The organism is Pseudomonas sp. GM18, assembly GCF_000282195.1.
In the GTDB taxonomy this organism is placed as follows: domain Bacteria; phylum Pseudomonadota; class Gammaproteobacteria; order Pseudomonadales; family Pseudomonadaceae; genus Aquipseudomonas.
Map to the genome: position 1 here is coordinate 57,334 of NZ_AKJT01000046.1, position 57,671 is coordinate 115,004.

Here is a 57,671-nt window from a genome sequence, read left to right on the forward strand (position 1 = left end):
TACGAGTCCTCTGCTGCCAACTATCAGAAGAACTTTTCCAACGTGGTCAAGAGCAGTGAAGAGGCCAGCAGCCTGGTTCGCGTGAATACCGCGGCCGATGATCCGGTCGGCGCTTCGCGTCTGCTGCAATTGGGTCAGCAGGCTTCGATGCTTGATCAGTATTCGGCCAACATGACCACCATCAAAGGCACCCTCGGCCAGACCGAAGCGGTGATGACCAGTATCGGCAACGTGCTGCAGCGTGCCAAAGAGCTGGCGCTGGGCGCTGGCAACGCTGGCTATACCGATGCCGACCGACAGGCCAACGCTTCCGAACTGGGGCAGATCGAAGAACAACTGCTCAGCCTGATGAACACCAAGGATGAAAACGGCAAGTACATTTTCTCCGGATCCAAGGGCGATGTGGTGCCGTTCTCCCGCAACACCGATGGCAGCTACACCTACAACGGTGATCAGGTCACGCTGGATCTGCCAATCGGCGATACCCAGTCGATGGCCACCAACAGCACCGGTTGGGACGTGTTCCAGCAGGCGATCAACACTACCCGGACCCAGACCACGCTCACCGCGCCTGCGGTCGATGACGGTCGTGTGGTGCTGTCCAACGGTCAGGTCGAATCCGATGTCACCTACAACGCCAAGTTCCGCAGCGGCGAGCCTTACACCGTGAGTTTCGTCAGCGGTACGCAGCTGCAAATTACGGACTCGTTGGGTAATGATGTCACCGCCGAGGCCAGTCAGAACGGCGTGTTCAGTTCCACCAGTGGTGCGGCCACACAGACTGTCAGTTTCCGTGGCCTTGATCTGAACTTGAACATCAACCTGCAAGCGGGGGATGTCCCGGGAACCGTGATCACCGGGCACAGCTTCACGCTGGCAGCCAAGCCGGACAGCTTCAACACTTCGCGCAGCCCGGGCAACCCGTCGACCGCGCTGGTCACCGGCGCCTCTGTGACCAACAGCACCAACTACCACGCCAGCTTCCCGGGCGGCGGGGCGATTCTCAAGTTCACCAGTGCCACGAACTTCGAACTCTATGCCGCGCCATTGACCGCCAACAGTAAACCGGTGTCCACCGGTACCATGGCCGGTACGACCGCGACAGCATCGGGTGTCTCGTTCACCGTGGCCGGTACGCCGGGTGCAGGCGATCAGTTCTCGGTGGCGGTCAACACGCACCAGACCCAAAACATTCTGGACACCGTCAGCCAGCTGAAAACAGCGCTGTCGACGCCAACCAATAATAATCCGATTGCCGTTCAGCAAATGAACGCTGCAGTCACTGCCGGTATCGGCAACCTGTCCAGCGGCATGGACCAACTGGCCTCCGGTATCAGTTCTGTAGGCGGTCGCGGTGCGTCATTGGATACCCAGACTGATATCAACCAGAGTCTGGCACTCGCCAACACCCAGACCCAATCGGCCATTCGCGATTCCGATCCGGCTGAGGTAATGACCCGCCTGACTCTGCAGCAGACCATGCTGCAAGCTTCGCAACTGGCGTTCAGCAAGATCGCTCAGTTGGGGCTGTTCAACAAAGTCTGAGTCAGGGCCTTCGCGATGATCTCGCGAAGGCTTGCGACTGCCGAGTGCAAACCGTCTTTATTCAGCGGTTCGGGGAGTTTCACTTCGTTGAAGTAAGCTCCCGCCGCTCGCGAGTTCTCCCGCCGTGAAACCAGCACCTCTTGTCACCATCGCCATCCCCGCCTTCAACCCGCAGTTCTTCCAGACGGCACTGCAAAGCGCGCTGAATCAGACCTACGCCAATCTTGAAGTGATCATCTGCGATGACAGTAGCGGTGATGAGATCCGCGAGATCGTCGATGCCTGTGAGGTGCCTGTCTCGATTCGCCTGCGCTATGTGCGCAATCCGCAGCGCCTGGGTTTTCAGGCCAACCTCATGGCCTGCGCGCAAGAGGCCAGCGGTGACTATCTGAAGTTGCTGTGTGACGACGACCAGCTACTTCCTGAATGCATCACTCAGCAGATCGGCGGCTTCATCGACCACAACGACGTCAACCTGGTGATCGGCCAGCGGCAGTTTTACGACAGTGATTACATCCTGCTTTCCGACCGTGTGGAAAATTGCTGTTTTTCCACCGGTGTCACCTTGTTCAAGGGTGAGGATCTGCTGGGCATTCTGGAAAGCAGTCCGGTCAATTTTCTCAGTGGCCTCAGCGGGGCGTTGTTGCGAACCCGTCATGCGCTGGAATATTTGCCGGCCCTGACTCAGATCGGCGAAGGTTTTATCGCGTGTCTGGACTTCGCCTTGTTTGCCTGCCTGCTACGGCGTGGCAATCTGGTGGTGGTAGGTCAGGTGTTGAGCCTTGAACGTTTGCATCCGGCGCGGCTGAGCGATCAGGCGCCAGTCAAGGCTGCGGTAATGACCGAGCTCGACTGGCTCAAGCAAATGCTTGCCTTGCGCAGTGGTGAGCCGGCGCCTGCGCCGGGCTGGGTACGTTATCTGGCATTGGCCGATGCGATTGAAGGGCACGCCTATGCCTGGGAAGAAACCGCGCTGGGCCGGCAACTGGGCTTCATTCAAACGATGGTGCACACCCGGGTAGGCGTCGAGTGCGAGAGCTTTGCCGACATGTACCGGGAATGGCTGTCGTGCCGTCGTTTGAAACCGGCCCAGCAACGTTTGCTCGACGCCCGATTGCAGGGTTGGAGCTGGCGTCCGCGCATCGTGCCGATTGTTCTCGACAGCGAAGGCGATGTTCCGGCGCTGGAAGAGACGCTCAAGAGTATTCGTCAGCAAACCTATGCTTCTGAGCAAGTGGTAGTGCTGTCCCAATTGCAGCACGCGCCATGCGACGGTGTGCGTCATGTGCGCCTGGATGATGAACCGGTTACCCAGTTCAATCGCCTGCTGGCCCAGTTGGACAATGCAGATTGGATCTATCTGGTTCGCGCGGGGGATCGCTTGAATGAACTGGCTTTGCTGTTGCTGGCAGAGCGCATGGTGGAAATGCCTGAAGTGCGCTGCCTCTACAGTGACGAGGGCGGATTGCGTGATGACGTCTCGGTCGAGCCGGTGTTCAAGCCGGACTTCAACCTGGATCTGATGCGCAGCTATCCCTATGTCGGCCGCGTGCTGGCCCTGCAACGGCAGCGGATGATCGAGCTGGGTGGCATGCAACACGGTTTTGGCGAGCTGGGTGTGCATGATCTGGTCTGGCGACTGGTGGAGAGTAATGGGCCACACGCGATCGGGCACATCACTGAAGTTCTTGTGGAGTCCGCTTTGTGTCTCTCCCAGTGGCTCACGCAGCCGCAGATTATCGAGCAGAGCCCTCGCGTGCTGGCCGCGCATCTGCAGCGACTCGGCGCACCGCACCGGATTCGCTCCGGCAGCCAGCCGATGATCAATCGTGTGGACTACCTGCATGATGAGCCGGCCATGGTCTCGATCATCATTGCGACCCGTGATGAACTGGGCTCCCTGGAACGTTGCGTCGAAAGTCTGTTGGAGAAAACCGCCTGCCAACGCTATGAAGTTCTCATTGTCGACAATGGCAGTACTGCCGTTGATGCCTGCAACTGGCTGTCGGCCATGGAGCAAATGGGCAGTGACAAACTTCGGGTGTTGCGCTGTGATCATGGTGACAATCTGGCGGCAGTGCAGAACTACGCTGCCGGCCACGCCCGTGGCGACTATCTGTTGTTTCTCAGCCCCTACAGTGTCGTTGTGAGCCCCGATTGGCTCGACGAGTTGCTCAATCACGCTCAGCGTCCGGAAGTCGGCGTGGTCGGCGGTCGGCTGGTGAGTCCGCAAGGGCGTATCGAGGGCACGGCCCAGGTACTGGGGTTGCGGGGAGTTGTCGGTGTTCCCAATCGTGGTGAGCCGCTCAACACGTCCGGTTACATGCAGCGCCAGCAGACGGTACAGAATTTCAGTGCCGTGGGCATCGATTGCCTGCTCGTGCGCAAGAAGGTTTTTGATGAGCTGCATGGCCTGGACGAGCAAAATCTGGCGCAAGCACTCAATGGCGCTGACTTTTGCCTGCGCGTGAAGCAAAACGGATACCTGGTGGTGTGGACTCCCTACGCCGAATTGATGCGAGTGGTTCCATCCTCTGCCTTCAATCCCGCTCCCAGGGTGCTGCAGGCCGAGCAGAAAAGTTTTTACCAGCGATGGTTGCCGGTGATAGCCAGGGATCCGGCCTACAACCCCAATCTGAGTCTGGGCGCCAGCAACTTCAGTCTGGAGCCGGGATTCAAGGATGGCTGGGACCCGTTCTCGCGTCAGCTTTTGCCCAAGGTGCTGGGGATTCCAATCAATACCACCGCCGTGGGCCATTACCGGGTTGCCCAGCCGTTCCGTGAGTTGGAGGCGGCCGGGCGCGTGGTGGGGCACCTGAGTTATCACACGCCGACAGACATTGACCTTGAGCGGTGCTCCCCCGACGTGATCGTGTTGCAGGGGCGCTATAGCCAGAATGCGGTCGATGAGGTTGAACGAGTCAAAAACTGTTCGCACGCTTTCCGCATCTTCGAACTTGACGATTATGTGATTGATGTCCCGAAGAAGAACGCGCACCTGCGCAAGGCTGAGGTCGGGGTCGATAAAATAGTGCGCCGTGGCGTAGGGCTGTGTGACCGGGTTGTGGTCTCGACCCAGCCCTTGGCCGATGCATTGCGGGATATGCATCACGATATCCGGGTCGTCCCGAATATGCTTGCGCCGCATCTCTGGACCGGGCTCACCAGTCAGCGCCGCACTTCTCGCAAACCTCGTGTGGGTTGGGGCGGCGGGACGAGTCATGATGGGGACCTGGCGATCATTGCGGACGTGGTACGCCTGCTTGCCAACGAAGTCGAATGGGTGTTCTTCGGCATGTGCCCGCCGGCGTTGCGTCCGTTTGTCCATGAGTTCCATCCCAGCATCGGCCTGGAGGCCTATCCGGCCAAACTGGCCAGCCTGAACCTCGATCTGGCCTTGGCACCTCTGGAGTTCCATATCTTCAACGACTGCAAGAGCAACCTGCGTCTGTTGGAGTACGGCGCCTGCGGTTACCCGGTGATCTGTACCGACACCGAGGCCTATCGCGGTTATCTGCCCTGCACCAAGGTCGTGAGCAACAGCACCGAGGAATGGCTCGAGGCAATCCGCATGCACCTGTCCGACCCTGATGCGAGCTATCGCATGGGCGATGCGCTGCGCGAAGAAGTGCTGCGCGATTACATGCTCAAGGGCAACAACCTCAACTACTGGGTCGAGGGCTGGCTGCCAAACTGATCGAGCATGGATGTACCCATGCAGGCGGCCATGGGCCCGCTTTACGATTGGGGACGAACCCGGTCTGCATGATCCGGATTCGTCCCTTTTTTCTGCCTTTTATCTGGATTCATGAGCTGGCGCGTTTCCTGCAAGTCCCCCTCATATCGCCATAAAACGAGCGCTTGCGGCCGGTACGCCAGCGCCTGACACGGCAGAGCGTTTTAGCCAGACAGCCCGCAAAAGCTTGAAATAGCTTGGCCGAGCTCTGTGAAGAACAAGAGGGGAGACGATGAAGGCAGTAATTCTGGCGGGTGGCCTGGGCACGCGCATCAGCGAAGAGTCGCACCTCAAGCCCAAGCCGATGATCGAGGTCAGTGGCAAGCCAATTCTTTGGCACATCTTGAAACAGCACTCCGCCCACGGGATTCATGACAAGAACCGCCTCGAAGCGCTGTGGCAGCGCGGGGAGGCCCCATGGAAGCAATGGGCCTGAGTCCAGAGTTCTGGCGCGGCAAACGGGTGCTGCTGACCGGCCATACCGGTTTCAAGGGCAGCTGGTTGACGTTGTGGCTGCAAAGCCTCGGGGCCGAGGTCAGCGGGTTTGCCCTTGATCCGTCCACCGAGCCGAGCCTGTTCGAACTGGCGCGGGTGCATGAGGGCATCAACGATCAGCGCGGTGACCTGCGTGACCTCGGTGCCTTGCTGGAACTGATCGCCGACGTGCAGCCGGAAATCGTCCTGCACCTGGCGGCCCAACCGCTGGTGCGCGAAGGCTATCGCGATCCGCTCGGCACCTATTCCAGCAACGTCATGGGCACGCTCAATCTGCTTGAAGCGATCCGCCAGGTTGGCGGCGTGCGTGCTTGTGTGCTGGTGACTACCGACAAGGTTTACGCCAACAAGGAATGGCTGTGGCCGTACCGCGAGGACGAAGCCCTGGGGGGACACGACCCTTACAGCAGCAGCAAGGCTTGTTGCGAATTGTTGGCGCAGTCTTACGCCGCATCGTTTTTCCCGGCCGACAAATATGCCGAGCATGGCTTGGCGTTGGCCACCGCGCGTGCCGGCAACGTGCTGGGCGGCGGTGACTTTGCGCCTGAACGCCTGATCCCCGATGTGCTCAAGGCCTGGTCGGCCGACCAGCCCGTGACCCTGCGCTACCCGCAGGCCGTGCGCCCCTGGCAGCACGCTCTTGAACCTTTGGCGGGTTACCTGCGACTCGCTGCCGGCCTTTATGAGCGAGGCCCGCAGTTTGCCGGCGCGTGGAACTTCGGCCCGAGCGAAGCGGACATGTGCAGCGTCGGTGAAGTGGTCGAGTTGCTCGCCAACCGCTGGCCGCAAGCGCGCGGATTGCGCATCGAACCGAGTGATTTGCACGAAGCCGGCCTGTTGCGTCTGGACAGCAGTCGCGCCTGTCAACTGTTGGCCTGGCAACCGCGCTGGTCGTTGCAGCAGTGCCTGACCCAGACCCTCGATTGGCACCTGGCGTGGCAGAACGGCGATGACATGCGTGAAATCACCCTGCGTCAGTTGAACCTGTATCGAGGCGCGCTGTGAGCGAGTTTTTATTGAAGACCTTGCCGCTGGCCGGACTGTTCAGCGTGCAGCACAAACGCTTCGAAGATGATCGCGGGCACTTCGCCCGGCTGTTCTGCGAAGGCAGCCTGAGCGCGTTCGGCCAGCCGTTTCATATCCGCCAGATCAATCGTTCCTGCACACGTTTACGAGGCAGTGTGCGGGGGCTGCATTATCAAAATTCCAACGCACCGGAAGCCAAGCTGGTTACCTGTCTGCGCGGCGAAGTCTGGGATGTGGCGGTGGACTTGCGTCCCGACTCCGAAACCTTTCTGCAATGGCACGCCGAGCACCTGAAGGCGGGTGACGGACGCAGCCTGTTGATCCCGGCCGGGTTTGCCCACGGTTTCCAGACCCTGACCGATGATGCCGAATTGCTCTATCTGCACAGCGCCGATTACACGCCGGAGCACGAGGGCGGTTTGTCGGTGAACGATCCACGGCTGGCCATCGCTTGGCCGTTGCCTGTCAATAATCTGACAACCCGGGACGCCAGCCATCCCTTGCTCGATGAACGCTTCTCTGGAGTGCGTCTATGAATAACTGCCGTGGTTGCGGTACTTCTTTGGCCTTGCCGCTGATCGATCTCGGCACATCGCCGCCGTCCAATGCCTACATTCGCGCCGATCAGCTGGAGCAGGCCGAGCAATGGATGCCGCTGAAGGCAGCGGTGTGTCAGCAGTGCTGGTTGGTGCAGATCGAGGATTACTTCCGCGCCGACAGTCTGTTCGACGCCGAGTATGCGTATTTCAGTTCGTTCTCCAGCACCTGGCTGGCCCATGCCGAGCGCTATGTCGCGGAGATGGTCGAACGCTTCGGCCTGACTGCCGACAGCCGCGTGGTGGAAATCGCCGCCAATGACGGTTACCTGTTGCAGTATGTGGCCGGGCGCGGCATCCCTTGTCTGGGCGTTGAGCCAACCCGCAGCACCGCGCAAGCAGCGCGGGAAAAAGGCCTGGAGATTCGTGAACTGTTCTTCGGTCGCGATACCGCCACGCAACTGAAAAGCGAAGGCTGGGCCGCCGACCTGATGGTCGCCAACAACGTGTTGGCCCACGTCCCGGACATCAATGATTTCCTCGGTGGTTTTGCCTCCTTGCTCAAGCCGACCGGTGTGGCGACGTTCGAGTTTCCGCAACTGCTGACGCTGATGGCCGGCCAGCAGTTCGACACGCTGTATCACGAGCACTATTCCTATCTGTCCCTGACTGCCGTGCAGACCTTGTGCGAGCGCAATGGCCTGAAGGTGTTTGACGTCAGTCAGCTGTCGACCCACGGCGGGTCGTTGCGGGTGTTCGTCCAGCGTGCCGACGGTGTTCGCCGAGAGGTGCAGACAAGTGTTCAGCAGCAGCTGCAGGCCGAACGTGCAGCAGGGGTGAAAACCCCCGAGTACTACGCAACCCTGGCGCCAGCGGCCGAGGGCATCAAGCACGGACTGCTGCGGTTCCTGTTGCAAGCCAAAGCCGATGGCAAGCGTGTAGCCGGTTATGGTGCCGCGGCCAAGGGCAACACGTTGCTCAACTACGCCGGGGTCAAAACGGATCTGCTGGCCTGGGTGGCTGATGTCAATCCGCACAAGCAGGGCAAGTACATGCCGGGCAGTCGTATTCCGATCGTTTCGCCGGCGCGGATCGATCTGGAAAAGCCGGATTACATCCTGGTGTTGCCGTGGAACCTGTTGCGCGAGGTCAGTCAGCAATTGGCCCAGGTGCGGCAGTGGGACGGCCGTTTCGTGATCGCCGTGCCTGAGTTGACTGTGCTGTGAAGGTGCTGGTGACCGGTGCCACCGGGTTCGTCGGCCGACATCTGGTCGCGGCTTTGCTCGCCCGTGGCTGCGAGGTGCGGGCCGTGGCGCGTAACGTCGAGACCGCCGCACAATTACCGTGGATCAACGCTGTGGAATTCGTGGCCGCGGATGTTCATGCCTCCGACCTGGACTTCGCCGCGCTGACCGATGGCGTCGATGCCTTGGCGCATCTCGCCTGGCCGGGGTTGCCGAATTATCAGGCGCTGTTTCACTTCGAACACAACCTGATGGCCGATTACCGGTTTATCAAGGGGGCGGTCGAGGCGGGCGTGTCGCAGGTGTTGATCACCGGCACCTGTTTCGAATACGGCCTGCAGAGCGGGCCGCTCGGCGAGCAGGCCGAGGCGCGACCAAGTAACCCTTACGGGCTGGCCAAGAACACCTTGCGACTGTTCCTCGAGAACCTGCAGCGCCAACAGCCCTTCACCCTGCAATGGGCACGGCTGTTCTACCTGCACGGTGCCGGGCAAAACCCCAACAGTTTACTGGCGGCACTGGACCGGGCAATCGAGGCCGGGGCCGACAGCTTCAACATGTCGGCCGGCGAGCAGTTGCGTGATTACCTGGCGATCGACACGGCCGCCGATTACCTCGCCGCGATCCTGCAGCAGCGCGAATTCGATGGCGTGATCAATTGTTCCAGTGGCCAGCCGGTATCGGTCAGGGCGCTGGTCGAGCAGCGGTTGCGTGAGCGTGGCGCGTCGATCCGTTTGAACCTGGGCCATTACCCATACCCGACCCATGAACCGATGGCGTTCTGGGGCGTGGCGGACCGCTTGCAACAGCTACTGGGAGCAGAGCATGAGGCATGAGTTGTATCGGGTCGCCAGCCTGCCGGTGTTGCAGAACCGTACCTTTGCCGACCCGGAGTCGGCCAGGGCTTCGGCCAGCGCCGACATGCTGTTGGTGCAGGATGAGACGAGCGGGCTAATCTTCAATCAGGCCTTCGACGCCGACAAACTCAGCTACGACGCTGACTATCAGAACGAGCAGGCGCATTCCGGCCAGTTCCAGAAGCACCTGAGCGATGTCGAAGGGATCATTGCCCGCCACTTCAAGGGTCAGGAACTGATCGAAGTCGGCTGCGGCAAAGGCTACTTTCTTGAGCTGCTCAAAGGCTTGGGCTACGCCATCACCGGCATCGACCCGGCCTACGAAGGCGACAACGCCGACGTGATCAAGGCGCCGTTCACCCGCGGCCTGGGGCTGTCGGCGGACGCGATCGTGCTGCGGCATGTGCTGGAACATATCCAGGACCCGGTGAGTTTTCTCGCCGAGATGGCCGAGGCCAATCAGGGCGGGCAGATCTACATCGAAGTGCCGTGCTTCGACTGGATTCTTGAGCACCGCGCCTGGTTCGACCTGTTCTACGAGCACGTCAATTATTTCCGCCTCGATGACCTGCGCCGGATGTTCGGCACCGTGCACGAGACCGGTCACCTGTTCGGTGGCCAATACCTGTACATCGTCGCCGACCTGGCCACGCTGCGCCTGACGCCGGAACAACCGGTGCCGCGCCAGGCATTGCCGGACGGTTTCACCAGCAGTCTTGAGCGTGCGGTGCAGATCATTCAAGCGGCGCCCGAGCAAGGCTCGGCGATCTGGGGCGCCTCGTCCAAAGGCGTGATTTATTCGTTGTTCCTGCAACGCGCGGGTGTGGCGGTGGATCGCGTGGTGGATATCAACCCGGCCAAACAGGGGCGTTATCTGCCCCTGAGCGGCGTGCGGGTGTCCTCGCCGCAAGAGGCCATGGATGCCTTGCCCGAAGGTGCCAACCTGTTTGTGATGAATTCCAACTACCTCGAAGAAATCAAGCGGATGACCGGTGGACGCTACGTCTATCACGCCGTTGACAGCACTTCGTTCCAGTAATTATTGAGATTCTAAAATGACCGATAACACCATCAATAAAGCTTTCGAAGCTGAGTGCCAGGCCGAAATCGCCCGTCAGGGCGATGACCAGAAACTCACCGGCCTTGCCCGTGAGTTCTTCAACGAATCGGCCAAGCACAAATACAGCTACCACTTCTCGTGGATGGGCCGTCCGATCATCCAGTTTCCCCAAGACATAATGGCGATGCAGGAAATCATCTGGCAGGTCAAACCGGACCTGGTGATCGAATGCGGCATCGCCCATGGCGGTTCGATCATTTACTACGCCTCTTTGTTGGAGCTGCAAGGCCACGGTGAAGTGCTGGGCATCGACCTCGACATTCGCCCGCACAACCGCGAAGCCATCGAAAGCCACCCGATGAGCAAGCGCATTTCGATGATCGAAGGTTCGAGCATCGACCCGGCCATCGCCGCCCAAGTGCGCGCGGCCGCCGAAGGCAAGAAAGTCATTCTGGTGCTGGATTCCAACCACACCCACGATCACGTGCTGGAGGAACTGCGCCTGTACGCACCACTGGTTTCGGTGGACAGCTACTGCGTGGTCATGGACACCGTGGTCGAAGACATGCCAGCCGATTTCTTCCCGGATCGTCCATGGGGCCCGGGCGATAACCCGAAAACTGCGGTGTGGAAGTATCTGGAAGAAAACAAGGACTTCGAGATCGACCAGCAGATGCAAAACAAACTGCTGATCACCGTGGCGCCGGACGGCTATCTGCGTCGCGTTCGTTAATCAAAAACAGCTTCAGGTACTTGGCGATCGGCCGGTTGTGGGGATAGGAAAATGCAGGTTCAAAGCAGCACTCAAACCAACGTGACACCGCTGAACGAACTGTTCACGGTGGTGGTTATCACCCACAACCGCAGGGCGTTCCTGCGACGCGCCTTGCAGTACTACAGCCGTTACTCCGCCAAGGTGCTGGTGCTGGATTCGTCCGTGCAGGGCGATGAGCGCATCGCAAGCGACTTTCCGTCGGTCGACTATCGCCATTTGCCGCAGTTCACCTATACGGGGTTTCAGCAAAAGCTCGCGTATGGCGTCAGCCAGGTCACCACGCCGTACATGGTGTTGGCTTCCGACGATGACTTCCTGCTGCACGATGCACTGACCGAATCGGTGAACTTCCTCGAGGCCAATCCCGATTACGGCCTGTGCCACGGCTACTGCCTGATGTACCTGACGCACTCCAACTATGTGCAGTACTACCGTCGCGACAAGAAGGTAAAAGAGGATTACAACGCCGAGCGCGCGCAGGATCGTGTGCTCGACTACATGGGCCAGTACATTCCGCCGTTCTATGCGGTGCACCGCACTTCGCTGTTGCAGGACTGGTACGCGGCCATGCCGGAGGGCACGATTTTCGAGTGGCAGGAAATCGGCCATGTGTATTACATGCTCGCGCGGGCCAAGGCGCGGATTCTGCCGATGCCTTATGTGGTGCGGGAGGTCAACTACGGCCGTTCGGATCACAATACCGAAATCATTCACGTCCTGAGTTTCAAAGACGCCCGCTCCGTCGCCGAGCGTGAGCGCTTTGCCGGTTTCCTCGCCACGCTGCCGACTGACATCGGTGGCCTGAACCAGACGCAGACCGCAGAGTTCGCCCTGCAAAGTTTCCAGGCGCTGGCCGACAGCCTGGCCACGCGCAATGCATTGACTATCGAGCCGATCTTCGAGTCCTACTGGAAAGATCCCACCATTGGCCCGAAACGCGCATTCGGTACCCAGCAATATGTCGAGATGCCGTTCTACAACCAGGCGTTTTTCGATCAACTGACCGCGTGCGAATTCCTGCTCCATGCGATGCCGGCCGGACGCTTGCAGCTGGAAGAAATGGAAGGTGCATTACTTCAGCAGCATACGTTGCAGCGCACCTATTCCAATGACACTCCCGAGACCATCCAGACCCGTTTGCTGCATGCCGTGCAGCTGGGCGCATTCAACCGTCAGGTCGTGCAAAAACTGGCGCAGCAGCTGCTGGACATGGGCGAGAGCGCCGATGCGAAAGTATTGACGGACTGGATTGCCCGCCTCGGCAGCCTACCGACCTACGACAGCCGTCAGTTGCTGGACAGCATGCCCTCCGGCCGCCTGTTGAACTGGTTGCAGGCACGCCAGCCGAACGACACCGCGGTTCGGAAAATCAATCAACACCTGGCGGCCAATGAGGGCGGGCCTCAGTTCGGTATTCTGTTGCTGGATCTTGAAGCTGACATGGACAAGTTGCAGGTCACCTTCGACAGTCTGATGGAAAGCGCTTTCCGCGCCTTCAAGGTGGTGGTCTTCACCACCGGTGATTTGCCCGACGTCACCACCGAACAAAATACCGTGCATTTTGTAAAGGTCAGCGCAAGCAACTACGTCGATAAACTGAACCAGATTGCCCAGCGCTCGACCTCGGACTGGCTGCTGTTGGCTGAGGCCGGCGATGAGTTCACGGCTGCCGGCTTCCTGCGCGCCAGCCTTGAGTTGCAGGACGCGGAAGGTTGCCGTGCGGTGGCAATGGATGAGATTCATCGCCGTAGTAACGGCACATTGACCGAGGTTTTCCGCCCGGCCTTCAACCTCGACCTGCTGCAAAGTCTGCCGACGTTGACCGCCCGGCATTGGCTGATCCGACGCGAAGTGCTGGTGGATGTCGGTGGATATGCCCGCGAGTTCAGCGATGCACTGGAATTCGACCTGCTGCTACGCCTGATCGAAGCTGGCGGGTTGGCGGGGCTGGCGCATTTGGCCGAGCCATTGCTCATCACTCCGGCGGTGGAGTTGGCACCAAACGAGCATCAACGACAAGCTCTGGTACGCCACCTGGCAACCCGTGGTTATCAGGCGCAGGTCAGTGCCGAGGCATTCGGTGGCTTGCGGATCGACTACCGCCACGCGCAGCGTCCGAAGGTGTCGATCATCGTACGCAGCGAAGGCGATCAGGAGTCATTGCAGCGCTGCCTGGTGAGCGTATTGCAGCGTACGCGCTATCAGAACAACGAAATTATCATCGCCGACAACCACAGCCAGTCAGCCGATCTGCTGGCGTGGCTCGACAGCCTGGAGCAAAACGGTCGCGGGCGGATTCGCCTGATCAAGAACGAGCAGCGCATGAGCCCGTCGGCACTGCTCAACCAGGCCGCTGCGCAGGCGCAAGGTGAGTACCTGATACTGCTCGCGGCGGACGCCGAGGTGGTTAATGCCAATTGGATCGAAACCTTGCTCAACCAGGCTCAGCGTCCGGAAGTGGGTGTGGTGGGTGCCAAGCTGGTTGATCGCGAGGGCAGTGTGACCGGCGCCGGTTTGATTCTGGGGCTGGGGGACGGCGTGGCCTCTGCGTTCGTCGGCGAGAAAAAAGACGCTCCGGGTCATATGCATCGACTATTGGTCGAGCAGAATTATTCGGCGGTTTCCGACGCTTGCCTGATGGTGCGCAAAGAGGTGTTCGAGGCACTGGGTGGGCTGGATGAAGAGCATTTCGAGCATGCGTATGCCGATGTCGACTTGTGCCTGAAAGTTGCCGATGCCGGGTTGCTGACCGTATGGACGCCGCAAGTGCAAATCGCCCACCCCGGCTCTTTGCCGGATAACCCGCAGGCGGTAGCTGCCCTGCGTGACAAGTGGCACGCCCGCTTCGAACAGGATTCAGCCTACAACCAGAACCTGGCCTTGACCGGCAAGGGCTTTACTCTCAGCGAACCGACCAGCGTGAACTGGGCGCAGTTGCTCGCATAAGCCTGGCTGACAGGTAAAAGGACTCAAGGCATGTTCAACGGTAAATCGATTTTCATCTCTGGCGGCACCGGTTCGTTCGGACGCAATTTCATCCGCCGCTTGCTGGAGCAATACCAGCCCAAGCGGGTGGTGGTGTTCTCCCGCGATGAGCTCAAGCAGTACGAGATGCAGCAGACGTTCAACGCGCCATGCATGCGTTACTTCATCGGCGATGTGCGTGATGCCGAGCGTTTGCGCCAGGCCATGCGCGGTATCGATTACGTGGTGCACGCCGCGGCGCTGAAGCAAGTGCCGGCGGCGGAATACAACCCCACCGAATGCATCCGCACCAACGTCAACGGCGCGGAAAACATCATTGCCGCGGCCATCGACAACGGCGTGAAAAAAGTCGTCGCGCTGTCCACCGACAAGGCTGCCAGCCCGATCAACCTGTACGGCGCGACCAAGTTGCTGTCGGACAAACTGTTCGTGGCTGCCAACAACATTGCCGGCGAGCAACAAACCCGGTTTGCCGTGGTGCGCTATGGCAACGTCGCCGGCTCGCGCGGTTCGGTAGTGCCGTTCTTCAGCAAACTGATTGCCGAGGGCGCCAAAGAGCTGCCGATCACCGATGAGCGCATGACGCGGTTCTGGATCACCCTCGATCACGGCGTGAAGTTTGTGCTCGACAGCTTCGCCCGCATGCACGGCGGTGAAGTGTTTGTGCCGAAGATCCCGTCGATTCGCATCGTCGATCTGGCGCAGGGCATGGCTGAACATTTGCCGCACAAACACGTTGGCATTCGTCCGGGGGAAAAACTCCATGAACTGATGGTGCCGCTGGACGACGCGCGCATGACCCTGGAGTTCGACGATCACTACACCATTCAGCCGTCGATCCGTTTCACCAGCGTCGACGTGGATTTTGCCGTGGACAAACTGGGCGAGCAGGGCCGGCCGGTGAGCGAAGATTTCGAGTACCGTTCCGACACCAATCCGTACTTCTTGTCGGTCGGCCAGATCGCCGACCTGCACGCGGAGTTGTCGGCATGATTCCCTACGGTCGGCAAAGCCTCGATCAGGCGGACATCGATGCGGTGGTCGCCGTGTTGCAGTCCGACTGGCTGACTCAGGGGCCGACCATCGAGCGTTTCGAACAGGCCGTGGCCGAGCGTTGCCAGGCCGATTTCGCGGTGGCGGTGTGCAATGCCACCGCGGCGTTGCACATTGCCTGTCTCGCTGCCGGCCTTGGGCCGGGCGATCGGTTGTGGACCACGCCGAACACCTTTCTGGCCTCGGCCAACTGCGGTCGCTACTGCGGCGCGGATGTCGATTTTGTCGACATCGACCCGCTGACCTGGAACCTCGACGCCTACACCTTGGCATCGAAGCTTGAAATCGCCGAGCGCGACGGCAAGCTGCCGAAAGTGTTGGTGGCGGTAGCGTTCTCCGGGCAAAGCTGCGATATGCGCATGATCGCCGAACTGGCCGAGCGTTACGGTTTCACGGTGATCGAGGATGCCTCCCACGCGGTCGGCGCGTCTTATGCCGGGCGCCCGGTGGGGTGCGGTGAGTTCGCGGCGATGACCGTGTTCAGTTTCCACCCGGTGAAGATCATCACCAGCGCCGAAGGCGGCATGGTGCTGACCAATCGCCCGGAACTGGCCGAGCGTCTGCAGCGCCTGCGCAGCCACGGCATGACCCGTGACCCCGAGCAGATGACCGAACCCAGCCACGGTCCCTGGTACTACCAGCAAGTGGAGCTGGGCTTCAATTACCGGATCACCGACCTGCAAGCGGCCCTCGGTCTGTCACAGCTGAACAAGCTCAATGGCTTTGTCGAGCGTCGACGCGAACTGGCGGTGCGTTACGACCGTTTGCTGGCGTACTTGCCGCTGATCTTGCCCAGCGCACAGCCTGAAGCCGAATCGGCGTGGCATCTGTACGTGGTGCGCTTGCAGACGGAGCGGATCAACCTCAGTCATCGACAGGTGTTCGAAGGCTTGCGAGCGGCCGGTGTCGGGGTGAACCTGCACTATATTCCGCTGCATCTGCAGCCGTACTATCGCGACCTGGGTTTTGCCGAGGGTGATTTCCCCCAGGCGGAACGTTATTACGCCGAGGCCATCAGCCTGCCGCTGTTTCCTCTGCTGAGCGATGAACAACAGGACTATGTGGTCGAGCAATTGCGAAGACTGATCCTTGAGGAGTAGTGACTCTTGAGCTGTGTTGCGATCATTCCGGCCCGCGGTGGCAGCAAACGAATCCCGCGCAAGAACCTCAAGCCGTTCGACGGCGTGCCGATGATCGTCCGTTCGATTCGCACGGCACTGGAGTCGAGCCTGTTCGACCAGGTGATCGTCAGCACCGACGATGAGGAAATCGCCGACGTCGCACGAGCCAATGGCGCTCAGGTGCCGTTCATGCGGCCTGCGGCACTGGCTGACGATTTCACCGGGACTGCGGCGGTGGTCGTGCATGCCTTGAATCAATTGCCGCCGTTCGACCATGCCTGCTGCGTCTACGCAACGGCGCCGTTGTTGCAGGCGCGTTATCTGCGTCAGGGGCATGAGTTGCTGGTGCAGCACCCGGACAAATCTTTTGCGTTTTCAGTCACCGGTTTTGGTTTTCCGGTGCAGCGGGCCTTGACCCTCGACGCGCAGGGCGCCCTGACCTCGCTCTATCCGGAGTTTCGTGACACCCGCTCCCAGGACTTGCCCGAAGCCTTTCAGGACGCCGGCCAGTTCTACTGGGGGCGCAGCGAGTCCTGGTTGTGTGGTGATGTGCTGTTTTCGCCAGCGAGCCTGCCGGTGATTCTGCCGCGCTACCTGGTACAGGACATCGACACCCTCGAAGACTGGAAACGCGCTGAATACCTTTATGCCGCATTGAAGGCCGGTGGTGAGTTGCAATGAGGGTACTGATCCGCGCTGACGCGTCGCCGACCATTGGCAGTGGCCATATCGCTCGCTGTCTGACCCTGGCCAGGGTGTTGCGCAAGCAGGGCACGCACGTTGCTTTCGCCTGTCGTCTACTGCCGGGGCATCGACTGGACAGCCTGGCAAACGAGGGCTTCGAGACCTTCGCGCTGCCGGCGCGCTACCCCGATGAGGACCCGCAGCAGGCCATCGAGTCGATGCTGCCGTGGCAGGCGGACATCGCCGCGCTGGCGCAAGCCTTGGAAAGTCATCCGGCTTTCGACTGGATCGTCGTTGACCACTATGGCCTCGATCATCACTGGCAGACTGCGGCCCGCCGCTGGGCACCGAGGATCGCGGCGGTGGATGACCTGGCCACTCGGCAGTACCGCGTCGATCTGCTGCTCAATCAAAATCTGTCGGGCACCCCAGAGGCTTATGGCTCGCTGTTGACGCCCGACTGCCAGACCTTGCTCGGCCCACGTTTTGCGATGCTGCGCGATGAGTTCTGCTGCCCGGCGATTGAGATCAAACCTCGGGCCAGGCGAGTGCTGGTGAACTTCGGCGGCTTCGATGCAGCCATGCAGACCCATCACGCGATGTTGGCGCTGGCGGACCTCCATGAGCTGGAGGTCGATTTCGTCGCGGGTGCCGACAACCCGGCCTGGGAGCAGATGCAGGCGCTGGCGGCGTATCGTCCGAACTGGCGCCTGCACAGTTTTGTCAGCGACTTCTACCGGCTGATGACCGAGGCCGACCTGTTTGTCGGCGCCGGTGGCGGCACCAGTTGGGAGCGGGCGGCCATGGGGCTGCCGACGATCTGCATTGCGGTCTCGAATAATCAGCAGGCCAACGGCGAGGTGATGGCGACCTCGGGCGCTCATGTGTTCCTGGGCTGCCGCGAGCACGTTCGCGTCGAGCAGTTGCGCCAGGCCATCGGTTTTGTCGTGGGCAATCAGGTTTTTCGTCAGAGTCTGGCTGACCGCTCGCGGCAGTTGGTCGATGGCCGTGGCGCGCAGCGGGTGGCGGCAGCGCTGGCGGGGGCGGTATTGCAGGTGCGCCGGGCCACTGCGGACGATACGCAATTGTTGTTCGAGGGGCGTAATGCCGAGGCGGTACGGCGCTGGTCGCTGGACACCCACGTCATTGACTGGCAACGGCATCAGGTTTGGCTGGCTGCGAGCCTGAACAATCCCCAGCGACTGCTGCTAATTGCTGAGGCGGATGACGGTCCGGTCGGTATGCTGCGCTATGACCTTGACGGTACTCGGGCCGAAGTCTCGATTTATCTGTTCGAGGGTCGATTCGGCCTGGGCTGGGGCAGGGCATTGCTGGCGCGGGGCGAAGCCTTCGTCACTGCCCATTGGCCACAACTGGAGGCCATCACCGCTCAGGTGCTGCCGGCCAATCAGCCATCGCTGAAGGTTTTTTGCGAGGCTGGTTTTACTCAGAGTGCTTGCGCGTTCACGCGTGTATTGAAGGATCCCAAACAATGACCAGCTTCAAGATCGGTAATCGCTCGATCGGTGCCGATGCGCCACCGTTCATCATTGCCGAGATGAGTGGCAACCATAACCAGTCGCTGGACGTGGCGCTGCAAATCGTCGAAGCCGCGGCCAAGGCCGGCGCGCATGCCTTGAAGCTGCAAACCTACACCGCCGAGACCATGACCCTGGACTTGTCCGAAGGTGAGTTCTTCATCAAGGACCCCAACAGCCTGTGGGCCGGCTCTTCGCTGTATGCGCTGTATGAGAAGGCCCACACGCCGTGGGAATGGCACGCACCGATTTTCGCCCGGGCCAAAGAGCTGGGCATGCTGGCGTTCTCCACACCGTTCGATGACACCGCGGTGGACTTCCTCGAAAGCCTCGATGTGCCGGCCTACAAGATCGCCAGTTTCGAGAACACTGATCTGCCGCTGATCCGGCGGGTCGCGGCCACCGGCAAGCCGTTGATCATTTCCACCGGCATGGCCAGCATCGCCGAACTCGATGAAACCGTGCGTGCCGCCCGTGAGGCCGGTTGCAATGACCTGGTGTTGCTCAAGTGCACCAGCACTTACCCGGCGACGCCCGCCAACAGCAATGTGCGCACGATCCCTCATCTGCGCGAGTTGTTTGGCTGTGAAGTCGGTTTGTCCGACCATTCGATGGGCGTCGGGGTGTCTGTCGCTGCAGTGGCGCTGGGGGCGACGGTGGTGGAAAAACATTTCACCCTCGACCGTGCCGCCGGTGGCGTGGACGCCAGTTTCTCCCTGGAACCGGCCGAACTCGCCAGCCTGGTGATCGAAACCGAGCGCGCCTGGCAGGCCATGGGCCAAGTGCATTACGGGGTGACTGAAGCGGAGCGCAAGTCCCTGGTGTACCGTCGGTCGCTGTATGTCACCCGGGACATGGCCGCCGGAGAGCCTTTTAACGCCGCCAATCTGCGGGCCATCCGTCCTGGCCTCGGGCTCGCCCCCAAACACGCTGAAACCCTTCTGGGCCGCCGTGCCCGCCAGGCCATCAAGCGCGGAACGCCGCTGGATTGGTCGCTGGTCGAATAACCGCTTGTGGGGCTGATTCGGCAAAATAGCGTGACCTGCGAGTCATAACGCGCATCTTCACTGTATTGTATAAATAGGGAAGAGGGCGCCTGGTCTGTTTTTTGACCCAGTGATGGCCTTTTACTCTTCCCGTTGTCACCTCGTTGAGGGCGACGTTATTCGTTGTTTGTCGGCGCCCCTCGATTCCTTGCGAGCGGTGGTATTGGGCTGTTTATTATTGGGAAGCCGTAATGATTGGCATAAAGAGCATTGCGAGCTACGTTCCTGTAGCCGGCGTGGACAATTACGCACAAGGTGCAAAATTCGAAAAGGATGAAGAATTCATCCTGGGCAAGATCGGTTCGGCTTTCCTGCCGCGCAAAGACGCCGGGCAAGAAACCTCGGACCTGTGTGTCGAAGCAGTCAATGCGCTGTTCGCCAACAACCCTGAATTGAAGCGTGAAGTCATCGACGTGCTGATCGTCGTGACCCAGAACGGCGACGAAGAAGGTCTACCGCACACCGCCGCCATCGTTCAGGACAAACTGGGCCTGCCGACGACCGTGGCCGCGTTCGATATTTCCCTGGGCTGCTCCGGTTATGTCTACGGCATCTACGCCATCAAGGGCTTCATGGAAGCCGCAGGCCTGAAGAATGGCCTGCTGGTGACCGCCGATCCGTACTCGAAGATCGTCGACCCGGAAGACCGCAACACCACCATGCTGTTTGGCGATGCCGCCACCGCCACCTGGATGGGCGAAGACGCGCCATGGCAGTTGGGCAAGGCCAAGTTCGGTACCGACGGTTCCGGCGCGCCGCACCTGAAGGTTACCGACGGGGTGTTCTTCATGAACGGCCGTCAGGTGTTCAACTTTGCACTGCTCAAAGTGCCGGCGCATTTGCATGAACTGCTCGCTGATTCGGGCCTGACGGCCGACGATATCGATGCTTTCTGCATTCACCAGGGCAGCGCGGCGATTGTCGATGCCGTGGCGCGACGCTTCGAGGGCGAGCCCGAGAAGTTCCTCAAGGACATGGTCGAGACCGGTAACACCGTGTCGTCGAGCATTCCATTGCTGCTGGAAAAACACGTGCTCGACTCCAAGTGGAAGCGTGTGGCGCTCAGCGGTTTCGGTGTTGGTCTGTCTTGGGGGTCGGCGATCATCTATCGTCCTTGAGCCTCGGCTCTTTAGTCAAAGAAAGCCAGGCACAAAAAAAGCGTTCAAGGTGTAACCTTGAGCGCTATTTTTTTGCCCGAATGAAAAGCGAGGCTCCATGAGCGAGTTTTTTCAACCCAACGCCGAACTCATCCAGCGTCGCTGGCCGGCCGTGGCTGAGCGTCTGCTGACTGAAGATCCGGGCCCGTTGCAGGCTGATCTGGTGGAAGGGCTCGGCTCGACGCTGAGCATCAACGGCATTCAGTTGACCAGTCGCCATGACCGTACTCGCGAAGCGCAGCTTCAGGCTGCAAGCCTGCCGGTCGAGAGTCCGGTGTTGCACGTTTACGGCACGGGGCTGGGTGACCTGCAACTGGAACTGCTGCAGCGTTCGGAGCTGATTCAGCTGCATGTGCATATCCTCAACGGCGCAGTGTTTGCGCTGGTTTTGCAATTGCTCGATCAGCAGCCGTGGCTCAGCGATTCACGGGTCGAGCTGCACTATGCCGGTGATTTGGCTGAGATTTGTTTGCCGTTCTTTGCCCTGCCTTCGGAGCTGGTGCTGGCCGATGACTTCAACGCGAAGATCCGCGACCGCTTGATCAGCGAAATCCATCTGACGTTCAACAACCGTGAGTTCGATCCGGACAATCCGGAAATAGCGACGCGCCTGCTGGAAAGTGTTGAACAGATCCGCGTCGATAGCGACGCCGCACAATTGTTCGCAGCACACGCTGGCCAGTCGATGTTCGTCATCGCCACCGGGCCGAGCCTGGAACAGCACTTCGTGACCTTGCGATCCATTCGCGGCCAGACCCCTAGACCACTGTTCGTGTGTGTCGATACCGCTTACAGGCCGCTGATCGAGAACGGCATCAAGCCGGATGTGGTCGTCACGATCGATCAGCGTATCTCGCTGCGCCATCTGCCGCCCGAGGACAGCGCAAACATCACGCTGGTCTACATGCCGCTGGTGGCTCCTGCCGTCTTGCAGGCCTGGCAAGGCAAACGCTATGTCGCCTACTCGGCAAGCCCGGTTTTTCGGGATCTGCGCGAACTGCTCCCACGGGCAGGGCTATATGCAGGCGGCAGCGTGATTCATCCGGCGGTGGACCTGGCGGTGAAAATGGGGGCCAGTCAGATCACGCTGTTCGGGGCTGATTTCGCGTTCCCCAACAACAAGACCCATGCCGGCTGGAATGATGGCGACCTTGGCCCGCAATTGGGTGCGGCTCGCCATTGGGTGTTGGATGGGCATGGGCAGCGGGTCAAGACCCAGCTCAATTTCCGCAGCTACCTGTGTGAGCTGGAGCGCTATATCGCTGCGAATCCACACGTCGTCTTCTACAACAGCAGTCGAGCCGGGGCCATGATTGCCGGTACGACATTTCATCCGGAGTTCAGTCGATGAGCGAAGAACTACTCGTTGATCAGGCCCGGCAATGTTCAGCGTTGTTTCGGCTGGGAAGGGATGTCGAGGCGGCGCTGGTCATGATCGAGGTGGCGGAGCAGGTGCAGTCGCGGGTCGGCGGGGCAGACAGCCAGATCGCGGCCCGGTGGATGGCATTGCTGACAGGCATGCTGGATAGCCAGGAGCGACAGGACTGGCTGGCGCTGGCGGACTACCTTGAATACGAACTGGTCGATTTGCTGATGGCTGTCAATTCCGCGTAATGCCGTGACAGATCAGCGGGAGCGGGGCTGCAAGAAAGGGTTGTGGCAGTTCTCTGGCGTCATTTTTTGGTGGTTGGATCGTCGCTAGGCCTCGGTTTTACAGGGGGTGGCAGGGTGATGGCAAAAAATTTCAAAAATCCCCTCAAGCAACCTGCATTGGCGACGATAACTATTACGAAGGTTCTCTAGGCCATACCGGGCGGTTGCCAGGGCCGGAAGCCGCAGTACCCAACCAACGAGGAATTCGTCATGGCTTTAACAGTAAACACTAACACTACTTCCCTGAGTGTTCAGAAGAACCTGAACCGTGCGTCCGACGCGCTGTCGACTTCGATGACCCGCCTGTCCTCCGGCCTGAAAATCAACAGCGCCAAAGACGACGCCGCCGGCCTGCAGATCGCTACCCGTATGACTTCGCAGATCCGTGGCCAGACCATGGCTATCAAAAACGCCAACGACGGTGTTTCGATCGCTCAGACCGCTGAAGGCGCTCTGCAAGAGTCGACCAACATTCTGCAGCGTATGCGTGAAATCGCGGTGCAATCGCGAAACGACTCCAACGGTACTGCTGACCGTACCGCTCTGGACAAAGAATACCAACAGTCGATCGCTGAACTGACCCGTATTGCTCAGTCGACCAACCTGAACGGTAAGGCGCTGATCGACGGTACTGCTGGTGCGATGCAGTTCCAGGTAGGTTCGAACACCACTTCCGACAACCAGATCACTCTGACCCTGTCGACCAGCTTCGACGCCAGCGCCCTGGGCATGACCGGTACCACCATTTCCGGCGTTTCCAACGCCGCTAACCACAGCTCTGTCGATGCTTCTATCTCGGCTATCGACGCTGCTCTGGCAAACATCAACGCCACTCGCGCTGACCTGGGTGCTGCTCAAAACCGTTTCTCGACCACTATCTCCAACCTGCAAAACATCAACGAAAACGCCAGTGCTGCACTGAGCCGCGTACAAGATACCGACTTCGCTGCTGAAACTGCACAGCTGACCAAGCAACAAACTCTGCAACAAGCTTCCACCGCAGTTCTGGCTCAAGCCAACCAACTGCCATCCGCTGTACTGAAACTGCTTCAGTAATCGCTGATGAGTTTTGGCGGGGGAGTGCGCTTGTCGCGCTCTCTCGCTTTTTACTTTAAGAGGTGATGGACATGGATATGAGCGTCAAGCTGAACTTGTCTTATCCTGCGGCTCAGCAGGCGACGACTGTTGCCGACAAGCCTGCGGAAAAGCCTCGAGCGGAAACTGCGCCAGTGGTTACCGTCAAGGAAGAAGGTAAGAAAGACCAGACCGAGCAGGAAAAACTGAAGATGGCCGTTCAGGAAATCGAAAAGTTCGTTCAATCGGTCAAGCGTAACCTGGAGTTCTCGATTGACGAGCCTTCAGGCAAAGTTGTGGTCAAAGTGATTGCCAGTGACTCCGGTGAGGTGATTCGTCAAATCCCCAACGAAGAAGTCCTTAAGCTGGCGAACAGTTTGAATGATGCAAGCAGCCTGTTGTTCAGCGCAAAAGTCTGACAACTGGCACGAATTTTGTTGCTATGTTCTTTTGGGCGTTGTAGTGGTCAAAAGGCCGGCGACACACTGAAGGGAGTTCCACATGGCAAGTCCAATTCTACCGGGCACGGGCTTAGGTTCCGGTCTTGATACCGGTGCTATCGTCAAGGCTCTGGTCAATGCCGACAAGGCGGCCAAGCAGAATCAGATCGATCGTCAGACGACCACCAACACTGCGCAGATTTCCGGTATTGGTACTCTCAAAAGTGTCCTGGCGAGCTTCCAGACTGCAATCAAGAAGCTGCAAGATACGCAAGCCCCGCAATTCCTGGGCTACAACGCCACGTCCGCTGACGCGAAAGTACTGACCGCTGTGGCCAGCAACACGGCCGTCAGCGGCTCTTACGTGGTCAAGGTCACTAACTTGGCGACCTCGTCCAAAGTGGCCACAGCAGCCTTTGCCGGCGGTGCCAGCAGTGCCATTCCGAGCGGCACGCTCAATATCACGCAAAACGGCGTATCCAGTTCTGTCACCATTCCGGCGGGCGCGACGTTGCAGTCGGTTCGTGATGCGATCAATACCCAGCAGGGCGCGAACGGCTTCAGTGCCAACATCGTGACCGACTCGTTTGGCTCGCGTCTGGTGATGGGCTCTACGGCGACCGGTGCCGGTTCCGATATCACCCTCAGCGGCATTGCGGGTCTGGAGATCAATGCCGGCCAGCAAATGGGTACAACACCGACAGCGACTTCGGCAGGTGCCATCGGCGATTTCGCGAAGGACGCCAATTTCACCGTCGACGGGCTCGCGCTGACCAGCAAAAGCAACACGGTCGACTCAGCCGTTTCCGGCTTGACCCTGAATCTGGTCGCCGGTGGTGATGTCACCACGACGGTGACGGTCGGCCCGAACAGTGATGGCCTGAAAAAGTCCATTCAAGCTTTCGTCGACGCTTATAACCAGGTTGTGACCAGTGTCAATGCGTTGACCAAGCCTTCCCTGGATGATGACGGCAACCCGACCGTTGCTGCTGCGCTGACCGGTGACCCGCTGGCGCGCGGTATCATGGCATCGATTCGTTCGCCGTTGGTGACTACCGGTGCGGGTGACAAGCTCACTGTTCTGTCGCAATTGGGTATCACCACCAATCAGAAAACCGGTGCGCTGGATTTCGATAGCACCAAGTTCACCGCTGCGATGGACACCCAGAAGCTCGGTGGTGAGGTTCAGAAGCTGTTCCTGGGCGATCCGACGGCGACTGGCGATGCCGCCAAGGGGCTGTTGACGCGTATGAACGATGCCATCACCCCTTACACGATCACTGGCAGTGAGGGGATCCTCGACACCCGTTCGAGCAACCTGGCCAAGGCCAAGAGCAATCTGGCCAACCAGCAGGCAGCCCTGGATCGTCGGGTCGAGACGCTGACGGCGGTGCTGACCAAGAAGTACAACGACATGGATACCCTAGTCGGCAAGCTGAAGGCAACGGCGAGCAATATCACTTCGATGTTCGAGGCGATGAATGCGCAGAAAAACGCCTCATAGCGTATAAACGCCAAAAGCCCGGCAGCGGATTACGCTTGTCGGGCTTTTTAGTTTTGGATTAAAGATTTTTGACGCTATGTCGATAGCCTGATTATACGAATCACAGAGTTTTGATGAGGTACAGCATGAACCCGATGTTAGCCCTTCGGCAGTACCAGAAGATTGGCGCGCAAGCCCAGACTTCCGAGGCCAGCCCTCATCGTCTGGTGCAAATGCTTATGGAAGGTGGTCTGGATCGCATCGCTCAGGCCAAAGGCGCCATGGAGCGCAAGGATGTCGCCAACAAGGGTGTTCTAATCGGCAAGGCTATCGGCATCATCGGTGGTTTGCGAGAGGGATTGGACTTGGATAAGCAGGCAGAGTCCGTCGGTGAGTTGGACAGTCTCTATGCTTACATGATGAAACGTCTGGCTGAAGCCAATATCAAGACCGATCCAAAAATCCTCGACGAAGTCGCCGACCTGCTCCGCACGGTCAAAGACGGTTGGGATGCCATCGCCGCGCCGGGTCCGCAGTTTTAAGGAGATCACCATGAGTCTTGTATTGCAGCGAATCGCGCAGACCCGGGACGCCCTGGTTGAGGCATTGGCTGAGCGTAACTGGGAGGCCATCGGTGAATTGGACCTGGCTTGCCGTTCCTGCATGGAAGACGTCTTGAGTGAAGCTTCGGTGGACGAGGCCGCGTTGCGCGACAACCTTGAGGAGTTGCTGGGGGTGTATAAACAGCTTCTGGAGGCGGCGACGGGGCAGCGCCAGGCGATAGTCGACGAGATGTCGCAGATCCACCAAGCACAGAACGCGGCAAAGGTTTACCATCTGTTTGGTTAGTTAACCCTCAGTTAATCCAAACATAGTGCGCCATAAATTTGACTGTGCACGGTTTTTTGACTTAACTAGTGGCTGGTTCCAGATTTCAGGCGTCTACAGGCACAACGTGTCTGCAAGCGTCTAGCTTGCCCCTCATTTTGGGCATTGAGTTGACTAGGGAAGTTGCTATTGCATGTGGCGTGAAACCAAAATTCTGCTGATTGATGACGATAGCGTCCGCCGCCGCGATTTGGCGGTGATTTTAAATTTTCTCGGCGAAGAAAATTTACCCTGTGGCAGCCATGACTGGCAGCAGGCGGTCGGCTCTTTGTCATCAAGTCGTGAAGTAATCTGTGTCCTCATCGGGACGGTAAATGCTCCTGGTGCACTTTTGGGCCTGTTAAAGACACTCTCAACCTGGGATGAGTTCCTTCCAGTTTTGTTAATGGGCGATAATTCTTCCATTGACTTGCCGGAAGACCAGCGTCGCCGAGTGCTTTCGACTCTCGAAATGCCACCCAGCTACAGCAAATTGCTCGATTCGCTGCACCGCGCCCAGGTCTATCGCGAGATGTATGACCAGGCCCGTGAGCGCGGTCGTCACCGCGAACCGAATCTTTTCCGTAGCCTTGTCGGCACCAGCCGGGCGATTCAACACGTCCGTCAGATGATGCAGCAAGTCGCCGACACCGACGCCAGCGTGCTGATCCTCGGCGAGTCCGGCACCGGCAAGGAAGTGGTCGCGCGCAATCTGCACTACCACTCCAAGCGTCGTGAAGCGCCGTTCGTTCCGGTCAACTGCGGGGCGATCCCGGCCGAGTTGCTGGAAAGCGAATTGTTTGGCCACGAGAAGGGCGCCTTCACCGGGGCGATCACCAGCCGTGCCGGGCGTTTCGAGCTGGCTAATGGCGGTACCCTGTTCCTCGACGAAATCGGCGACATGCCGCTGCCGATGCAGGTCAAGCTGTTGCGCGTCTTGCAGGAGCGCACCTTCGAGCGCGTGGGCAGCAACAAGACCCAAAGCGTCGATGTGCGGATCATCGCGGCGACCCACAAGAATCTCGAAAGCATGATCGAGATCGGCACCTTCCGCGAAGACCTCTACTATCGCCTGAACGTGTTCCCGATCGAGATGGCGCCGTTGCGTGAGCGCGTCGAAGACATCCCGTTGCTGATGAACGAGTTGATCTCGCGCATGGAGCACGAGAAGCGCGGTTCGATCCGTTTCAACTCGGCGGCGATCATGTCGCTGTGTCGTCACGGCTGGCCGGGCAACGTTCGCGAGCTGGCCAACCTGGTGGAACGCATGGCGATCATGCACCCGTACGGGGTGATTGGCGTGGTCGAATTGCCGAAGAAATTCCGCTATGTCGATGATGAAGATGAGCAGATGGTCGACAGCCTGCGCAGCGATCTTGAAGAGCGGGTGGCCATCAACGGTCATACGCCTGACTTCACCGCCAATGCGCTGTTGCCGCCGGAAGGCCTGGACCTGAAGGACTACCTTGGCGGTCTGGAGCAAGGGTTGATTCAGCAGGCGCTGGACGACGCCAATGGTATTGTGGCGCGGGCGGCCGAACGGCTGCGTATTCGTCGCACGACCCTGGTGGAGAAGATGCGCAAGTACGGCATGAGCCGTCGTGATGGTGATGAACAGGCGGATGATTGACGCCTGTTTTCCAACCCCTTCATTTCCAGGCAGTTTTTTTTAGGCACGGGTATTGCTACATCCCTCGCAACGTTCCGTTTAACTGACGGTCAACCACGCGAGAGAGCACAATGCCCCAAGCCGCCCAGATGTCTCCTGTCCCTGATGTTTCGGGGCAACCGTCGTCCGTAGAGCAGGCAAGCCGGCTTGGCCTTGAGCAGGCGTTTGCGCTGTTCAACCAGATGTCGAGCCAATTGACCGATTCCTACAGCATGCTCGAAGCCCGGGTCACCGAGCTCAAGGGGGAGCTGGCGGTGGTCAGCGCCCAGCGCATGCAGGAACTGGCGGAAAAAGAGCGTCTGGCCAACCGTCTGCAAAACCTCCTCGATCTATTGCCCGGCGGCGTCATCGTCATCGACGCCCAAGGCATCGTGCGTGAAGCCAATCCCGCCGCCTGTGAGCTGCTCGGCTTGCCCCTCGAAGGCGAGCTGTGGCGCCATGTCATTGCTCGATGCTTTGCGCCGCGCGAAGACGACGGTCACGAAATTTCCCTCAAGGACGGTCGGCGCCTGTCGATCGCTACCCGCTCGCTGGATGCCGAACCCGGTCAGTTGGTGTTGCTCAACGATCTGACTGAAACCCGTCATTTGCAAGATCAACTGGCCCGCCATGAGCGCCTGTCGTCGCTCGGTCGTATGGTCGCATCGTTGGCTCATCAAATTCGTACGCCGTTGTCCGCCGCGTTGCTTTATGCCAGCCATTTGACCGAGCAGGAGTTGCCGGTCGCGACACAGCAGCGTTTTGCCGGCCGCCTGAAAGAGCGTCTGCATGAGCTGGAGCACCAGGTGCGCGACATGCTGGTGTTCGCTCGCGGCGAGCTGCCATTGACCGATCGCGTGACTCCCAAGATGCTAATGCAATCGCTGCAAGCGGCCGCTTTGACCCATGTTCAGGATCTGCCGATTCGCTGGCAGTGCGACAGTCATGCCGGTGAGTTGCTGTGCAATCGCGACACGCTGGTCGGGGCGATCCTCAATCTGATCGAGAACGCCATTCAGGCCAGCGCCGGCGGCGTCCGTTTGAAAGTTCATCTGTATACCCGCGGCAACAACCTGCGCCTGTGCGTCAGTGACAGCGGCAGCGGTATCGACGAGGCGGTATTGGTGCGTTTGGGCGAGCCGTTTTTCACCACCAAAACCACCGGTACCGGCCTGGGCCTGACCGTGGTCAAGGCAGTGGCCCGTGCTCATCAGGGAGAATTGCAGTTGCGTTCGCGGCCAGGTCGCGGCACTTGTGCGCAGGTGATCCTGCCGCTTTTTGCTGGCGAGCAGCCCAGCGCTCAGGGAGTGAAGTGAAGGACATGACCATCAAGGTTTTACTGGTCGAGGATGATCGCGCGCTACGGGAAGCATTGGCCGATACGCTGTTGCTTGCCGGGCACGATTACGAGGCGGTCGGTTCGGCGGAAGAGGCGCTGGCTGCGGTTGGCGCCGAGGCATTTAACCTGGTGGTCAGTGACGTCAACATGCCGGGCATGGACGGTCATCAGCTGCTTGGATTACTGCGGGCTCGTCAGCCGCAACTGCCGGTGTTGCTGATGACCGCTCATGGTGCGGTCGAGCGCGCGGTCGATGCCATGCGTCAGGGCGCGGCGGATTATCTGGTCAAGCCGTTCGAGCCCAAGGCCTTGCTCGATCTGGTGGCGCGTCATGCCTTGGGCAATCTCGGTGCGACCGAGAGCGAGGGGCCTGTGGCGTTCGAACCGGCCAGCGCGCAATTGCTGGAGTTGGCCGCGCGCGTGGCGCGCAGTGATTCCACGGTGTTGATCTCCGGTGAGTCCGGGACCGGCAAGGAAGTGCTGGCGCGTTACATCCATCAGCACTCCCATCGCGCCAGTCAGCCGTTCATTGCGATCAACTGCGCAGCGATCCCGGACAACATGCTTGAAGCCACTTTGTTCGGTCACGAAAAGGGTTCGTTCACCGGCGCCATCGCGGCGCAGGCCGGCAAGTTCGAGCAGGCCGATGGCGGGACGATCCTGCTCGACGAAATCTCTGAAATGCCCCTCGGCCTGCAGGCCAAGTTACTGCGCGTATTGCAGGAGCGTGAAGTCGAGCGTGTCGGCGCACGCAAGCCGATCACCCTGGACATTCGAGTAGTCGCCACCACCAACCGTGACCTGGCCGGTGAAGTGGCGGCGGGGCGTTTCCGCGAAGATCTTTACTATCGCCTGTCAGTGTTCCCGTTGGCCTGGCGTCCACTGCGCGAGCGCACCGCCGACATCCTGCCGCTGGCCGAGCGCCTGCTGGCCAAACACGTCAATAAAATGAAGCATGCCGCGGCAAAGCTTTCGCCCGAGGCACAGGCGTGCCTGATCGGCTATCCGTGGCCGGGCAACGTGCGTGAGCTGGATAACGCGATCCAGCGGGCCTTGATTCTGCAGCAGGGCGGATTGATCCAGCCGCAGGATTTCTGCCTGGCCGGGCCTGTGGCGTGTGCGCCATTGCCAGCATTGACGCCGACGCCCGTGCGCGTTGTGGAGGTCGAAGCCGAATCGGCGGGTGCCCTCGGCGATGACCTGCGGCGCCGTGAGTTCCAGATGATCATCGATACCTTGCGCTCCGAGCGCGGTCGTCGCAAAGAAGCCGCCGAGCGACTGGGCATCAGCCCGCGCACCTTGCGCTACAAGCTGGCGCAGATGCGCGACGCCGGAATGGACGTGGAAGCGTATTTGTTCGCCACCTGATTCGATTTTGGTAGCAGCTGGCGAAGCCTGCGTCCGGCTGCGCAGCAGTCGTTAAACCTGAACACTCGGTCTTTCTGAAACACCGCGCTGACTGATTTCACGACTGCTGCGCAGCCGGACGCAGGCTTCGCCAGCTGCTACGGATTGCGTCACGGCTCCAGCGATGAGCTTTTGTTTAGAGCGACCACGGAGCTGGCACCCTTGTTGCTAACACCTCACTACTCGCCGAGTGAGTGTCAAAAAATTGCGGGTAGCCAGAGACGTAGCTTCGTCAAAGAGAGTAGACCATGAGCCAAGGTATTGAATTTAATCGGTTGATGCTGGATATGCGCGCCATGCAAATGGATGCCATGTCTGCGCCGAAATCGACTGCCGCAGTCCCTGAAGTGGGTGGCAGCAGCTTTTCCGACATGCTCGGTCAGGCCGTCAATAAAGTGAACGACACCCAGCAGGCGTCCAATCAGTTGGCCAGTGCTTTCGAAATCGGTAAAAGCGGCGTCGACCTGACGGACGTGATGATTTCCTCACAGAAGGCCAGCGTGTCTTTTCAGGCGCTGACCCAAGTGCGTAACAAGCTGGTTCAGGCTTACCAAGACATCATGCAGATGCCGGTTTAAGGACGAGATTGAGTCATGGCAGAAGCAATCGCCGATAATGTTCCGGCCAAGGCCACTCCAATAGACGGCAAACCGCCGCTGTTCGGGTTGTCTTTCCTGGAAAACCTCTCCGAGATGACCATGTTGCGTCAGGTGGGCCTGTTGGTCGGCCTGGCTGCGAGCGTGGCGATTGGTTTTGCCGTGGTGTTGTGGTCCCAGCAGCCGGACTACCGGCCTCTATACGGCAGCCTTGCCGGCATGGACGCCAAGCAGGTCATGGAAACCCTGGCCGCCGCCGACATTCCCTATACCGTCGAACCGAATTCCGGTGCCTTGCTGGTCAAGGCCGATGACCTGTCCCGTGCGCGGCTCAAGCTCGCGGCCGCTGGTGTCACTCCCAGCGACGGCAACATCGGTTTCGAGATCCTCGACAAGGAACAGGGACTGGGTACCAGTCAGTTCATGGAAGCGACCCGTTATCGTCGTGGCCTTGAGGGCGAACTGGCCCGGACCATTTCCAGCCTGAACAACGTCAAAGGTGCCCGCGTGCACCTGGCGATTCCGAAGAGTTCGGTGTTCGTGCGTGACGAGCGCAAGCCCAGCGCTTCTGTTCTGGTTGAACTGTATTCCGGTCGCTCGCTGGAGCCAGGCCAGGTCGTCGCCATCATCAATCTGGTGGCGACCAGCGTTCCCGAACTGAGCAAATCGCAGATCACCGTCGTTGACCAGAAGGGCAACCTGCTGTCGGATCAGGCGGAAAACTCCGAACTGACCATGGCCGGCAAGCAGTTCGATTACAGCCGTCGCATGGAAAGCATGCTGACTCAGCGCGTGCACAACATCCTGCAACCGGTGCTGGGCAACGACCGCTATAAAGCCGAAGTCTCGGCCGATGTGGATTTCAGTGCCGTCGAATCGACTTCCGAGCAGTTCAACCCGGATCAACCGGCATTGCGCAGCGAGCAGTCGGTCAACGAACAACGTACCGCCAGCAATGGTCCGCAAGGTGTGCCGGGTGCCTTGAGCAACCAGCCGCCGTCGCCAGCCTCGGCGCCGCAAACCACCGGTGGCGCCACCGCGTCGGCCGGCATGGTGCAGCCAGGCCAGCCACTGCTTGATGCCAACGGTCAGCAAATCATGGACCCGGCCACCGGTCAGCCGATGCTGGCGCCGTACCCGGCGGACAAGCGTCAACAATCCACCAAGAACTTCGAACTCGACCGTTCCATCAGCCACACCAAACAACAGCAGGGCCGTTTGAATCGCCTGTCGGTGTCGGTGGTGGTGGACGATCAGGTCAAGGTCAACGCAGCCAATGGCGAAACCACCCGTGCGCCGTGGAGCGCCGATGAATTGGCGCGCTTCACTCGCCTGGTGCAGGACGCGGTCGGTTTCGACGCCAGCCGTGGCGACAGCGTCAGTGTGATCAACATGCCGTTCTCCGCCGAGCGCGGTGAAGTGATCGCCGATATTCCGTTCTATTCCCAGCCGTGGTTCTGGGACATCGTCAAGCAAGTGCTGGGTGTGTTGTTCATCCTGGTGCTGGTGTTCGGCGTGCTGCGTCCGGTACTCAACAACATCACCGGTGGCGGCAAAGGCAAGCAACTCGCAGGTCTGGGCAGCGACATGGAACTCGGTGGCATAGTCGGCCTGGATGGCGAACTGGCCAACGACCGCGTCAGCCTCGGTGGCCCGACCAGCATCCTGCTGCCGAGCCCGAGCGAAGGCTATGACGCACAGTTGAACGCAATCAAGAGTCTGGTGGCAGAAGATCCGGGTCGCGTGGCCCAGGTCGTGAAAGAGTGGATTAACGCAGATGAGTGATAACCGAGCCGCTGTCGCCAAACTGTCCCGGGTTGATAAAGCCGCGATTCTGCTGCTGTCCCTGGGTTCTACCGATGCCGCGCAAGTACTGCGCCACATGGGGCCCAAAGAGGTTCAGCGTGTGGGCGTGGCCATGGCCCAGATGGGTAACGTGCACCGCGAGCAAGTCGAGCAGGTCATGAGCGAGTTCGTCGACATCGTCGGCGACCAGACCAGCCTGGGCGTCGGCTCCGATGACTACGTGCGCAAAATGCTCACCCAGGCCCTGGGTGAAGACAAGGCCAACGGCCTGATCGACCGGATCCTGCTGGGCGGCAACACCAGTGGCCTCGACAGCCTGAAGTGGATGGAACCGCGCGCCGTCGCCGACGTGATCCGTTACGAGCACCCGCAGATCCAGGCGATCGTGGTGGCGTATCTCGACCCGGACCAGGCCGGTGAAGTGCTGGGCAACTTCGACCATAAGGTGCGGCTGGACATCATCCTGCGGGTGTCTTCGCTGAACACCGTGCAGCCGGCGGCCCTGAAAGAACTCAACCAGATTCTCGAGAAGCAGTTCTCCGGCAACTCGAATGCCTCGCGCACCACCCTGGGTGGTATCAAGCGCGCGGCAGACATCATGAACTTCCTCGACAGCTCGATCGAAGGTCAACTGATGGACTCGATCCGCGAAGTCGACGAAGACCTGTCCGGTCAGATCGAAGACCTCATGTTCGTGTTCAACAACCTGTCCGATGTCGACGACCGCGGTATTCAGGCGCTGTTGCGCGAAGTGTCCTCGGACGTCCTGGTGCTGGCCCTCAAGGGTTCGGACGAAGGCGTCAAGGAAAAGATCTTCAAGAACATGTCCAAACGGGCGGCCGAACTGTTGCGCGACGATCTCGAGGCCAAAGGCCCGGTGCGTGTCAGCGACGTGGAAACGGCGCAGAAAGAAATCCTCACCATTGCCCGCCGTATGGCCGAAGCCGGAGAAATCGTTCTCGGCGGGAAGGGCGGCGAAGAGATGATCTAAGGTCACTATGTCGTCCAAACATGATGAGTCCCAGACCGACCTGATCCGTGGCAAGGACGTCGCAGGTTTCGACGTCTGGGCGCTGCCCAGCTTCGACCCGTTTGTGCCGGAGCCTGAGCCTGAGCCGGAACCCGAACCGCCGGAAATGGAAGAAGTGCCGCTGGAAGAAGTCCAGCCACTGACCCTCGAAGAGCTCGAAAGCATTCGCCAGGAGGCCTACAACGAAGGCTTCGCGGTTGGCGAGAAAGAAGGTTTCCACAGCACCACGCTCAAGGTCCGTCAGGAAGCCGAAGTGGCCCTGACGGCCAAGATCGCGGGCCTTGAACAGCTGATGGCCAACCTGTTCGAACCGATTGCCGAGCAGGACACCCAGATCGAAAAGTCGCTGGTCGACCTCGTTCGGCATATCACCAAACAAGTGATTCAGCGCGAGCTGGCCATCGACTCGACGCAGATCGAACACGTCATGCGTGAAGCGCTCAAGCTCTTGCCGCTGGGCGTGGGCAATGTGCGGTTGTACGTCAACCCGCAGGATTTCGAACAGGTCAAAGCCCTGCGCGAGCGCCATGAAGAAACCTGGCGCATCGTCGAGGACGAGTCCCTGTTGCCGGGCGGTTGCCGGGTCGAGACTGAACACAGCCGTATCGATGCGACCATCGAAACCCGTGTGACCCAGGTCATGGCCAAGCTGTTCGACCAACTCCACGATCAGGCGCTGCACCCGGCCGCGCCGGACCTGAGTCTGGAATTGCCGAGCGACGAAAAGCCTGCTGTCGCCCCGGTCGAGCCAGAACTGGACGATCCCGATGCGCCTTGAACGCACCAGTTTCGCCAAACGCCTCGGTAGTTACGCCGAGGCCACGGAGCTGGCTGGCGCGCCAATCCTCGAAGGTCGCCTGTTGCGCATGGTCGGCCTGACCCTCGAAGCCGAAGGCTTGCGCGCCGCCATGGGCAGCCGCTGCATGGTCATCAACGATGACAGCTATCACCCGGTGCAGGTCGAAGCTGAAGTCATGGGCTTCTCCGGCAGTAAAGTCTTTCTGATGCCGGTCGGCAGCGTCGCCGGCATTGCGCCAGGCGCACGCGTGGTTCCCCTGGCGGACAACGGTCGCTTGCCGATGGGCATGAGCATGCTCGGGCGGGTGCTCGATGGCGCCGGTCGTGCGCTGGATGGCAAGGGCGGGATGAAGGCTGAAGACTGGGTGCCAATGGACGGCCCGACCATCAACCCGCTCAAGCGTGACCCGATCAGCCAGCCGCTGGACGTGGGCATTCGCTGCATCAACGGTTTGTTGACGGTCGGTCGCGGTCAGCGCCTCGGGTTGTTCGCCGGTACCGGTGTCGGCAAGAGTGTGCTGTTGGGCATGATGACCCGTTTCACCGAGGCCGACATTATCGTGGTCGGGCTGATCGGTGAGCGGGGTCGAGAAGTTAAAGAGTTCATCGAGCACATCCTCGGTGAAGAAGGGCTCAAGCGTTCAGTGGTGGTGGCGTCGCCAGCGGACGATGCGCCGCTGATGCGTCTGCGCGCGGCCATGTACTGCACGCGGATCGCCGAATATTTCCGCGACAAGGGCAAGAACGTCCTGTTGCTGATGGATTCCCTGACCCGTTTCGCCCAGGCCCAGCGGGAAATCGCCTTGGCCATCGGCGAACCGCCGGCGACCAAGGGCTATCCGCCGTCGGTGTTCGCCAAATTGCCGAAACTGGTGGAGCGGGCCGGTAACGCCGAAAAGGGCGGCGGTTCGATCACCGCGTTCTACACGGTATTGTCCGAAGGCGACGATCAACAGGACCCGATTGCCGACTCGGCGCGGGGCGTGCTCGACGGGCACATCGTGCTGTCCCGACGTCTGGCCGAGGAAGGGCATTATCCGGCCATCGACATCGAAGCGTCCATCAGCCGGGTCATGCCATCGGTGGTCGGCATCAAGCACTTGAACCACGCGCAGATGTTCAAGCAATACTGGTCGCGCTATCAGCAGAGCCGCGACTTGATCAGCGTCGGCGCCTATGTGCCCGGCGGTGATCGGGAAACCGACACCGCGATCAATCTGCAACCGGCCATGACCATGTACCTGCGTCAGGGCTTGAACGACAACATCAGCATGGGCGCCAGCGAAAACCATCTCGCGTCGGTCTTCGCGCCAGCGCCGGGGGGTTAACCGGTCATGGCCCCGAGTCGCGCAACACGCCTGGCGCCCGTGGTGGAAATGGCCGAAAAGGCCGAGAAAACCGCCGTCCAGCGCCTGGGGCACTTCCAGGGGCAGGTCCGTTTGGCAGAAAGCAAACTCGCCGACCTCGAAGCCTTCCGTCTCGACTATCAAGAGCAATGGATCGTGCGTGGCAGCGGCGGCGTCTCGGGTCAGTGGTTGCTGGGCTATCAGGGCTTTCTCGCGCAATTGGGCACGGCCATCGACCAGCAGCGCCAGAGCCTGAACTGGCATCAAAACAATCTGAACAAGGCTCGTGAAGCCTGGCAGCAAGCGTTTGCCCGGGTCGAAGGCTTGCGCAAACTGGTTCAGCGCTACATGGATGAAGCACGGCAACTGGAAGACAAGCGCGAGCAGAAGCTGCTGGATGAATTGTCCCAGCGGTTGCCGCGCCAGAGTCCTTACTGAGCGGCGCTTTCGAAAAGATCGCAGCCTGTGCAGCTCCTGCATCGCCCGCATGCAAACCCGATCCCGCAGGCTGCGATCTTTTGACCTTGCTCCAGCCTCCGCCAAGTGCTAAACCTTGTACACGTACGTTCGCCAATGACAAGGAAGCCGTGAAATGTCAGTCGTTACAGAAGTATCCCCGGATGGGCAAAAGTTGACGATTTCGGTCAAGGGGCGATTCGATTTCGGTCGGCATCAGGAGTTTCGCGAGTCCTACGAGCGACTCAACAAGAAACCCGACTCCATCGTAGTGGACCTGAAGGATGCCACGTATCTCGATAGCTCCGCTCTGGGCATGCTGCTCTTGCTGCGTGATCACGCCGGTGGTGACAGTTCCGATGTGCGGGTGATTAACAGCAATTCGGATGTGCGCAAGATCCTCGCCATCTCCAACTTCGACAAACTGTTCGACATCAGTTGACCGTCATGCAGCCGCCGCTCGAGCCGCTGACGATACTGATTGCTGAAGACAGCGCGGCCGATCGCATGCTGCTGTCGACTATCGTCCGTCGCCAGGGTCATGAAGTGCTGACGGCCAGTAATGGCGCCGAGGCGGTCGAGGCGTTTCGCTCGCAGCGACCGCACCTGGTGCTGATGGACGCCATGATGCCGGTGATGGATGGCTTCGAGGCCGCGCAGCAGATCAAGGCGCTGGCCGGCGAAACCCTGGTGCCGATCATCTTTCTGACGTCGCTGACCGAAAGCGAAGCCTTGGCGCGTTGTCTGGAGGCCGGGGGCGACGACTTTCTGGCGAAGCCTTACAACCAGGTGATCCTCGCGGCCAAGATCAAGGCAATGGACCGCTTGCGGCGTTTGCAGGCCACGGTGCTGGAGCAGCGCGACCTGATCGCCAGGCACCACGATTACCTGCTTAACGAACAGCGAGTGGCCAAAGCCGTGTTCGACAAGGTGGCCCACTCCGGTTGCCTGAATGCGCCGAACATCCGTTATCTGCAATCACCCTATGCGCTCTTCAACGGCGATCTGTTGCTGGCCGCCTTCACCCCGGCCGGCGACATGCACGTGTTACTCGGCGATTTCACCGGTCATGGTTTGCCGGCCGCTGTCGGTGCCATGCCGTTGGCTGAAGTCTTCTATGGCATGACCGCCAAGGGTTACGGCTTGTCCGAAACCCTGCGCGAGATGAACGCCAAGCTCAAACGCATCCTGCCGGTCGACATGTTCTGCTGTGCGGCCATGCTGTGCCTGAGTTTTCAGCGAGGTTCGGTGGAGGTCTGGAACGGCGGGATGCCGGACGGTTACCTGCACAGCATCGCCAGCGGCGAGCGTACAGTGCTGACGGCACGGCACTTGCCGCTGGGCGTGTTGAGCTCGCAAACCTTCGATGACCGCACCGAGGTGTTCCCAATGGCCGTCGGGGATCGGGTGTTCCTGTTGTCTGATGGGGTGATCGATACCTGCGATGCCAATGAGCAGTTATTTGGCGTAGAGCGGTTGGAGCAGGTGTTTGCAGCCAATCGTCAGCCCGATGCGCTGTTCGAAGAAATCGAGCAGGCCCTGCGGGACTTTCGCGGCGAGGCTCGCGATGACGTGAGCATGGTTGAAGTCCGTCTGCTGGAAGCTGCGCAACTGAGCCCGCCGGCGCCGGTGTATTCCGACAGCGGCCAGTCGAGCCCGCTGGACTGGTCAGTAAGTTTCGAGTTCCGCGCCGCTACCCTCAAACGCTTCAACCCGCTGCCGTACCTGTTGCAATTGCTGCTTGAAGTGCACGGCCTGCGAGCCCAGAGTGGCGCACTCTATAGTGTGCTGGCAGAGCTTTATTCCAATGCCCTGGAGCATGGCGTGCTGGGCCTGGATTCAAACCTGAAACGCGATGCTTCGGGTTTTGCGCGTTATTATCAGCAGCGCAATGCGCGCCTGGACGAGTTGCGCGACGGCTATGTGCGGGTGCATTTGCAGGTGATGCCAAAAGACGAGGGTGGTTGCCTGGCAGTCCGGGTCGAAGACAGTGGCAAGGGCTTCGATGTAGCGCGGGTGATGGAGCGTCCCCTCGATGATGTCCGTCTGTCGGGACGTGGCGTCAGTTTGATCCGCCAGTTGAGTCATCATGCGCGCTGGTCCGATAATGGCCGCAGTGCTCACGTGGAGTTTTTCTGGGAGGCTCAGGCATAATCCCAGGCATTCTTGATCAAAGGAGTGAACAAGTGGACGACACACATCTGGATCGCGACGTGCTGAGCGCGTTGCAAGAAGTTATGGAGGACGGGTATCCAGAATTGCTCGATACCTTTCTCAGCGATTCCGAAGAGCGCTTGAGTCTGCTGCGCCAGGCTGACGATGCTGATCGGTTAGGCGCCACGGCGCACAGTTTCAAGGGTAGCAGCAGCAACATGGGCGCGACCCGGCTGGCCGAGCTGTGCCATGAGCTGGAGCAGCGAGCGAAAGAGAAAAAACTCGAAGGCATTGAAGCGCTGGTTGGAGAGATCGACGGCGAATTCGCGATTGTCCGACCGCTTTTCGAGGCAGAGCGCCAGCGCTCCCTGGCTGAATAAGACAACCATCCGGCGCTTTTGGCAGCCAGCGAACAAAGCTGGCTCGACCCTTGCAGTCAACTCACTCAACTGTACCTACGATCCCAGTGCAGCGGAGACCGTTCTATGCCCGTTACCCCCAACATTCTTCTTCAGGCCGCCGCTGCGGCCAAGACTCAAGCCGCGTCCGCCAATACCCCGGCGTCGACGGCCGAGCCCGGGGACAAGGCGTCCAGCTTCGCTCAGGTCTACGCCAATCAGGCCCAGAACAAGCCCTCGGCCACGGCGGACGGATCGACTAAACCCGTACGTGACAAAGCCCCGGACAACACTGGCAAAAAGGATGTGGGCAACGACTCGTCTGCCGCCCAGGAACCGACGGTTGCCGATAGCGGCAAATCCTTGCCCGTCGATAAACCGGCGCAGTCCGAAGACAAGACCGCCAGCGATGACGCGCCGGATACCGCCGAGCCGGCGACGCCGGTAGTCGATACCGCGCCTGTCGATCCAGCCCTCGATCCGGCGTTGATGCAAGTGGTGCAAGTGGTGCAGTCGGTGCTGCCAGCCCCCGTGCCGGAAACTCCGCCGGTTGTCGCTACTGTGCAGTCAGCCGTTGAAGCACCCGTCGCAGCCGCTGTTACCGCGACAGCGACGCAGGCCGCTGCGACCGCCGATCCTGATTTCGATCCCGAAGCCGATCCTCTCGATGCACTGCCGGCCGTGCGCATGGCGATGGAGCAGAGTGGGCACGTTTCGGCCGCCAGCCAGGCTCAGCCAAAAGCGGCGCCGACTCAGGCTCACGTCGACGGTGAGCTGACCTCGGCTCAGAACTTTGCTGCGGGCATGGCAAGCATGCTCGATGTGCAGGCCGATCAGGACAGCACCAGCCAGGGCGGCGAGAAGGCTTTCAGTGGCCTGATCGATGACGGCCTCAAGGATCTCAAGTCCGCCAGCAGCGACACTCGTGTCGATGACTTCGCCAACCGTCTGGCGGCACTGACGCAAGCGGCAACACCGAAGACTGCCAATGCATTGCCGGTGAACCAGCCGATCGCCATGCATCAGAGCGGTTGGACCGAAGAGGTGGTCAACCGGGTCATGTACCTGTCCAGCGCCAATCTCAAGGCGGCGGATATTCAGTTGCAACCGGCCGAACTGGGGCGTCTCGATATTCGGGTGAACATGGTTCCGGATCAGCAGACCCAAGTGACCTTCATGAGCGCTCATCCAAGTGTTCGCGAAGCTCTCGACGGGCAAATGCATCGCCTGCGGGACATGTTTGCGCAGCAGGGCATGGGCCAGGTCGACGTCAACGTTTCCGATCAGTCCCGTGGCTGGCAGGGGCAGGGGCAGGAACAGGCTCAACAGGGGCAGGGCGGACGTACCAATGCCAGTGGCGGTCGCCTCGATTCTGTCGATGAAGAGCTTCCCGCGACGGTCGCTGAAGTGGCCGCCAACACCACCAGCGTGATCGGCACCAGCGCCGTCGATTATTACGCCTGATAAATCAGGACGCCCCTCAAAAGATCGCAGCCTTCGACAGCTCCTGCAGGGTGTACACCATCCAGATGTAGGAGCTGCCGAAGGCTGCGATCTTTTGATTTTCGGTATCTGCCTGCCGCCGCCCATATATCCCCAGACACTTCTGGCATAACACTTGCTCTTGCCTTGCCGTGCGACTGTGAAAACCCGAATAGTGACGGATTATTGGCATGGCGAAGAGCGAAGCAGTAGTAAAAGACCCCGCAACCAAAGGCAAAATCAAGCTGATCATTGTGATCGTCGTGGCCCTGCTGCTGGCGATCGGCTTGTCCGTGGGGGCGACCTGGTTCTTCATGCACAGCGCCCAGAGCAAGCCTGCCGCCGCGGCTGAAACCGCTGTGGTCGGCAAGCAGCCGGCGATCTTCGAGCCAATGGCTCCAGCCTTCGTGGCCAACTACACCCAGAACGGCCGTCAGCGCTACATGCAGGTGAGCATCACCATGCAGGGGCGTAATCAGGCTGATCTGGAGGCGCTCAAAGTTCACATGCCAGTGATCCGCAATAACCTGGTCATGCTGTTTTCCGGTCAGGATTTCGCCACGCTGGCGACCCCGGTCGGCCAGGAAATGTTGCGTCAGAAAGCCACGGCCAGCGTTCAGGAAGTGGCGCAGAAAGAGCTGGGCAAAGTGGTGATCGAACAGTTGCTTTTCACTAATTTCGTACTGCAGTAGGAACACGACATGGCCGTGCAGGACCTGCTGTCCCAGGATGAGATCGATGCGCTGTTGCATGGCGTCGACGATGGTCTGGTACAGACCGATAACGCTGCCGAACCCGGCAGTGTCAAAAGCTACGACCTGACCAGCCAGGATCGCATCGTCCGTGGACGCATGCCGACGCTGGAAATGATCAACGAGCGTTTCGCCCGCTACACCCGCATCAGCATGTTCAACATGCTGCGCCGCTCGGCGGACGTTGCCGTCGGTGGGGTGCAGGTGATGAAGTTCGGCGAATACGTGCACTCGCTGTACGTGCCGACCAGCCTCAACCTGGTCAAGATCAAACCGCTGCGCGGCACCGCGCTGTTCATCCTCGACGCCAAACTGGTGTTCAAACTGGTGGACAACTTCTTCGGCGGCGACGGCCGTCACGCGAAGATCGAGGGGCGTGAATTCACCCCCACCGAACTGCGTGTGGTGCGCATGGTGCTGGAGCAGGCTTTCGTCGATTTGAAGGAAGCCTGGCAGGCGATCATGGAAGTGAACTTCGAGTACATCAACTCGGAAGTGAACCCGGCCATGGCCAACATCGTCGGGCCGAGCGAAGCCATTGTGGTGTCGACGTTCCATATCGAACTCGATGGCGGTGGCGGCGACCTGCACGTGACCATGCCGTACTCGATGATCGAGCCGGTGCGCGAGATGCTCGATGCCGGCTTCCAGTCGGACCTCGACGATCAGGACGAGCGCTGGATCAACGCCTTGCGTCAGGACGTGCTGGACGTCGACGTACCGATCGGTGCCACCGTTGCCCGCCGACAACTGCGCCTTCGCGACATCCTGCACATGCAGCCCGGGGACGTGATTCCGGTCGAGATGCCGGAAGAAATGATCATGCGCGCCAACGGCGTGCCGGCCTTCAAGGTCAAGATGGGCTCGCACAAAGGCAACCTCGCGTTGCAAGTGATCGAGCCGATCGAGCGCCGCTGACCGGCGCTCATACCCCTACGCATTTAACTGAATTGTTGCCCGCCGAGGACAAATGATGAACGACGATATGAACGCCCAGGACGACCAGGCACTGGCCGACGAATGGGCTGCGGCCCTGGAAGAAACCGGTGACGCCGGGCAGGCTGACATTGATGCGCTGCTGGCGGCCGATGCTGGTACGTCGGGCTCCAACCGTCTGCCAATGGAAGAGTTCGGCAGCGTGCCGAAGAACAACGATCCAGTGACGCTGGACGGTCCGAACCTGGACGTGATCCTCGATATCCCGGTGTCGATTTCCATGGAAGTCGGCAGCACCGACATCAACATCCGCAACCTGCTGCAACTCAACCAGGGCTCGGTGATCGAGCTCGATCGTCTGGCCGGCGAGCCGCTGGACGTGCTGGTCAACGGCACGCTCATCGCCCACGGCGAAGTGGTAGTGGTCAACGAAAAGTTCGGCATCCGCCTGACCGACGTGATCAGCCCAAGCGAACGCATCAAGAAGCTGCGCTGAGTGAGCAAGCTTCTGGGTTCTTTGCCGGGATTGGCGCTGGCCTTGCCATTCAGCGTGTTGGCAGCCGAGCCGGTAACGACAGCTGCGACAGTGGCCGCCGCACCAGCCGTCAGCAGCGGTGTGGCCGGGCAATTGACGCAATTGGTGTTCGGCTTGCTGCTGGTGCTGGGGTTGATTTTCTTCCTCGCCTGGCTGCTGCGCCGGGTCCAGCAGGCCGGGCCGGCCGGCAAGGGGCAAGTGATCGAGTTGATCGGTTCCCGAGCCCTCGGCCCCCGTGACCGTTTGATGCTGGTACAGGTGGGCAACGAACAGATTCTGCTCGGCCTGAGCCCCGGCACCATTACCGCGTTGCATGTGCTCAAGGAGCCGGTACAAGTGCCGAGCGCAACCGAGAAAGCGACTCCGGAGTTTGCCCAGCGTCTGTTGGAGATGCTCGGCAAGGATCAGAAGGATAAGAAGTAATGGGTGCGTTACGCATCGTCTTGACGCTGGCCCTGATGCTGGCTGCGCCACTGGCGTTCGCCGCCGATCCGTTGTCGATCCCGGCGATCACTCTGGGCACCAACGCCAATGGCGCTCAGGAATACTCGGTCAGCCTGCAAATCCTGCTGATCATGACCGCGCTGAGTTTCATCCCGGCGTTCGTCATGCTGATGACCAGTTTCACTCGGATCATCATCGTTTTCTCGATCCTGCGTCAGGCCCTGGGCTTGCAGCAGACACCGTCGAACCAGATCCTCACCGGCATGGCGCTGTTCCTCACCATGTTCATCATGGCGCCGGTGTTCGATCGGGTGAATCAGGATGCCTTGCAGCCGTATCTGGCGGAAAAACTCACCGCTCAGGATGCCGTCGCCAAGGCTCAGGTGCCGATCAAGGACTTCATGCTGGCCCAGACTCGCAGCAGCGATCTGGAGCTGTTCATGCGCCTGTCCAAGCGCACTGATATTGCTACGCCGGATCAGGCGCCGCTGACGATTCTGGTGCCGGCGTTCGTGACCTCGGAACTGAAAACTGCGTTCCAGATCGGCTTCATGATCTTCATTCCGTTCCTGATCATCGACCTGGTGGTGGCCAGTGTGCTGATGGCGATGGGTATGATGATGCTCTCGCCACTGATCATTTCCCTGCCGTTCAAAATCATGTTGTTCGTGCTGGTGGATGGCTGGGCGTTGATCATCGGTACGTTGGCCAGCAGCTTCGGCGGTGTTTCACCATGACGCCCGAAGTCGCCGTAGACATCTTTCGCGAAGCGCTGTGGCTGACCACCATGATGGTCGCCGTGCTGGTGATCCCGAGCTTGCTGGTGGGGCTGTTGGTGGCGATGTTCCAGGCGGCCACCCAGATCAACGAACAGACCCTGAGCTTCCTGCCGCGTCTGCTGGTGATGTTGGTGACGCTGATCGTTGCCGGCCCGTGGCTGGTGCAGACCTTCATGGAATACATTCTGCAGCTGTACCACAGCATTCCTCAGGTCATCGGTTAAGCCATGTCGCTGCTGCAGCTGACCGATACCCAGATCAGCACCTGGGTGGCGACGTTCATGTTGCCGCTGTTTCGCATCGGCTCATTGCTGATGGTCATGCCGATTTTCGGCACGACGCTGGTGTCCACGCGCATCCGCCTGTACTTCGCCCTGGCAATCACCTTCGTGATTGCCCCCGGCCTGCCACCGATGCTGCCGGTCAACGCGCTGGACCTGAGCGCGCTGCTGCTGATCGCCGAGCAAATCATCATCGGCGCGGTGTTGGGCTTCTCCTTGCAGCTGTTCTTCCAGGCGTTCGTGGTCGCCGGGCAAATTGTCGCGATCCAGATGGGCATGGGCTTCGCTTCGATGGTCGACCCTACGAACGGCGTGTCGGTGGCGGTGATCGGGCAGTTTTTCACCATGCTGGTGACGCTGTTGTTCCTGTCGATGAACGGTCACTTGGTGGTGTTCGAAGTCCTCACCGAAAGCTTCACCACGCTGCCGGTCGGTGGCGGCTTGATGGTCAATCATTTCTGGGAGCTGGCCGGCAAGCTCGGCTGGGTACTCGGTGCGGCGCTGTTGCTGGTGTTGCCGGCGATCACCGCGTTGCTGGTGGTCAACATTGCGTTTGGCGTGATGACCCGGGCGGCGCCGCAGTTGAACATCTTCTCGATCGGCTTCCCGCTGACCCTGGTGCTCGGCATGTTCATCGTCTGGGTCGGCCTGGCGGACATTCTCAATCAGTATCAACCGCTGGCCGCCGAGGCCTTGCAGTTGTTACGCGAACTGGCACAGGCACGCTGAGTCATGGCTGAGAGCGAAAGCGGTCAGGACAAAACAGAAGACCCCACGGAGAAACGCAAAAAGGACTCCCGTGAGAAGGGCGAGATTGCGCGTTCCAAGGAGCTCAACACCCTGGCGGTCATGCTCGCCGGTGCCGGTGGATTGCTGATTTTCGGTGGTGCCCTGGCCCAGGATTTGATGGAGCTGATGCGCATGAACTTCTCGCTCTCGCGAGAGGTGATTCTGGATCAGCGCTCCATGGCGACTTATCTGCTGCACTCGGGGCAGATCGCCTTGTTCGCGATTCAGCCGGTGATGATCACCTTGCTGTTGGCCGCGCTGATCGGCCCGATTTCCCTGGGGGGCTGGCTATTTGCGGCTGGCTCCATGGCGCCCAAGTTCAGCCGCATGAATCCCGCCGCAGGCCTGAAGCGAATGTTCTCGGCCAAGGCGCTGGTGGAGTTGCTCAAGGCTCTGGCGAAGTTTTTCATCGTGTTGTTCGTGGCGTTGGCGGTCTTGTCGTCGGACATCGACGATCTGCTGCGCATCGCCCACGAGCCGTTGGAAATGGCGATCATTCACAGCCTGCAAGTGGTCGGCTGGAGCACCTTGTGGATGGCTTGCGGGCTGATCATCATCGCGGCGGTCGACGTGCCGGTGCAGCTCTGGGAAAGCCACAAAAAGCTGCTGATGACCAAGCAGGAAATACGTGACGAGCACAAGGATCAGGAGGGGCGGCCGGAGGTCAAGCAACGCATTCGCCAGGTGCAGCGCGAAATGTCGCAGCGACGAATGATGGCCGCGATCCCCGACGCCGACGTGGTCATCACCAACCCGACCCACTACGCCGTAGCGCTCAAGTACGATCCGGAGAAGGGCGGGGCGCCGATGTTGATCGCCAAGGGTAGCGACTTCCTGGCCTTGAAGATCCGCGAAATCGCCGTGGCCAACCAGGTGCAGCTGCTCGAATCGCCCGCCCTGGCGCGTTCGATCTACTACTCCACGGAACTGGATCAGGAAATTCCTGGCGGGCTGTATCTGGCGGTGGCTCAGGTGTTGGCTTACGTCTACCAGATTCGCCAGTACCGCGCCGGCAAGGGCAAGCGTCCGGATCCGCTTAAGGATGATTTGCCGATTCCGCCGGATCTACGGCGCGATTCCTGATCGGGTCTACGGCTCTGAAATCAAAGGATCGCAGGCCTCGGCAGCGCCTACGGGCGCTGATGCCGCCTATTGGCTTTTTCATTGCCGGGCTCTTTCGCGATACTGTTTTCCTGTTTCTTCTTGTCGTCCTGTTGCTTCGGCGCAACAAGATCGAAGCCTTTGGCATCGTTGAATGACTTGACCGCTTTCTTGGGCATGATCGCTGCTCCGGCGCTGGGTATTACCAACGCTGATGATCACCATCCAATACCCATAAGGCCGTTTTGGCTACTATCAAAACTTACGGTTGCGCAGGTCTTTGGACGAGTGGCAGGGGCAGTGAGCTGGAGCGATCCCCTGATCCACCCTATTCGTAGCAGCTGTCGAGCCTGCGAGGCTGCGCAGCAGTCGTAAACCTTTGCGAGGACTGCGTCCTCGAACGGAGCCTCGCGTAGCTCGGCAGCTGCTACCCGGGCTCAACAAATCTCTCTATTTCCCTCCTTGGCAAAAGTTGGAAGGCTTCTTGCAATAGCCGCCCTGCGCCTGCTTCAGGCGTCAAAAGTTTGCTTTAAAGGAACGGGGAAAACCGGTGGATCGCTCTCAGTTAATCAACAGTGCCCGCACAAACGTCGCCGACCTCAGTCGGGGCAATCTGGGCGTGCCGCTGTTGCTGCTGGTCATGCTGGCCATGATGATGTTGCCGGTGCCGCCGTTCCTGCTGGACGTGTTTTTCACCTTCAACATTGCCTTGTCCATCGTCGTGTTGCTGGTCTGCGTGTACGCCTTGCGGCCGCTGGATTTTGCGGTGTTCCCGACCATTCTGCTGGTGGCGACGTTGCTGCGACTGGCGCTGAACGTGGCCTCCACGCGGGTGGTGATGCTCCACGGTCAGGACGGCCATGCCGCCGCCGGTAAGGTGATCCAGGCCTTCGGTGAAGTGGTGATCGGCGGTAACTACGTGGTCGGTATCGTGGTCTTCGCGATTTTGATGATCATCAACTTCGTCGTGGTAACCAAGGGCGCCGGGCGGATTTCCGAGGTGAGTGCGCGTTTCACCCTCGATGCGATGCCCGGTAAACAGATGGCGATCGACGCCGACTTGAATGCCGGCCTGATTGACCAGAACCAGGCGAAACTGCGCCGGATGGAAGTCGCCCAGGAGGCCGAGTTCTACGGTTCCATGGACGGTGCCAGCAAGTTCGTGCGCGGTGACGCCATCGCCGGCCTGCTGATTCTGTTCATCAACCTGATCGGCGGCATGGCGGTGGGTATTTTCCAGCACGGCATGAGCTTTGGCGATGCCGGCAAGGTTTATGCGCTGTTGACCATCGGTGACGGTTTGGTGGCGCAATTGCCATCACTGCTGTTGTCGACCGCCGCCGCGATCATGGTGACCCGTGCTTCCGGCTCGGAAGACATGGGCAAGCAGATCAATCGTCAGATGTTCGCCTCGCCGAAAGCCTTGGCGGTGGCCGCAGGTTTGATGGCGGTGATGGGCCTGGTGCCGGGCATGCCGCACGTCTCCTTTCTGTCCATGGCAGCCCTGGCGGCGGGCGGCGCTTACCTGTTCTGGAAGAAGCAGAACGCGGTCAAGGTTCAGGCCCTGCAAGAGGTCAAGCGTCAGCAGGAGTTGCTGCCGTCGCCGGCCCGGGCTCAGGAAACCAAGGAGCTTGGCTGGGATGACGTAACGCCGATCGACATGATTGGCCTGGAAGTCGGCTATCGCCTGATTCCACTGGTGGATCGCAACCAGGGTGGTCAGTTGCTGGCGCGGATCAAGGGGGTGCGTAAAAAACTCTCCCAGGACCTGGGCTTCCTGATGCCGACTGTGCATATCCGTGACAACCTCGACCTGGCGCCAAGCGCCTATCGCCTGACCCTGATGGGGGTGATCCTGGCTGAAGCGGAGATTTACCCGGAGCGCGAACTGGCGATCAACCCGGGGCAGGTCTATGGCACGCTCAACGGCATCACCGCCAAAGATCCGGCTTTTGGCCTGGAAGCGGTGTGGATCGAAATCAGCCAGCGCGCCCAGGCGCAATCCCTCGGTTACACCGTGGTCGATGCCAGTACGGTAGTAGCGACCCACTTGAACCAGATTCTGTACAAGCACTCCAGCGAGCTGATCGGCCACGAAGAAGTCCAGCAACTCATGCAATTGCTGGCCAAAAGCTCACCGAAACTGGCCGAAGAGCTGGTGCCGGGGGTGGTTTCGCTGTCGCAACTGCTCAAAGTCTTGCAGGCGTTGCTGGCCGAACAGGTGCCGGTACGGGACATTCGCAGCATCGCCGAAGCCATCGCGAACAACGCCGCCAAGAGTCAAGATACCGCCGCTTTGGTGGCCGCGGTGCGCGTCGGCGTATCCCGTGCAATCGTGCAAAGCATTGTAGGCACTGAGTCGGAGCTGCCTGTGATCACCTTGGAACCAAGGTTGGAACAAATATTGCTCAATAGTCTTCAGAAGGCAGGACAAGGCTCGGAAGAGGGCGTTCTGCTGGAGCCAAGCATGGCGGAAAAACTGCAACGCTCGTTGATCGATGCGGCGCAGCGTCAGGAAATGCAAGGTCAGCCGGTGATTCTGCTGGTGGCCGGTCCGGTTCGCGCGATGCTCTCGCGATTCGGTCGGCTGGCAGTGCCGGGTTTGCATGTGTTGGCTTACCAGGAAATTCCTGACAACAAGCAAGTGACCATCGTTGCGACAGTAGGGCCCAACGGCTGAGGTAGTGGTTTATGCAAGTTAAGCGTTTTTTCGCCGCCGATATGCGTCAGGCCATGAAACTGGTTCGTGATGAGCTGGGCGCTGATGCCGCCATCATTGGCAATCGCCGGATCGCCGGCGGTGTCGAGCTGACGGCTGCCCTGGATTACAAATTGTCGGCGCTGGCCCCGCGTGTTCCGAACATGGAACTTGAGGATGAGCTGCGCAAGACCCAGTCGCGGATCGTCACCGCCCAGGCTGAACTGAGCCTGCGCGGCGATGGCGAGAGCGACAAGACCACCAATCGCCAGTTGTTCGCCGGCCTGCCGTTGACTGCCGCCGAACCGCTGATCGAGCCGACGCTGGCCGAACCTCGGCGTCCGGCCCCCGCGCCTGCTGCAGCGGCCGGTGTCGACCCGCGCGCATTCGATTCGATGCGTTTTGAACTCAACAGCCTGCGCGAGCTGATGGAAGTGCAGCTTGGCTCGCTGGCCTGGAATCAGCTGCAAGGCAGCCGTCCGGCCCAGGCCAACCTTTGGCGTCGCCTGCAACGCATCGGCCTGTCCGGCCCGTTGTCGCGCGATCTGCTGGCACTGATTACCGACATTGAAGAGCCTCGTCAGGCCTGGCGCATGTTGCTCGCGCACCTGGCGCGGATGATCGCCACCCCGGAAGTCGAGCCACTGGAAGAGGGCGGCGTGATTGCCATGGTCGGCCCGGCCGGCATGGGCAAGACCACCACGCTGGCCAAGCTCGCGGCCCGTTACGTGCTCAAGTACGGCGCGCAGAACATCGCGCTGGTGAGCATGGACAGCTATCGCATCGGTGCTCAGGAACAGCTCAAGACGCTGGGCCGGATCCTCAATGTGTCGGTGACCCACGTCGACCCGGGTCAATCCCTGGTGCAGGCACTGGAACCCTTGCTGCGCAAACGCGTGGTGCTGATCGATACCGCCGGCCTGCAGGCCAGCGACCCGGCACTGCGCATGCAGCTCGAAAGCCTGGCCGGGCGCGGCATCAAATCAAAAAATTATCTGGTCCTGGCAACCACCAGCCAGAAACAGGTTCTAACCGCCGCTTATCACAGTTACAAACGCTGCGGCCTCGCCGGCTGCATCCTGACTAAACTGGATGAAACGGCAAGTCTGGGCGAGGTGTTGAGCCTGGCGATCAGTCATGAGTTGCCGGTGGCTTACCTGACCGATGGTCCGCGGATTCCGGATGACTTGCATCTGCCGCGTCGTCATCAGTTGGTCAGCCGCGCCGTTAGCGTGCAAATGCAGGAAGAACCCAGCGAAGAAGCCATGGCTGACATGTTCGCTGATATTTACCACAGCCCGACCAAGCAGGTTGGCTGAGGCATTAATGAACATTTTTTGTACCTACATCGATGGTCTGCCATGCATTGTTCCGATGGTGAACGCGCAGCCAGTAATGTGGCCTCCGTCTATGCAAGACAAGGTAAAGAAATAACATGGGCAGCATGCATCCCGTACAGGTGATCGCGGTGACCGGCGGCAAAGGTGGCGTCGGGAAGACTAACGTGTCAGTGAACTTGTCCCTGGCTCTAGCTGAGCTCGGCCGGCGCGTCATGCTGCTGGATGCCGATCTGGGGCTGGCGAACGTCGACGTTCTGTTGGGGCTGACACCCAAACGCACGCTGGCCGACGTGATCGAAGGCCGCTGTGAGCTGCGCGACGTGCTGTTGCAGGGGCCTGGCGGTATCCGCATCGTCCCGGCCGCCTCCGGCACCCAGAGCATGGTTCATTTGAGTCCGGCCCAGCATGCCGGCCTGATCCAGGCGTTCAGCGACATCGGCGACAACCTCGACGTATTGGTGATCGACACCGCTGCGGGTATTGGTGATTCGGTAGTCAGCTTCGTGCGCGCCGCGCAGGAAGTCTTGCTGGTGGTGTGTGACGAACCGACCTCGATCACCGACGCCTACGCGCTGATCAAACTGCTCAACCGCGACTACGGCATGAACCGCTTCCGCGTCCTGGCCAACATGGCGCAGAGCCCGCAGGAAGGCCGCAACCTGTTCGCCAAGTTGACCAAGGTCACGGATCGCTTCCTCGACGTCGCCTTACAATACGTCGGTGCGGTGCCTTACGACGAAAGCGTGCGCAAGGCGGTGCAGAAGCAACGCGCGGTGTATGAAGCCTTTCCGCGTTCCAAGTGCGCCCTGGCGTTCAAGGCCATTGCGCAGAAAGTCGATACCTGGCCCCTGCCGGCCAACCCGCGTGGGCACCTGGAGTTTTTCGTCGAGCGCCTCGTGCAACAAACGGCAGGACCCGTCCTATGACAGCCAGCGGTTACAACCTCTACAAGAAGTCGGCACGTGACGCGCAGTACGAGCTGATCGAGCGTTACGCGCCACTGGTCAAACGCATTGCCTACCACTTGCTGGCGCGTCTGCCGGCCAGTGTCCAGGTCGAAGACCTGATCCAGGCCGGGATGATCGGCCTGCTTGAAGTATCAACCAAATACGACGCCAGCAAAGGCGCGAGTTTCGAGACGTACGCGGGCATTCGAATCCGCGGCGCGATGCTCGATGAAGTGCGCAAGGGGGACTGGGCGCCACGTTCGGTCCACCGCAATACCCGCATGGTCAGCGACGCGATTCGCTCGATTGAAGCTAAAACCGGCCGTGACGCTAAAGATCACGAAGTTGCGGCCGAACTCCAATTGAGTCTCGACGATTATTACGGGATTTTGAACGACACCCTGGGCAGCCGGTTATTCAGTTTCGACGATCTGTTGCAGGACGGCGAACACGAAGGGCTGCATGAGGATGGCGCGAGTGCTCATCTCGAGCCGTCACGCGATCTGGAAGATGAACGCTTCCAGGCGGCGCTGGCGGACGCGATTGCCAATTTGCCGGAGCGTGAGCGACTGGTGTTGGCGCTGTACTACGACGAAGAGTTGAATCTCAAGGAAATCGGTGAGGTCCTGGGGGTCAGTGAATCTCGGGTCAGCCAGTTACACAGCCAGTGCGCGGCCCGTTTGCGGGGGCGTTTGGGGGAGTGGCGAGCGCGCTGAAGGCAGTGTGGGGACACTGCGAATGGAGCTGGTGTGGTGTTGAACCGTACCGGTCTCGATCTGTTGTGCTCCAGACAGTCATTGAGTGCTTTGCCGGATTGATTGAAATGGCGCGTCCAGGTGCTGGGCGCGTTTAAGACTGCTTGGAGGTCGAATTGGACAAGAACATGAAAATCCTCATCGTTGATGACTTCTCAACGATGCGGCGGATCATAAAAAACCTGTTGCGTGACCTGGGGTTCACCAACACGGTCGAGGCTGACGATGGCACCACTGCCATTCCGGTTCTCAACAGCGGGAGCATCGACTTTCTGGTAACGGACTGGAACATGCCTGGCATGACCGGTATCGATCTGCTGCGTCACGTGCGCGCCGATGAAAAGCTCAAGCATCTGCCAGTGCTGATGGTGACCGCCGAAGCCAAGCGCGAGCAAATCATCGAAGCGGCCCAGGCCGGTGTTAACGGCTATGTGGTCAAACCCTTCACAGCCCAGGCGTTGAAAGAAAAAATCGAGAAGATTTTCGAACGCATCGGTTGATGTACTGCGCCACGGGGGAGCTATGGAGCATAACGAATCTTCACTGGGCGATTTTGAATCGACCCTGAAAAAACACGCGGTCGAACTGGTCGAAAGCCTTGAAAAAGGCAGGTTCGGCGACGCTGTGCAATTGATCCATGAGCTCAACCAGACCCGTGACCGCGGCCTGTATCAGGAAGTGGGCAAGCTCACCCGCGAGCTGCATAGCGCGATCGTCAATTTCCAGATTGACCCGCACATGCCGCAAGCCGAGGAAGTGTCTCAGATCACGGATGCCACCGAGCGCCTGTCCTATGTGGTCAAGCTGACCGAGGCCGCGGCCAACCGCACCATGGACCTGGTGGAAAACGCTACGCCGCTGATCAACAGCCTGAGCGACGAAGCCCAGGCGCTGAGCACGGATTGGGGACGGTTCATGCGTCGCGAAGTCGGGGCTGAAGAGTTCCGCGAGCTGGCCCGGCGGGTCGACGGTTTCCTGACACGCAGCAGTGAAGACAACCGCGTCGTGTCGAGCAACCTCAACGACATTCTGTTGGCCCAGGATTACCAGGACCTCACCGGTCAGGTGATCAAGCGTGTGACCCAATTGGTCACCGAAGTTGAAAGCAACCTGCTCAAGCTCGTACTCATGGCCAGTCAGGTAGACCGCTTTGCGGGTATCGAACATGACCGTGAAGCGATGCTGGCTGAAAAAGATCCACAAAAACATCTCTCTCAGGGTGAAGGTCCGCAGATTCATGCCGATAAAAGAGAAGACGTTGTGTCCGGTCAGGACGATGTGGACGATTTGTTATCCAGCCTTGGATTTTAGGTTTTTGAACCTGTTAGGAGCACACCCTTAATGAGCTTCGGCGCCGATGAAGAGATCCTTCAGGATTTCCTGGTTGAGGCCGGCGAGATTCTAGAGCAACTGTCCGAGCAGCTGGTCGAGCTGGAAAGCCGACCCGATGATGCGGACTTGCTCAATGCAATTTTTCGCGGTTTTCACACTGTAAAAGGGGGCGCCGGCTTCCTCCAGCTCAACGAGCTGGTGGAGTGCTGTCACATCGCCGAGAACGTGTTCGACATCCTGCGCAAGGGTGAGCGTCGCGTCGACTCGGAACTGATGGACGTGGTTCTCGAAGCGCTGGACGCGGTGAACAGTATGTTCAGCGAAGTCCGCGAACGCAGCCCGATCACGGCTGCCACGCCTGAATTACTCGCGGCACTGGCCCGTCTGGCCGAGCCGCAAACGGCTGATGAAGCCGCACCGGCGCCGGTCGCCGAAGTGGTTGAAGCACCGGTCGCTGAAAGCGAATCGGGCGACATTACCGATAACGAATTCGAACAACTGCTGGACTCGCTGAACGCTGTCAAGGCCCAGGCCGAGGCGCCCGTAGCGGCTGTGCAGCCTGTTTCGCAGCCTGTTTCGCAGCCTGCCGCCGATGCAGCCGCCAGTGACGAAATCACCGATGCCGAGTTCGAGTCGTTGCTCGATCAACTGCATGGCAAAGGCCAGTTCGCCGCCGATGCAGTGGCCGCGGCACCCGCCGCACCGGCAGCTCCCAAAGCCGCCGGCGACAGCTCCGACATCACCGACGACGAGTTCGAAGCACTGCTCGACCAGCTGCACGGCAAAGGCAACTTTGCGGTCGATGCGCTGGAGTCGGCAATCGCTTCGGCACCAGCCCCGGCTGCACCAACCGCTGCTGCTGCCGGTAGCGATCTGATCTCCGATCACGAATTCGAATCGCTGCTCGATGAATTGCATGGCAAGGGCAAGTTCACTGAAGTGGGCACTGCTTCTGCTGTTGCTTCAGTGTCGGCTCCAGTGGCCAAGGCTGCGGCGCCGGCACCTGTTGCCAAAGCACCCGAGCCCAAAGCCGAAGCTCCTAAGACTGCTGCTGCCGCGGCACCGGCACCGGCTGCTGCTCGTGCCCCGGCCGCGCCGCCCGCGGAAAAACCGACCAGCGAAGCCGAGACCACCGTGCGGGTCGACACCGCGCGTCTCGACGAAATCATGAACATGGTCGGCGAGCTGGTACTGGTGCGTAACCGCTTGGTCCGTCTGGGCCTCAACAGCGGTGACGAAGCCATGTCCAAGGCTGTGTCGAACCTCGACGTGGTCACGGCCGACCTGCAAACCGCGGTCATGAAGACCCGGATGCAGCCGATCAAAAAAGTCTTCGGGCGCTTCCCGCGTCTGGTTCGCGACCTGGCTCGCCAGCTCAAGAAAGAGATCAACCTGGAACTGGTCGGCGAAGAAACCGACCTCGACAAGAACCTCGTCGAGGCCCTGGCCGACCCGTTGGTCCACTTGGTGCGCAACTCGGTCGACCACGGTATCGAAGAGCCGGCTGATCGCGAAGCGATGGGCAAGCCACGCAGTGGCAAAGTGATCCTGTCCGCCGAACAGGAAGGTGACCACATCCTGCTGTCCATCTCCGATGACGGCAAGGGCATGGATGCCGATGTTCTGCGCGGTATCGCCGTGAAGAAAGGCCTGATGGACAAGGATGCAGCGGACCGTCTCAGCGAGTCCGATTGCTTCAACCTGATCTTCGCGCCGGGCTTCTCGACCAAGACCGAGATCTCCGACGTGTCCGGTCGTGGCGTGGGCATGGACGTGGTGAAAACCAAGATCGCCCAGCTCAACGGCACCATCAATATCTACTCGACCAAGGGCAAAGGCTCGAAGATCGTCATCAAGGTCCCGTTGACCCTGGCGATCATGCCGACGCTGATGGTCATGCTCGGCAACCAGGCGTTCGCGTTCCCGCTGGTGAACGTCAACGAGATCTTCCACCTCGACCTGTCGCGCACCAACGTGGTGGACGGCCAGGAAGTGGTGATCGTGCGGGACAAGGCGCTGCCCTTGTTCTACCTCAAGCGCTGGCTGGTCAGCTCCGCCGCTCACGAAGAGCAGCGCGAAGGCCATGTGGTGATCCTTTCGGTGGGCACTCAGCGGATCGGCTTCGTCGTCGATCAGTTGGTGGGCCAGGAAGAAGTGGTCATCAAGCCATTGGGCAAAATGCTCCAGGGAACCCCGGGGATGTCCGGCGCCACCATCACCGGTGACGGCCGCATTGCTCTGATTCTCGATGTTCCGAGCATGCTCAAGCGTTACGCCGCACGGCGTATTTGATTCTGGGGGAGCGGGGCGCCAGAGCCTCGCCCCGTCTAACGGAGTGTTTATGGCAGTCAAAGTCCTGGTGGTGGACGATTCGGGGTTTTTCCGCCGCCGCGTCTCGGAAATTCTTGCAGCGGATTCAAATATCCAGGTCGTCGGTACGGCGACCAACGGAAAAGAGGCGATCGATCAGGCCCTGGCCCTCAAGCCAGACGTGATCACCATGGACTACGAGATGCCAATGATGGATGGCATCACGGCGGTGCGGCACATCATGCAGCGCTGCCCGACCCCGGTATTGATGTTCTCCTCGCTGACCCACGAAGGCGCCCGGGTCACCCTCGATGCGCTGGACGCCGGCGCAGTGGACTTCCTGCCGAAGAATTTCGAAGACATCTCCCGTAACCCGGAGAAGGTCAAGCAACTGCTGTGCGAGAAGATTCTCAGCATCTCGCGCAGTAACCGTCGTGTCAGTGCCTACACCCCTCCGGCGCCGGTCGCCGTGCCAGCCCCGACGCCTGCGCCTTCGAGCGTCGGCAGCTACGGCAGCAGCGCACCCGCGCGTCCGGCACCGGCACCGATTGCGGCGCGTCCCCATGCCGCGGCCCCGTCGTCTCCTGCGCCGAAACGCAAAGCCTACAAACTGGTCGCCATCGGTACCTCCACCGGCGGCCCGGTTGCGCTGCAACGGGTGCTGACACAATTGCCGGCCAACTTCCCGGCACCGATCGTGTTGATCCAGCACATGCCGGCAGCCTTCACCAAGGCCTTCGCCGAGCGTCTGGACAAGCTGTGCCGCATCAGTGTCAAGGAAGCCGAGGATGGCGACATCCTGCGTCCGGGCCTGGCGCTGCTGGCGCCGGGTGGCAAGCAGATGATGATCGACGGCCGTGGCGCGGTGAAAATCCTGCCGGGCGACGAGCGTCTGAACTACAAGCCTTGCGTAGACATTACCTTCGGCTCCGCGGCCAAGTCCTACGGCGACAAAGTTCTGGCGGTGGTACTGACCGGTATGGGCGCCGACGGTCGCGAAGGCGCGCGCCTGCTCAAGCAGGGCGGCAGTGCGATCTGGGCCCAGGATGAAGCCAGCTGCGTGATCTACGGCATGCCGATGGCCATCGTCAAAGCCGAACTTGCGGACGCGGTGTACAGCCTCGACGACATCGGTCGGCACCTGGTTGAGGCTTGCATCTGATGGATGTGCTCAGCCTTATCGGGATCATCATGGCGTTCGTCGCCATCATCGGCGGCAACTACCTTGAAGGCGGCCACCTCGGCGCGCTGGCCAATGGCCCGGCGGCATTGATCGTACTCGGTGGCACCATCGGTGCCGCGCTGCTGCAATCACCGATGAGTGCCTTCAAGCGCGCCATGCAGATTCTTGCCTGGATTCTGTTTCCACCTCGCGTGGACCTGGCCGGCGGCATTGATCGCGTGGTGAACTGGAGCCTGACCGCTCGCAAGGAAGGTTTGCTCGGGCTGGAAGGAGTGGCCGACGCCGAACCCGACAGCTACTCGCGCAAAGGCCTGCAACTGCTGGTGGACGGCGCCGAGCCGGAAGCGATTCGCAGTATTCTGGAAGTGGATTTCTACACCCAGGAAAGTCGCGACATCGAAGCCGCCAAAGTCTTTGAAAGCATGGGCGGCTACGCGCCGACCATCGGTATCATCGGTGCGGTGATGGGCCTGATCCACGTCATGGGCAACCTGGCCGATCCATCGCAACTGGGCAGCGGCATTGCCGTCGCCTTCGTCGCCACCATCTATGGCGTGGCCAGTGCCAACCTGGTGTTGCTGCCGATTGCCGCCAAGCTCAAGTCCATCGCGTTACGGCAGTCGCGCTATCGCGAAATGTTGCTGGAAGGGATCC

Annotated in this window: 53 protein-coding genes and 1 pseudogene (2 of these 54 only partly in view); 53 read left to right on the forward strand and 1 reads right to left on the reverse strand. The window is 60.1% G+C overall.

The window, feature by feature from the left end; translation table 11 throughout:
* The 44 genes and pseudogenes from PMI21_RS13830 to flhB all read left to right on the forward strand — a co-directional run.
* Positions 1-1,545: the 3' portion of a flagellar hook-associated protein 3 gene (locus PMI21_RS13830; RefSeq protein WP_007938569.1), read on the forward strand. The gene continues 24 nt to the left of window position 1, outside the view; only the last 1,545 of its 1,569 coding nucleotides appear in the window; the start codon falls outside the window, past its left edge; the stop codon is at positions 1,543-1,545.
* Between the two features lie 124 nt (positions 1,546-1,669).
* Positions 1,670-5,242, forward strand: a complete 3,573-nt coding sequence (locus PMI21_RS13825) for a glycosyltransferase (RefSeq protein WP_007938572.1) — start codon at positions 1,670-1,672, stop codon at positions 5,240-5,242.
* Positions 5,243-5,513: 271 nt separating this feature from the next.
* Positions 5,514-5,657 (forward strand): annotated as a pseudogene (locus PMI21_RS13820) (sugar phosphate nucleotidyltransferase); the annotation flags it as partial.
* Between the two features lie 41 nt (positions 5,658-5,698).
* Positions 5,699-6,781, forward strand: a complete 1,083-nt coding sequence (rfbG, locus tag PMI21_RS13815) for a CDP-glucose 4,6-dehydratase (protein WP_007938582.1) — start codon at positions 5,699-5,701, stop codon at positions 6,779-6,781.
* On the forward strand, positions 6,778-7,338 hold the full coding sequence (locus PMI21_RS13810) for a dTDP-4-dehydrorhamnose 3,5-epimerase family protein (RefSeq protein ID WP_007938583.1): 561 nt from the start codon (positions 6,778-6,780) through the stop codon (positions 7,336-7,338). The genes rfbG and PMI21_RS13810 overlap by 4 nt, the downstream gene beginning before the upstream one ends.
* On the forward strand, positions 7,335-8,564 hold the full coding sequence (locus PMI21_RS13805) for a class I SAM-dependent methyltransferase (protein WP_007938584.1): 1,230 nt from the start codon (positions 7,335-7,337) through the stop codon (positions 8,562-8,564). Before PMI21_RS13810 ends, PMI21_RS13805 begins: the two co-directional genes overlap by 4 nt.
* Positions 8,561-9,418, forward strand: coding sequence for an NAD-dependent epimerase/dehydratase family protein (locus PMI21_RS13800; protein WP_033064008.1), 858 nt, complete (start codon positions 8,561-8,563; stop codon positions 9,416-9,418). Before PMI21_RS13805 ends, PMI21_RS13800 begins: the two co-directional genes overlap by 4 nt.
* Positions 9,408-10,478 (forward strand): class I SAM-dependent methyltransferase, encoded by a 1,071-nt coding sequence (locus tag PMI21_RS13795; RefSeq protein WP_007938586.1) that lies wholly within the window; start codon positions 9,408-9,410, stop codon positions 10,476-10,478. Before PMI21_RS13800 ends, PMI21_RS13795 begins: the two co-directional genes overlap by 11 nt.
* A 16-nt stretch (positions 10,479-10,494) precedes the next feature.
* Complete coding sequence (locus PMI21_RS13790) at positions 10,495-11,232, forward strand: cephalosporin hydroxylase family protein (protein WP_007938587.1); 738 nt, start codon at positions 10,495-10,497, stop codon at positions 11,230-11,232.
* Positions 11,233-11,283: 51 nt separating this feature from the next.
* On the forward strand, positions 11,284-14,220 hold the full coding sequence (locus tag PMI21_RS13785) for a glycosyltransferase family 2 protein (RefSeq protein WP_007938588.1): 2,937 nt from the start codon (positions 11,284-11,286) through the stop codon (positions 14,218-14,220).
* Positions 14,221-14,250: 30 nt separating this feature from the next.
* On the forward strand, positions 14,251-15,252 hold the full coding sequence (pseB, locus tag PMI21_RS13780) for a UDP-N-acetylglucosamine 4,6-dehydratase (inverting) (RefSeq protein ID WP_007938589.1): 1,002 nt from the start codon (positions 14,251-14,253) through the stop codon (positions 15,250-15,252).
* Positions 15,249-16,412 (forward strand): UDP-4-amino-4,6-dideoxy-N-acetyl-beta-L-altrosamine transaminase, encoded by a 1,164-nt coding sequence (gene pseC, locus PMI21_RS13775; protein ID WP_007938591.1) that lies wholly within the window; start codon positions 15,249-15,251, stop codon positions 16,410-16,412. The genes pseB and pseC overlap by 4 nt, the downstream gene beginning before the upstream one ends.
* Positions 16,413-16,418: 6 nt before the next feature.
* Positions 16,419-17,114: a pseudaminic acid cytidylyltransferase gene (pseF, locus tag PMI21_RS13770; RefSeq protein WP_007938593.1), complete on the forward strand. Its 696-nt coding sequence runs from the start codon at positions 16,419-16,421 to the stop codon at positions 17,112-17,114.
* A complete protein-coding gene (pseG, locus tag PMI21_RS13765) occupies positions 17,111-18,613 on the forward strand; it encodes a UDP-2,4-diacetamido-2,4,6-trideoxy-beta-L-altropyranose hydrolase (protein WP_007938595.1) in 1,503 nt (500 codons plus the stop codon). The genes pseF and pseG overlap by 4 nt, the downstream gene beginning before the upstream one ends.
* On the forward strand, positions 18,610-19,662 hold the full coding sequence (gene pseI, locus PMI21_RS13760; protein ID WP_007938596.1) for a pseudaminic acid synthase: 1,053 nt from the start codon (positions 18,610-18,612) through the stop codon (positions 19,660-19,662). Before pseG ends, pseI begins: the two co-directional genes overlap by 4 nt.
* 230 nt (positions 19,663-19,892) lie before the next feature.
* Positions 19,893-20,819, forward strand: coding sequence for a ketoacyl-ACP synthase III (locus PMI21_RS13755; RefSeq protein ID WP_007938598.1), 927 nt, complete (start codon positions 19,893-19,895; stop codon positions 20,817-20,819).
* A 97-nt stretch (positions 20,820-20,916) separates the two neighbouring features.
* Positions 20,917-22,209, forward strand: coding sequence for a motility associated factor glycosyltransferase family protein (locus tag PMI21_RS13750; protein WP_007938600.1), 1,293 nt, complete (start codon positions 20,917-20,919; stop codon positions 22,207-22,209).
* Entirely contained in the window at positions 22,206-22,472 is a 267-nt protein-coding gene (locus PMI21_RS13745; protein ID WP_007938602.1) for a hypothetical protein, read from the forward strand. The genes PMI21_RS13750 and PMI21_RS13745 overlap by 4 nt, the downstream gene beginning before the upstream one ends.
* 249 nt (positions 22,473-22,721) lie before the next feature.
* On the forward strand, positions 22,722-23,567 hold the full coding sequence (locus tag PMI21_RS13740; protein ID WP_007938604.1) for a flagellin domain-containing protein: 846 nt from the start codon (positions 22,722-22,724) through the stop codon (positions 23,565-23,567).
* A 71-nt stretch (positions 23,568-23,638) separates the two neighbouring features.
* The gene (locus PMI21_RS13735) at positions 23,639-24,004 is read left to right on the forward strand and encodes a flagellar protein FlaG (RefSeq protein ID WP_007938606.1); all 366 of its coding nucleotides are present in this window, start codon (positions 23,639-23,641) and stop codon (positions 24,002-24,004) included.
* An 82-nt stretch (positions 24,005-24,086) separates the two neighbouring features.
* On the forward strand, positions 24,087-25,529 hold the full coding sequence (fliD, locus tag PMI21_RS13730) for a flagellar filament capping protein FliD (RefSeq protein WP_007938608.1): 1,443 nt from the start codon (positions 24,087-24,089) through the stop codon (positions 25,527-25,529).
* 125 nt (positions 25,530-25,654) lie between these two features.
* Positions 25,655-26,050 carry a flagellar export chaperone FliS gene (fliS, locus tag PMI21_RS13725; RefSeq protein WP_007938609.1) on the forward strand — a complete coding sequence of 132 codons (396 nt, stop codon included), beginning with the start codon at positions 25,655-25,657 and terminating at the stop codon, positions 26,048-26,050.
* A 10-nt stretch (positions 26,051-26,060) separates the two neighbouring features.
* Complete coding sequence (locus PMI21_RS13720) at positions 26,061-26,357, forward strand: hypothetical protein (RefSeq protein WP_007938610.1); 297 nt, start codon at positions 26,061-26,063, stop codon at positions 26,355-26,357.
* A 172-nt stretch (positions 26,358-26,529) separates the two neighbouring features.
* Entirely contained in the window at positions 26,530-28,005 is a 1,476-nt protein-coding gene (locus PMI21_RS13715) for a sigma-54 dependent transcriptional regulator (protein WP_007938611.1), read from the forward strand.
* Positions 28,006-28,133: 128 nt separating this feature from the next.
* Positions 28,134-29,339, forward strand: a complete 1,206-nt coding sequence (locus tag PMI21_RS13710) for a sensor histidine kinase (RefSeq protein WP_162130336.1) — start codon at positions 28,134-28,136, stop codon at positions 29,337-29,339.
* A 5-nt stretch (positions 29,340-29,344) separates the two neighbouring features.
* Entirely contained in the window at positions 29,345-30,730 is a 1,386-nt protein-coding gene (locus tag PMI21_RS13705; RefSeq protein ID WP_007938613.1) for a sigma-54-dependent transcriptional regulator, read from the forward strand.
* A 287-nt stretch (positions 30,731-31,017) separates the two neighbouring features.
* Positions 31,018-31,347, forward strand: coding sequence for a flagellar hook-basal body complex protein FliE (fliE, locus tag PMI21_RS13700; RefSeq protein ID WP_007938615.1), 330 nt, complete (start codon positions 31,018-31,020; stop codon positions 31,345-31,347).
* Between the two features lie 15 nt (positions 31,348-31,362).
* A complete protein-coding gene (gene fliF, locus PMI21_RS13695; protein WP_007938617.1) occupies positions 31,363-33,150 on the forward strand; it encodes a flagellar basal-body MS-ring/collar protein FliF in 1,788 nt (595 codons plus the stop codon).
* Complete coding sequence (fliG, locus tag PMI21_RS13690) at positions 33,143-34,162, forward strand: flagellar motor switch protein FliG (RefSeq protein WP_003184041.1); 1,020 nt, start codon at positions 33,143-33,145, stop codon at positions 34,160-34,162. The genes fliF and fliG overlap by 8 nt, the downstream gene beginning before the upstream one ends.
* A gap of 7 nt (positions 34,163-34,169) precedes the next feature.
* A complete protein-coding gene (fliH, locus tag PMI21_RS13685) occupies positions 34,170-34,979 on the forward strand; it encodes a flagellar assembly protein FliH (RefSeq protein ID WP_007938624.1) in 810 nt (269 codons plus the stop codon).
* Entirely contained in the window at positions 34,969-36,327 is a 1,359-nt protein-coding gene (gene fliI, locus PMI21_RS13680) for a flagellar protein export ATPase FliI (protein ID WP_007938626.1), read from the forward strand. Before fliH ends, fliI begins: the two co-directional genes overlap by 11 nt.
* 6 nt (positions 36,328-36,333) lie before the next feature.
* A complete protein-coding gene (fliJ, locus tag PMI21_RS13675; protein ID WP_007938628.1) occupies positions 36,334-36,783 on the forward strand; it encodes a flagellar export protein FliJ in 450 nt (149 codons plus the stop codon).
* Positions 36,784-36,937: 154 nt separating this feature from the next.
* A complete protein-coding gene (locus PMI21_RS13670; protein ID WP_007938630.1) occupies positions 36,938-37,243 on the forward strand; it encodes an STAS domain-containing protein in 306 nt (101 codons plus the stop codon).
* Positions 37,244-37,248: 5 nt separating this feature from the next.
* Positions 37,249-38,955, forward strand: a complete 1,707-nt coding sequence (locus PMI21_RS13665) for an ATP-binding SpoIIE family protein phosphatase (protein ID WP_007938632.1) — start codon at positions 37,249-37,251, stop codon at positions 38,953-38,955.
* A gap of 32 nt (positions 38,956-38,987) precedes the next feature.
* Positions 38,988-39,335 carry an Hpt domain-containing protein gene (locus PMI21_RS13660; RefSeq protein ID WP_007938634.1) on the forward strand — a complete coding sequence of 116 codons (348 nt, stop codon included), beginning with the start codon at positions 38,988-38,990 and terminating at the stop codon, positions 39,333-39,335.
* A gap of 105 nt (positions 39,336-39,440) precedes the next feature.
* Complete coding sequence (locus tag PMI21_RS13655; protein WP_007938636.1) at positions 39,441-40,817, forward strand: flagellar hook-length control protein FliK; 1,377 nt, start codon at positions 39,441-39,443, stop codon at positions 40,815-40,817.
* 209 nt (positions 40,818-41,026) lie between these two features.
* Entirely contained in the window at positions 41,027-41,527 is a 501-nt protein-coding gene (gene fliL, locus PMI21_RS13650) for a flagellar basal body-associated protein FliL (protein ID WP_007938638.1), read from the forward strand.
* A 9-nt stretch (positions 41,528-41,536) separates the two neighbouring features.
* Entirely contained in the window at positions 41,537-42,505 is a 969-nt protein-coding gene (fliM, locus tag PMI21_RS13645) for a flagellar motor switch protein FliM (RefSeq protein ID WP_007938639.1), read from the forward strand.
* Between the two features lie 55 nt (positions 42,506-42,560).
* Complete coding sequence (gene fliN, locus PMI21_RS13640) at positions 42,561-43,019, forward strand: flagellar motor switch protein FliN (protein ID WP_007938642.1); 459 nt, start codon at positions 42,561-42,563, stop codon at positions 43,017-43,019.
* Entirely contained in the window at positions 43,020-43,481 is a 462-nt protein-coding gene (gene fliO / locus PMI21_RS13635) for a flagellar biosynthetic protein FliO (protein WP_007938644.1), read from the forward strand.
* Complete coding sequence (gene fliP / locus PMI21_RS13630; protein WP_007938646.1) at positions 43,481-44,239, forward strand: flagellar type III secretion system pore protein FliP; 759 nt, start codon at positions 43,481-43,483, stop codon at positions 44,237-44,239. Before fliO ends, fliP begins: the two co-directional genes overlap by 1 nt.
* Positions 44,236-44,505, forward strand: a complete 270-nt coding sequence (gene fliQ / locus PMI21_RS13625; RefSeq protein WP_007938648.1) for a flagellar biosynthesis protein FliQ — start codon at positions 44,236-44,238, stop codon at positions 44,503-44,505. Before fliP ends, fliQ begins: the two co-directional genes overlap by 4 nt.
* 3 nt (positions 44,506-44,508) lie before the next feature.
* On the forward strand, positions 44,509-45,291 hold the full coding sequence (fliR, locus tag PMI21_RS13620) for a flagellar biosynthetic protein FliR (RefSeq protein WP_007938650.1): 783 nt from the start codon (positions 44,509-44,511) through the stop codon (positions 45,289-45,291).
* Between the two features lie 3 nt (positions 45,292-45,294).
* Positions 45,295-46,434 (forward strand): flagellar biosynthesis protein FlhB, encoded by a 1,140-nt coding sequence (gene flhB, locus PMI21_RS13615; RefSeq protein WP_007938651.1) that lies wholly within the window; start codon positions 45,295-45,297, stop codon positions 46,432-46,434.
* 47 nt (positions 46,435-46,481) lie between these two features.
* On the opposite strand, the gene PMI21_RS29705 is transcribed toward flhB, so the two are convergent.
* A complete protein-coding gene (locus tag PMI21_RS29705; RefSeq protein ID WP_007938652.1) occupies positions 46,482-46,631 on the reverse strand; it encodes a hypothetical protein in 150 nt (49 codons plus the stop codon).
* Positions 46,632-47,002: 371 nt separating this feature from the next.
* Between PMI21_RS29705 and flhA the strand changes: the two genes are divergently transcribed.
* From flhA to PMI21_RS13570, 9 genes are all read left to right on the forward strand, one after another.
* A complete protein-coding gene (gene flhA, locus PMI21_RS13610; RefSeq protein ID WP_007938653.1) occupies positions 47,003-49,132 on the forward strand; it encodes a flagellar biosynthesis protein FlhA in 2,130 nt (709 codons plus the stop codon).
* Positions 49,133-49,143: 11 nt separating this feature from the next.
* Complete coding sequence (flhF, locus tag PMI21_RS13605; protein WP_007938654.1) at positions 49,144-50,469, forward strand: flagellar biosynthesis protein FlhF; 1,326 nt, start codon at positions 49,144-49,146, stop codon at positions 50,467-50,469.
* Between the two features lie 116 nt (positions 50,470-50,585).
* Complete coding sequence (gene fleN / locus PMI21_RS13600) at positions 50,586-51,416, forward strand: flagellar synthesis regulator FleN (protein ID WP_003222917.1); 831 nt, start codon at positions 50,586-50,588, stop codon at positions 51,414-51,416.
* On the forward strand, positions 51,413-52,153 hold the full coding sequence (fliA, locus tag PMI21_RS13595; RefSeq protein WP_007894214.1) for an RNA polymerase sigma factor FliA: 741 nt from the start codon (positions 51,413-51,415) through the stop codon (positions 52,151-52,153). The genes fleN and fliA overlap by 4 nt, the downstream gene beginning before the upstream one ends.
* Before the next feature lie 167 nt (positions 52,154-52,320).
* The gene (locus PMI21_RS13590) at positions 52,321-52,692 is read left to right on the forward strand and encodes a chemotaxis response regulator CheY (RefSeq protein ID WP_003183998.1); all 372 of its coding nucleotides are present in this window, start codon (positions 52,321-52,323) and stop codon (positions 52,690-52,692) included.
* 22 nt (positions 52,693-52,714) lie between these two features.
* A complete protein-coding gene (locus PMI21_RS13585; protein ID WP_007938656.1) occupies positions 52,715-53,503 on the forward strand; it encodes a protein phosphatase CheZ in 789 nt (262 codons plus the stop codon).
* A gap of 30 nt (positions 53,504-53,533) precedes the next feature.
* Positions 53,534-55,816: a chemotaxis protein CheA gene (locus PMI21_RS13580; protein ID WP_007938657.1), complete on the forward strand. Its 2,283-nt coding sequence runs from the start codon at positions 53,534-53,536 to the stop codon at positions 55,814-55,816.
* Between the two features lie 49 nt (positions 55,817-55,865).
* Complete coding sequence (locus PMI21_RS13575; protein ID WP_007938658.1) at positions 55,866-56,996, forward strand: protein-glutamate methylesterase/protein-glutamine glutaminase; 1,131 nt, start codon at positions 55,866-55,868, stop codon at positions 56,994-56,996.
* Positions 56,996-57,671, forward strand: the 5' portion of a protein-coding gene (locus PMI21_RS13570; protein ID WP_007938659.1) for a flagellar motor protein. The gene runs 65 nt beyond the window's last position; only the first 676 of its 741 coding nucleotides appear in the window; it begins with the start codon at positions 56,996-56,998; its stop codon lies beyond the right edge, outside the window. Before PMI21_RS13575 ends, PMI21_RS13570 begins: the two co-directional genes overlap by 1 nt.

Bases quoted from the DNA above. Each gene is read 5' to 3' on its own strand.
- rfbG (WP_007938582.1), top strand. From the start codon at position 5,699: ATGGAAGCAATGGGCCTGAGTCCAGAGTTCTGGCGCGGCAAACGGGTG.
- PMI21_RS13805 (WP_007938584.1), top strand. From the start codon at position 7,335: ATGAATAACTGCCGTGGTTGCGGTACTTCTTTGGCCTTGCCGCTGATC.
- PMI21_RS13795 (WP_007938586.1), top strand. From the start codon at position 9,408: ATGAGGCATGAGTTGTATCGGGTCGCCAGCCTGCCGGTGTTGCAGAAC.
- PMI21_RS13790 (WP_007938587.1), top strand. From the start codon at position 10,495: ATGACCGATAACACCATCAATAAAGCTTTCGAAGCTGAGTGCCAGGCC.
- PMI21_RS13785 (WP_007938588.1), top strand. From the start codon at position 11,284: ATGCAGGTTCAAAGCAGCACTCAAACCAACGTGACACCGCTGAACGAA.
- pseB (WP_007938589.1), top strand. From the start codon at position 14,251: ATGTTCAACGGTAAATCGATTTTCATCTCTGGCGGCACCGGTTCGTTC.
- pseC (WP_007938591.1), top strand. From the start codon at position 15,249: ATGATTCCCTACGGTCGGCAAAGCCTCGATCAGGCGGACATCGATGCG.
- pseG (WP_007938595.1), top strand. From the start codon at position 17,111: ATGAGGGTACTGATCCGCGCTGACGCGTCGCCGACCATTGGCAGTGGC.
- pseI (WP_007938596.1), top strand. From the start codon at position 18,610: ATGACCAGCTTCAAGATCGGTAATCGCTCGATCGGTGCCGATGCGCCA.
- PMI21_RS13755 (WP_007938598.1), top strand. From the start codon at position 19,893: ATGATTGGCATAAAGAGCATTGCGAGCTACGTTCCTGTAGCCGGCGTG.
- PMI21_RS13750 (WP_007938600.1), top strand. From the start codon at position 20,917: ATGAGCGAGTTTTTTCAACCCAACGCCGAACTCATCCAGCGTCGCTGG.
- PMI21_RS13745 (WP_007938602.1), top strand. From the start codon at position 22,206: ATGAGCGAAGAACTACTCGTTGATCAGGCCCGGCAATGTTCAGCGTTG.
- PMI21_RS13740 (WP_007938604.1), top strand. From the start codon at position 22,722: ATGGCTTTAACAGTAAACACTAACACTACTTCCCTGAGTGTTCAGAAG.
- PMI21_RS13735 (WP_007938606.1), top strand. From the start codon at position 23,639: ATGGATATGAGCGTCAAGCTGAACTTGTCTTATCCTGCGGCTCAGCAG.
- fliD (WP_007938608.1), top strand. From the start codon at position 24,087: ATGGCAAGTCCAATTCTACCGGGCACGGGCTTAGGTTCCGGTCTTGAT.
- fliS (WP_007938609.1), top strand. From the start codon at position 25,655: ATGAACCCGATGTTAGCCCTTCGGCAGTACCAGAAGATTGGCGCGCAA.
- PMI21_RS13720 (WP_007938610.1), top strand. From the start codon at position 26,061: ATGAGTCTTGTATTGCAGCGAATCGCGCAGACCCGGGACGCCCTGGTT.
- PMI21_RS13715 (WP_007938611.1), top strand. From the start codon at position 26,530: ATGTGGCGTGAAACCAAAATTCTGCTGATTGATGACGATAGCGTCCGC.
- PMI21_RS13710 (WP_162130336.1), top strand. From the start codon at position 28,134: ATGTCTCCTGTCCCTGATGTTTCGGGGCAACCGTCGTCCGTAGAGCAG.
- PMI21_RS13705 (WP_007938613.1), top strand. From the start codon at position 29,345: ATGACCATCAAGGTTTTACTGGTCGAGGATGATCGCGCGCTACGGGAA.
- fliE (WP_007938615.1), top strand. From the start codon at position 31,018: ATGAGCCAAGGTATTGAATTTAATCGGTTGATGCTGGATATGCGCGCC.
- fliF (WP_007938617.1), top strand. From the start codon at position 31,363: ATGGCAGAAGCAATCGCCGATAATGTTCCGGCCAAGGCCACTCCAATA.
- fliG (WP_003184041.1), top strand. From the start codon at position 33,143: ATGAGTGATAACCGAGCCGCTGTCGCCAAACTGTCCCGGGTTGATAAA.
- fliH (WP_007938624.1), top strand. From the start codon at position 34,170: ATGTCGTCCAAACATGATGAGTCCCAGACCGACCTGATCCGTGGCAAG.
- fliI (WP_007938626.1), top strand. From the start codon at position 34,969: ATGCGCCTTGAACGCACCAGTTTCGCCAAACGCCTCGGTAGTTACGCC.
- fliJ (WP_007938628.1), top strand. From the start codon at position 36,334: ATGGCCCCGAGTCGCGCAACACGCCTGGCGCCCGTGGTGGAAATGGCC.
- PMI21_RS13670 (WP_007938630.1), top strand. From the start codon at position 36,938: ATGTCAGTCGTTACAGAAGTATCCCCGGATGGGCAAAAGTTGACGATT.
- PMI21_RS13665 (WP_007938632.1), top strand. From the start codon at position 37,249: ATGCAGCCGCCGCTCGAGCCGCTGACGATACTGATTGCTGAAGACAGC.
- PMI21_RS13655 (WP_007938636.1), top strand. From the start codon at position 39,441: ATGCCCGTTACCCCCAACATTCTTCTTCAGGCCGCCGCTGCGGCCAAG.
- fliL (WP_007938638.1), top strand. From the start codon at position 41,027: ATGGCGAAGAGCGAAGCAGTAGTAAAAGACCCCGCAACCAAAGGCAAA.
- fliM (WP_007938639.1), top strand. From the start codon at position 41,537: ATGGCCGTGCAGGACCTGCTGTCCCAGGATGAGATCGATGCGCTGTTG.
- fliN (WP_007938642.1), top strand. From the start codon at position 42,561: ATGAACGACGATATGAACGCCCAGGACGACCAGGCACTGGCCGACGAA.
- fliP (WP_007938646.1), top strand. From the start codon at position 43,481: ATGGGTGCGTTACGCATCGTCTTGACGCTGGCCCTGATGCTGGCTGCG.
- fliQ (WP_007938648.1), top strand. From the start codon at position 44,236: ATGACGCCCGAAGTCGCCGTAGACATCTTTCGCGAAGCGCTGTGGCTG.
- fliR (WP_007938650.1), top strand. From the start codon at position 44,509: ATGTCGCTGCTGCAGCTGACCGATACCCAGATCAGCACCTGGGTGGCG.
- flhB (WP_007938651.1), top strand. From the start codon at position 45,295: ATGGCTGAGAGCGAAAGCGGTCAGGACAAAACAGAAGACCCCACGGAG.
- PMI21_RS29705 (WP_007938652.1), bottom strand. From the start codon at position 46,631: ATGCCCAAGAAAGCGGTCAAGTCATTCAACGATGCCAAAGGCTTCGAT.
- flhF (WP_007938654.1), top strand. From the start codon at position 49,144: ATGCAAGTTAAGCGTTTTTTCGCCGCCGATATGCGTCAGGCCATGAAA.
- fleN (WP_003222917.1), top strand. From the start codon at position 50,586: ATGGGCAGCATGCATCCCGTACAGGTGATCGCGGTGACCGGCGGCAAA.
- fliA (WP_007894214.1), top strand. From the start codon at position 51,413: ATGACAGCCAGCGGTTACAACCTCTACAAGAAGTCGGCACGTGACGCG.
- PMI21_RS13590 (WP_003183998.1), top strand. From the start codon at position 52,321: ATGAAAATCCTCATCGTTGATGACTTCTCAACGATGCGGCGGATCATA.
- PMI21_RS13585 (WP_007938656.1), top strand. From the start codon at position 52,715: ATGGAGCATAACGAATCTTCACTGGGCGATTTTGAATCGACCCTGAAA.
- PMI21_RS13580 (WP_007938657.1), top strand. From the start codon at position 53,534: ATGAGCTTCGGCGCCGATGAAGAGATCCTTCAGGATTTCCTGGTTGAG.
- PMI21_RS13575 (WP_007938658.1), top strand. From the start codon at position 55,866: ATGGCAGTCAAAGTCCTGGTGGTGGACGATTCGGGGTTTTTCCGCCGC.